This is a genomic window from Nocardia sp. NBC_00511, from assembly GCF_045161165.1.
GTDB lineage: Bacteria > Actinomycetota > Actinomycetes > Mycobacteriales > Mycobacteriaceae > Nocardia.
In genome coordinates this window covers 7054484-7112154 of record NZ_CP107849.1, presented here as the reverse complement: position 1 = coordinate 7112154, position 57671 = coordinate 7054484, and the positions used below count along the sequence as shown (strand labels likewise).

Here is a 57671-nt window from a genome sequence, read left to right as displayed (position 1 = left end):
CACCTGTGGCCGATGATCTCCGAGGGCACCGTGGCGCCGGTGGTTTCGGCGGAGGTGCCGGTCACCGATGCCGCGCGGGCGCATCGCCTGCTGGACTCCGACGAGACCGTCGGCAAGGTGGTGCTGCGGATCGACGAGGCCTGATCCGCCGGGTCCCGAGGGCGGTCAGGTGTCGAGGGCCGCGAGCGCGCGGCCCAGCTGTTCGATCTCGAATCTCGTTGTGTAGGGCGCGAGTCCGATGGTGACCGCGCCGCCCTCGTCGTTGACGCCGAGCGCGTCGAGCAGTCGGCTGCCGCCGTGTGATCCGCTCAGCGTGCCGATGCGGGCGTCGGCGAGCTTGGCCGACACCTTCTCGGCCTGGGTGCCCGCGATGGTGAAGCTGACCGTCGGGATGCGGGTGGAGGCCCGGCCGATCACGGTCAGGTTGGGGATGGTGTCCAGCACCGCCATCAGATGCTCGAACAGCGAGTCGTGGTAGTCCTGCAGCGAGGTGATCGACATTTCGAGGCGTTCGCGGCGGGTGCCGGTGGCGCGCTCGTCGAGCGCGGCGAGGTAGTCGATGGAGGTGGTGAGCCCCGCCAGCAGCGCGTACTGGTGGCCACCGACCTCGAGCCGTTCCGCGCCCTTGGCGTAGGGGTTCAGCGACATCGACGGAATGCGGTCCAGGAAGGCGGGATCGCGGAAGACCAGCGCGCCGATCTGCGGGCCGCCCCACGCCGGGGCGCTCACTGCGATCACGTCGGCGTTGAGTTCGTCGATGTCGATGAGCGCGTAGGGCGCGGCACCGAAGCAGTCGGCGACCAGCAGGCCGCCCACCTCGTGCACGCGGTCGGCCGCGACGCGCACGGCGGGCGCGGAGCCGACGATGGGTGAGGCGGCCGTCAAGGCCACCAGCCGGGCGGTGGGTCCGATGAGTTCCTCGAACTGCCACGCGGGCATCTCGCAGGTCTCGATCTCCACTTCGGCCCAGCGCACATGTGCGCCATAGCGATTGGCGATGCGCAACCACGGCGCGACGTTCGCCTCGTCATCCAGGCGCGACAGCACGATCCCGGTGCCGAGCCCCAGGCGCGAGCTCAGTGATTCGGCCAGCCAGGCCAGCAGCACCGCTCGATCGGGTCCGAGCACCACGCCCGCCGGGTCGCCACCGACCAGATCGGCGACGGCTTCGCGGGCGGCCTCCAGGATCGCGGCGCTGCGTTTGGCGGCGCCGTGCCTGTTGGTGTGTGAGAAGGCGGAGGTTCGGAAACCCGTTGAGACGGCTCGGGATACCGAATCCGGCACCAGCATGCCCGCTTGCGGGTCGAGGTGGATCCAGCCGTCGCCCAGGGACGGTATGAGGCCCCGCACCCTTGCGACGTCGTAAGTCATGCTCGCCACTCTAAAGGGAGTGGGCACAACAAGGTAACGGTAGGCATGGAAGCCGCAGCACAGCCCCCGGACAACCGCCCCCTACCGCACAAACTGGACGGAACGACTTTGTCCGACCTACCAACGGCTTCGTTTCCGGGCTGTGGCGAGTTACACCTTCGCGTCCGGATGCTTGCGAAGTGGGTGCGGCCTCAGCGAGTTCGCGCGGGATTCGGCAGGATGGGGGGATGACGCAATCGGATGGGGTTCCCGAATCCATCGTCGTGATCGGGCCCGAGGGTAAACCGCTGTTCATTCCGGCGGCGGCGCAGATCGGCGGCGAGCCGGTCGAGATCACCGGACAGTTTGTGGGCGAGCCGAATTCGGGCGAAGTTCACGAAAAGGAAGAGTCGCTGGCCGATATGGTCGAGCAGCCCGCCAAGGTCATGCGCATCGGCACCATGATCAAACAGCTGCTCGAAGAGGTCCGGCACGCACCACTCGACGACGCCTCCCGCACCAGGCTGCGCGAGATCCACCGCACCTCCATCCGCGAACTGGAGACCGGCCTGGCCCCCGAACTCCGCGACGAACTCGAACGCCTGGCCCTCCCCTTCACCGACGACACCATCCCCTCGGACGCCGAACTGCGCATCGCCCAGGCCCAATTGGTCGGCTGGCTCGAAGGCCTCTTCCACGGCATCCAAACCGCCCTCTTCGCCCAGCAGATGGCCGCCCGAGCCCAACTCGAACAAATGCGCCAGGCCCTCCCTCCCGGCACCAGTTCCAGCGACCCCCGCAACAGCCAGCAGGGCCCCGGCGGCGGCCAGTACCTCTGAGCCGACCCCCCTTCCCCTCCTCCTCCCCGTAATCCCCAGGCCCCTTCAACTACGCAGTAGCCAGATCCCCGGGTCGCGCCCTGAATCTGCCCATCTCTCGACCGACAGACTCCAGGTTCTCGGCGCGTCTCGTTCTGGACTGAGTGGAGCGGGGGAGCGCAGCGGTGGAGCGGAGGGAGGGAAGAACGAGACTCAGGCGCCGAGAACCCGCCGGAGCGAAGCGGAGGCCAAAAGAACTGAGCTAAGGTCGGGTCTTGTGCCTGCTGCTGCTCCTCCCGACTCGGCGATGACCGAAGTCCGTTCGGAGAACGAACCGGTGCCGCCTGTCTCGGACTCTCAGTCCTTCAGTCGCGCCTTCAAGGATTTTCGTGACGGGTTCTCCCAGCGCGAGTTGTGGCTGGCGCTCGGCTGGCAGGACATCAAGCAGCGGTATCGCCGCTCGGTGCTCGGCCCCTTCTGGATCACCATCGCCACCGGTTTGCAGGCGGCCGCGATGGGTGTGCTGTACGCCACCCTGTTCGGGCAGTCGCTGAATTCGTATCTGCCGTATGTGACTGTCGGGCTGATCGTCTGGAATGTGATCAATGCCAGCATTCTCGAGGGCTCGGATGTCTTCATCGCCAACGAGGGACTGATCAAACAGTTGCCGTCGGCGTTGAGCGTGCACGTGTATCGGCTGGTGTGGCGGCAGTTCCTGTTCTTCGCGCACAACCTGATCATCTATGTGCTGATGGTGGTGGCCTTCGGGATCTGGCGGCATCTGCACTGGTCGAGCCTGCTGGCGATTCCGGGTCTGCTGCTGCTGGCCATGAACGCGCTGTGGGTGACGATCGTGTTCGGCATCTTCAGCACCCGCTACCGCGATCTGGCTCCGATTCTGGGCAGCACCACGCTGATGCTGTTCGTGCTGACGCCGGTGATGTGGAAACCCAATGTGCTGCACGGTGCGGCGAGCGATCGCGCCAAGCTGGCGGAGCTGGTGCCGACCTACCACTACCTGGAGATCGTGCGCGCGCCGCTGCTCGGTGACCCGATCCACCTGCGCAGTTGGATTGTGGTGGTGGCCATTACCGTGGTCGGCTGGCTGGTCGCGATACTGGCGATGAAGAAGTTCCGTTCCCGCGTCCCCTACTGGGTGTGAAGGCTCAATGACCGACCATGTGAGTATCGAGACCCACAACGCGTGGGTGGAGTTCCCGATCTTCGACGCCAAATCCCGTTCGCTGAAAAAAGCGGTGATGGGTTCGGCGGGCGGCGCGATCGGTCGCAATCAGTCCGATGTGGTGGTCGTGGAGGCGTTGCGCGACATCACCATGTCGTTGAAGGAAGGCGACCGGGTCGGTCTGGTCGGGCACAACGGCGCGGGCAAATCGACACTGCTGCGGCTGCTTTCGGGCATCTACGAGCCGACCCGCGGCAGTGCGCAGATTCGCGGCCGGGTGGCGCCGGTGTTCGATCTCGGGGTCGGCATGGATCCGGAGGTTTCCGGTTTCGACAACATCGTGATTCGCGGGTTGTTCCTCGGGCAGACCCGTAAGCAGATGCTCGCGAAAATCGACGAGATCGCCGAATTCACCGAACTGGGCGAGTATTTGGCGATGCCGCTGCGCACCTACTCGACCGGTATGCGGGTGCGGCTGGCCATGGGTGTGGTCACTTCGATCGATCCGGAGATCCTGCTGCTCGACGAGGGCATCGGCGCGGTCGACGCGGAATTCATGAAGAAGGCGCGGATCCGCCTGCAGGAATTGGTCTCCCGTTCCGGCATTCTGGTGTTCGCCAGCCATTCCAACGAATTCCTCGCCCAGCTGTGTGATTCGGCGATGTGGATCGATCATGGACAGGTACGCATGCACGGCGGCATCGAGGATGTGGTGCGCGCGTACGAAGGCCCCGAGGCCGGCGATCACGTGGCAGCGGTGCTGCGGGATCTGGAACGCGAACGTGAACCGGAACGGAATCCCGCATGAGTGAATTGTCCACCCCCGTCTACGGCGATGCGGCGCGCATCGTCGCCATCGTGGTCACGCACAAACGCCGGGAACTGCTGGCGGAGTCACTGAAGGTGCTCTGCGGCCAGACCCGGCCGGTCGACCATCTGATCGTGGTGGACAACGGGAACGAGGCCGAGGTCGGCGAGCTGGTGCGCGAGCAGCCGATCGAAACCACGTACCTGGGGTCGGAGCACAATCTCGGCGGCGCGGGCGGTTTCGCGCTCGGCATGCTGCACGCGCTCAGCATGGGCGCGGACTGGGTGTGGCTGGCCGACGACGACGGCCGCCCCGAGGGTCCGGAAGTGCTTGCCACGCTGTTCGATTGCGCGCAGCGGCACAGCCTGGTCGAGGTGTCGCCGGTGGTGGCCGATATCGACGATCCGGATCGGCTGGCGTTCCCGCTGCGCCGCGGCGTGGTGTGGCGGCGGTTGCGCTCCGAGCTCGGCGACGAGGATTTCCTGCCCGGTATCGCGTCGCTGTTCAATGGCGCGCTGGTGTCGGCGGAGGCGGTCGACAAGATCGGGGTGCCGGATCTGCGGCTGTTCGTGCGCGGTGACGAGGTGGAGGTGCATCGGCGGCTGGTGCGTTCCGGGCTGCCGTTCGGCACCTGCTTGCAGACCGCGTACCTGCATCCCAACGGGTCGGCGGAGTTCAAGCCGATTCTGGGTGGGCGCATGCACACGCAGTATCCGGACGACCCGGTGAAGCGGTATTTCACCTACCGCAACCGCGGCTATCTGATGTCGCAGCCCGGTATGCGAAAGCTGTTGCCGCAGGAGGTGGCTCGGTTCGGGTGGTTCTTCCTGGTGCAGCAGAAGGATCCGGCCGGGTTGATGGAGTGGCTGCGGTTGCAGCGGCTGGGGCGTCGCGAGCAGTTCGACAAGCCCAAGTCCTGATCGTGGCAAAAGCCCTGGTCAGAAAATCCGTTGCGGTTTCTCCGGCCGCCTGACAGGGTTTGGTTCGTTCTTGTTCGACCGTGGACTCGTCGAGTCCCATGAGGGAGTGAAGGAGGTGGATTCCGTGAAGACGACAGTGCGGATTGTCGTGCCCCGACTGAATGTCGGCCCACGCGTATCCATCTCGAATTCCCCGCGCTGAGTCCACGTTCCGGGCTCGGCCCGACGAAGGACTCTCAAATGTCTCCGGTCGACTTCGACCTGCTCGCTCCCTACGGCTGGACCTCCGCGCAGGCCGCCGACTATCTTCCGCTCCTCGGCGACTCGCTGATTCCGGCCCGCGTTGTTCGCATGGATCGCAGCGAATGTGACGCCGCCGCACCGCTTCCCACCGCCGACTACCGCAGTCGCCTGAGCGCTGCCGTGGTGCGCGTGGCACTCCCGCGCTCGGACTCCGACATCAGCGGCCTGTGCACCGGCGACTGGGTGGCGATCGACGCCACCCGCACCGTCCGCGCGCTGCTCCCCCGCCGCACCGCCATCGTGCGCGCCGCGGTCTCCGGCCACTCCGATTCCCATGCCCGTTCCGGCACCCAGATCCTCGCCGCCAATGTCGACACCGTGCTCGTCTGCACGGCCGCCGACGGCGACGTGGACCTGGGCCGTATCGAACGCCTGCTGGCGTTGGCCTGGGAGTCCGGCGCCCAACCGGTAGTGGTCCTCACCAAAGCCGATCTGGCACAGGACATCCCGCTGGAGGCGGTCCGCGCCGCAGCCCCCGGCGTCACCGTGGTCACCGTCAGCGCCGCAGGCGGTTATGGCATGGACGTCCTGACCGCTCTGCTGGCGGGCACCGTCGCCCTGATCGGCCCCTCCGGTGCGGGCAAGTCCACCCTCGCCAATGCCCTTCTAGGCGAACAGATCTTCGCCACCAGCTCCGTCCGTGAGGGCGACAAACGCGGCCGCCACACCACCGTCCACCGAGAACTCCGCCCCCTCCCCGGCGGCGGCACCCTCATCGACACCCCCGGCCTCCGCTCCATCGGCCTGGCAGACGCAGCCGAAGGCCTGACCCGAACCTTCAGCGACGTCGAATCCCTCTCCACCCATTGCCGTTTCACCGACTGCTCCCACACCAGCGAACCGAGCTGCGCAGTCCTGGCAGCCATCGAATCCGGCGCCCTCCCCCAACGCCGCCTCGACAGCTACCGCAAACTGACCCGCGAAAACGATTGGCTCGCTTCCCGCAACGACGCCCGCGCCCGCGCCGAACGCCAACAGGCCTGGAAAACCATCACCAAAACCCAGCGCCGCATCTACAAGGACCGCGACAACCGCCGCTGACCATGGCTGCCCGGCCAGGTACCAACCTGACCGGGCAGCCATGTCCTCAGCCTGCGGTTCACCTCGACTGGTGCTCTGCCACAGCCGTTTCGATCAACCGCTTTGCATCGTCTTCGTACACCGCTTGCCCCGCGAGGATCTCGAAGGTCCTCGCGTGCAAGGCGATTCCGTCAGGATCGTTGACGATGATCTCTCCGCCGACGGCTTCGGCCGAGGCTTCCGTGTCGTCGTGGATGACGAATCCCGCTGCGGGCGCCCTGAAGTCCGCGTCGAGCGGCACGATTCCAAAGCTGATGCGGGGGTTGTCCATCAGGTCGATCAGGTGGGCGAGTTGGTCGACCATGATCCTGTGGGTACCGACCGTCCGGCGCATCACCCATTCACCGATCAGGAAACGGAACTCGTGCCCGTCCTGATCCAGTACCGCTTGTCGCCGCATCCGGGTCGCCACCACGTCATCGAGATCGTTCTCGATCCCGAGTACATCGATGCAGGCACCGAGTATCGCCCTGGCGTAGGGCTCGGTCTGGAGCAGCCCAATCATCACGTCTGGTTGCCATGTCCGGATCAGGCGGGTTTCCGCCTCTTCGTCGAGGATTGACCGTTGAAGGGGCGCAAGGCCGGTGGAGCAGGTCTGCAGCCAAGGTTCGTAACGCATCTTCCCTACCTCGCATACGCGCTGGTCTTGATGCTCTCGGACAATCGTAAGCTGCTGGACAACAGTATGTTTCGGTTATCCAAGTCTCTCGCAATCCGGCTTCCCCCGATGGAGTTCCTCTGGGGATATCGTGATCACATCCAATACATCCGTCCGGAGATAGCCGAGAGCGGTCGCCCGAAAGTTCACGTTCTCTCCTCGTCGTATTTGGTCATCGGGTTCGCTCTGGAGAGCTGTGAATCCGAGGAGTTCGAGATAGAAGCCCGATTGGTTCCCGGTCTCGTCTCCATCGCATTCGAGCTCGAACAGTCCACCCGGGAAGCTGAAGAGTCTTGTCCGCCGGTTCATCTCGCTCCCCCGTTCTTCGTGGTCAGGGCCATCGTGGCGCTGAGGAACAGGATCTTGTAACCACGTTCAGGACCGCTTCGCAGACGTCCTGGGACGATTTCGGCGTCCCACAGCGATTCCCTTGCCGATGGTTGATGAGTCGGTTTCCATTGAGACTGTGAACATGCGGCTTCAGAGCGTGCTGCATCAACGGGGTATCCGTCCCGAAGCACTCGCCCAGGTATGCGAGGTGGATCCGAAGACGGTCAGCAGGTGGCTCGGCGGCAGGATGCCGCATCCGAGACACCGGCGAAGCGTCGCCCAACACCTGCGTATCGAGGAAGAGTTCTTATGGCCGCCGAATCCGGACGCAACGCCGGTCCCCGAGAATGCGGAACTGATTGCCACCTACTCGAACCGCGCTGAGGTTCCCCGGGACGTGTGGTTGTCGCTGCTCCGCGGTGCCACCGAGCAGATAGACATTTTGGTGTTCTCGGGGACTTTCATCGTTCAGTCCAACCCACTGGTCGTAAAAATGCTCTCCGAACAGGCGGCGCGGGGCACCACGATCCGGCTGTGCTTCGGCGACGCGGAAGGCCGGGCAGTCGATGCGCGTGGCCATGAAGAGGGCATCGGGGACGCACTTGCGGCCAAGATCCGTGCGTCACTGAGCTATTACCGACCACTGCTCGGCCAGGACGGCTGCGAAATTCGGCTGCACGACACCACGCTCTACAGCTCGCTGTTCCGCTACGACGAGAACCTGATGGTCAACCCTCACATTTGGGGATTGCCAGCCAGCGCGAACCCACTCTTCCAGCTCAAACGGGTCACGAGCCACACCTGGTTCGACAGCTACACCAACAGCTTCGAAACCATCTGGGCTGGTGCCCGAGCCTGGACACCCTGACGGAAGGTCAACGATGGGCCGGATCGAGTACTACAACGACCCGACGGCTCCCAAGCCGAATTCTCTTGTGGTGGCGTGCAATCTGCTCGTCGCCGACGACTCGGGGGCGATCCTTCTGCAACGAAGGCGCGACACGGGGCAGTGGGCTTTGCCTGGCGGGGCAATGGATCTCGGTGAGACAGCGGCCGAGTGCGCGATCCGGGAATGCCAGGAAGAGACCGGGATAGCGGCCGAGATCACGGGTTTCCTTGGCGTGTACAGCAATCCGAATCACATCGTCGCCTATACCGACGGTGAGATCCGGCAGCAGTACGAGAACTGCTACATCGGCAGACCTGTCTCGGGTAAACCAACGATCAATGAAGAAGCCGACGGCGTGATGTTCGTGCTTCCCGGGGATCTGGACAGCTATGACATTCATCCGAGTATGAGGCAGCAGATCGGGGACTATCTGGCAGGGAGCTACCCCTACCTCGGCTGACTCTGCATCTCCGACTCCACGCGGGCTACTGCCGCGAGTATGTCCGGTGTTGCCCGTCGAATGAATCTGCCCACCAACGTATCCGGCCCGTAGCGAACCACGACTTCTTCGATGCGGTCTTCCGCTGTGGTCGGCTCGCCGTCGGGGGTTGTCGTGATGTCGCAGTAGGTCAAGGCATCGAGCAGTGCCTGCTCCCTCGGGACTGGAAACTCAGTTTCCAGTTGTTCCCTCAGGCCGCGTTCCTCGGCTTCGAGTAGGGCGAAGGTGTGGTTGGCGACCAGACGCACGAGGCGATCGTCCGCATGAAATTCGTCCCGCAGGAAACGGGCACCGTCCAGAGGGTGGAAGCCGGTCGCGGCCAACCTGGGTGCGTAGCCGATGTCGTGCAGGATCGCGGACATCACCAGTAGCTCCGAATCGCAATCGAGCTGTGCCGCAAGCGCACTCGCCGCACGAGCCACTCCCTGGCAATGTGCCCATCGCCTGGGCAGTGATATTTCGAGTTCACTACGTGCCAGACGCCAAGCCCAGGACGACTCGTGATCACCCATCCCGCAACGGTAGCTCCTCGAACAGCGCCACCGCAGGTCCGGAACGATACTCATTCATCGGCGCTGCTCGTCGATGAGCTCGCTGACGATGCCGTTCCCTTGGACGGGTGTGGGGGCAGGCAGCTTCTTCTTGCGTGCCGGTTGTATGCGGCCTTCGGCCCGCAACTGCTCGAGTCTGGTCGACTGTTCGATAGGAACGATGCGGGCGATCGGGCGTCCATGATCGGTAATGGTGATGGTACGACCTGCGCGAACCTCGGCCAGGTGACGGCTCAGACCGTCACGCAACTCACGAATTCCGATATCCATCGTCACCTCCTGTGTCGCCAAATTCTGGCGAATAACGCGCCATACGAGCCGTTGGACCACGACACGTGAACCTCGCGGGCGTGGTCATCGATGAGGCGCACCGGCTCAGCTTGCTTGCCGTCGGCGTTCTTCGATCGCGGCTAGCATTTCGTCCAGCGTGCGTCCCTCGGGGTTTCCGCCCTTTGCCTGGATCTGGTCGACCTTGTCGAGGATCCGGCAGTAGGAGCCCGGGTCTCGCTGCTCCAGGACTGCGGTGTGCTGCCATTTGGCCAGAAGGGCATGAATACCCTCAAGCGATTTGGTGCATTTGGCCTGATCGAGAACGAGATCCCACTCGGTGTCGAACTCGGCGCGCAATGCCGGGACCAGAGCAGTGCGCAGCGCCTCCGGCTCAGCAGCCGGTATCAGTGCGGGCCGAGGCTGCGGAGTGGCCATGCGGTTCAGCGTATCGGGGCAGGCGGATGGGTCGGCGGGTTTGCGGGATGGGGACGCTAAGTTGATGGGATGAATCCCGATCAGTTGGTACGCGGTGCGGAGTTGTTGCCGTGATGCGCTGGATCTTGAGGCGGGTTCGGAGATTGCCGGGGGCTATCGGGTATTTGCTGGTGGGTGGGGTTACTTCGGTGGTGGCGCTTTTTTTGGTGTTGGCGGTGTTGGTTGTGGGGGCGGCGAGTTTGGTGGGGTTGGGGGTGCCTGCTATTCCGGAGGTGGTTCGGGTGGTTCGGCCGGTGGTGGGGTTTGAGCGGAGGCGGGCTGGGCGGAGGTTGGGGCGGGCGATTGTGGTGGAGTATCGGCCGATTAGTGGGGGGTTGCGGGAGAGGTTGGGGGCTGTGGTGGGGGATCCGGCTAATCGGCGGGATTTGGGGTGGTTGGGGGTGCATGGGGTTTTTGGGACGGTGATTGCGGTGTTGGCGGTTGGGGTGCCGTTGGGGTTTCTCAATCAGGTTGCTATTCCTGGGTATTGGCAGGCCGTGTTGCCGGATAGGCCGGTGGACAGTTTCGGGTTTCAGGTGACTTCTTGGCCGTTGGCTTGGGCGAGTTTGGCGATCGCGGTGCCGCTGGCGGCGGTTACGTTGCAGATTCCGATGGTGGCTCAGGGGCAGGCGCTGCTGGCTCGGGCGCTGCTCGGGCCGGTGCCGGATGCGGGGTTGGCGGTGCGGGTGGCGGAGTTGACCGCTACTCGGGCGGCGGCTCTGGATGCGCATGGGGCGGAGTTGCGGCGGATCGAGCGGGATTTGCATGATGGGGCGCAGGCTCGGATCGCGGCGGTGATCATGCAGTTGGGATTGGCTGATCAACTGCGGGAACGGGATTCGGCTACGGCGGATGAGTTGGTGCGGAAGGCGCAGGAGACCGCGGAGGCCGCGCTGGTGGAGTTGCGGGATGTGGTGCGGAGCGTTTATCCGCCGGTGTTGGCGGATCGGGGGCTGGCCAGCGCGCTGGGCGCACTGGCGGCGCGATCACCGATTCCGGTGCAGCTGAATCTGAATGGCGGCATTGCGGTGGAACAATTCACGTCCATCGACGACACGCGGGCGGTCGGAGGTTCGGCTACGCCGGTCACGAGCGGGTTCGGTGCCGCCCGACGATCGGACCGGGAGGCGAGCGGATCGGCGCTCATCGGGCGGTTGCCTGCCGCTGTGGAAGCGGCGGCATATTTCGTGATCGCGGAGGCGCTGACCAACGCGACCAAACATTCTGGGGCACAAGGGATTCAGGTGAGTTTGACCGAGGCCGATGGCAACCTGGTGGTCGACGTGCGCGATGACGGGTTGGGCGGGGCACATGAGAGTGAAGGTGGCGGGTTGGCTGGCATCAGGCGGCGGGCGGAAGCGCTCGACGGGCGGATGACGCTGAACAGTCCGGTCGGCGGGCCCACCGCGATACGAGTGGAGTTGCCATGCGGGTTGTGATCGCGGAGGACGACGCGCTCTTGCGCGAAGGGCTTGCGCTGCTGTTGAAGTCGTCCGGGATCGAGGTGGTCGCCGCCGTCGACAATGCGGCCGATTTCCTCGAGGTCATCGCGGCGGATCGACCCGATGCGGTGGTGATGGATGTGCGGATGCCGCCCACCTTCACCGATGAGGGGCTGCGGGCGGCGGTGCGGGCCAGGGAGATTCATCCGGGGCTGCCGGTGCTGGTGCTGTCGGCGTGGGTGGAGGACAGTTACGCCGCCGAGCTGCTCGGGGACGGGCTGGGCGGGATCGGGTATCTGCTCAAGGAGCGGGTGGGGCGGGTCGATCGGTTCCTGGAGTCGTTGCGGCGGGTGGCGGACGGCGGGACCGCGATGGATCCCGAGGTGATCTCGCAGCTGCTGGTGCGGCGCAAGAGCGATGACCCGCTGTCCGCGCTCACGCCGCGGGAACGTGAGGTGCTGGCGCTGATGGCGGAGGGGCTCGACAATGCCACCATTGCCGAGCGCCTCGTGGTCACCGAAGGTGCTGTGCTGAAACATATTCGGAGCATCTTCGCCAAGCTGGGCCTGTTCGCCGACGAGGTCGGGCACCGCCGGGTGCTGGCGGTGCTCGCCTATCTGAATTCGGGTCGCGGTTGAGGGCTCAGTTGTCGTGGCAGGTGATGTCGGCGGCGGGCAGGGTGCCGTCGCGCAGGTAGGTGTTCACCGCGTCGTAGACGCAGGCGTTCGGGTAGCGACCGAAGATGGAGTGGATCGGGACGTTGTCCAGGGTGACCAGGCGGGAGCCGGTCAACGCGTGCCGCATGGCCTGCGCACCGGCGTAGCTGGTGCGGGTGTCGCCGGTGGACTGAATGATCAAGGCGGGCAGGCCGTTACCGATCACCGTCGGCGTTTCGGCGGGCGGCGCCCAGAACGCGCACGGGGTGATGTTGTTGGCGAAGGAACCGAATACCGGTTGGCTGGCGCGGGCGGCTTCGATGTTCTTCCAGTAGAAGTCGGGGTCGTGCGGCACGCCGACATCGCCGCACAGCACTGCCATCTGGGGCGAGTTGTCGCGCGGCTGCGCGCGCAGGATGATGTCCAGCTTCGCGGTCAGGTCGGGATCGGGCTGGACGGATTTCCCGGCGGCGGCATCGGCCAGGTCGCGGATCTGCGCGGCGGCCAGGCCGTACTGCCCCGGTGAGTCGAAGGCGATGTAGAGGATCAGCGGCAGGCTGTGCTCGTCTACCTCGAACCGACCGATCCGGATCGGTTGCGCCGCAGCGTGTTCGATCAGCCGCGTCACGGTGGCACGGGCGGCGTCACGGGTCGCGCCGAGGTGGTATTCGCTGTCACGGGCCCCGGTCCAGGTCGCCCAGGCATCGAGGTCGGCCTCGTTGGGCGCGCCCATGTCCTGCAACATCCCGACCGACCCGTACTTCACCGGGTCCACACTGCTGTCCAGCACCACCCGATCGGTGCGCTCCGGGAACATCTGCGTGTACACCGCGCCCAGGTAGGTCCCGTACGAGGTCCCCATATAGCTGATCCGGTCCTCGCCCAGCGCACCACGGATCACGTCCATGTCGCGGGCGGTATTGCGAGTGGTGATGTGCGGCAGTCGATCTGCCTCGGTGGCGGCGCAGCGCGCGGCCATATCGGCTGCGGTGGCGGTGGATTCGGCGAAGCCCTTCGCATCGATGCCCGCGAACTGCAGCCCGAAACCGGTGGGCCAATGGCAATCGATCGCATCCGAGCGCCCGATACCGCGCGGGTCCATCCCGATCAGGTCGTAGCGGGCCCGGACGTCGTCGGTCATCGCCGGGCTGGTCCTGGCGAAGTAGTCCAGTCCGGAACCGCCCGGGCCGCCGGGGTTGGACAGCATGACGCCGCGGCGCTGCGCGGCATCGGCGGCGGGGATGCGGGAGATGGCGACGGTCATCGTCCGCCCTTGCGGCTCAGCGTAATTCAGCGGCACCGTGACATCGGCGCACTGCATGCCCGCGACGTCCAGGCCGGGACCGTCACACGGCTGCCAGCTCAGGTGCTGGCGGTAGTAGCGGTCCAACGGCAGGGCGGCGGTCGCCCGCTCGTTCACGGCGGTGGCGGTGATGGCGGCGGTAGCGGCGAGACCGACCGCCGCCAGCGCGGTCAGCGCGCGGCGGGTCCGCAGCACTTCTCGGATGCGCATGGGTTTCCTCTCATCAGGTGTCGAGCGGTGTCCGCAAGGGCGACAGGGGAATTCAGGCGCAGATCGCGGCGTCGAACGCCTTGCTCACCGCGTCGGCGGCGGCTTCGCTGCCGGGCAGCTGGTTGACCGTCACCACCACGGCGGTCCCGTCGGCGGTGACGCCGTTGCGGGTTTCGAAGCCGGGGATGCTGCCGCCGTGCCCCCACACCTGCTTGCCGCAGGAGACCGCCAGGTTGATCAGCGCCAGGCCGTAGCCCGCGCCGGGCATCCGGTCGAAGGGCACGGTCTGCTTCATGGCGTCGAGTTGCGCTGCGGGCAGCAGCTTTCCGGCCAGCAGTGCGGTGAAGAAGCGGTTCAGGTCGGCGGGGGTGGCGACCATGGCCCCGGCGGCGCCGCCCCAGGACGGGTTCAGATCGGTGAAATCGACTCGGCTGCCGTCGATTTCCTGATATCCGCGCGGGTGCGAACCCCGGATGGCGGTCTCGTCGGTCGCGGGGTAGTAGGTGTCGCGCAGGCCGAGCGGTTGCAGAATGCGGCTGTTGATCTCGTCGGCGGGCGAGTGGCCGGTGACGTGCTGGATCAGCATGCCGAGCAGGATGTAATTGGTGTTGGTGTACACGGCCTTCGCGCCGGGTTCGAACTGCGGCGGCAGGCTCATGGCGATGCGCACCAGCTCCTCGGGCTGGTACACCCGCCACCGCGCCTGTTCGCTGTCCGGGTGCAGCTGTGGCGAATTCGGGTCGGGCCGCAGTGCCGGATTGCCGCTGGCGACGTAGTCGGGCAGCCCGCTGGTGTGCTGTAGCAACTGATGCACGCTGATCCGGTTGCCGTCATTGCCGTTTCCGGTGACGACACCGGGCAGATAGCGCTCGATCGGGGCTTCCAGCTCGACCTTGCCCTCGGCGACCAGCTGCATGATCACCGTGGCGACGAAGGGTTTGGTGTTGCTGCCGATCCGGACGCGGGCGTCGTCGGCGATGGGCGCGCCGGTGGCGAGGTCGCCCGCGCCCGCGGTGAAGGCGTGGTGGCCGCCGGGCCCGTCGATGGTGACCTGTGCGCCGGGAAATCCGGCCCGCACCAGGTGATCGAGGGCCTCGGTGACGCCGCGGTAGGCGTCCTTGCGGGACGATCCGGAGGCTTCGACGTCCCTGGTGCAGCCCTGGGCCGCGACCACGGCGACCAGGCTCACCCCTGCCAGCACGGCCCGTACCCGATTGCGCCGCTGTCCGCTCATGGAAGCTGTTCCTCCTGTTCAGGCCGGGTTTTCCGGCACTTTCGAGCCTAGGAAGACCGGCCGTTCCCGCCCATGGCCCGCGCACCCGAATCCGGCTCCCGTGGGCTGCCGGACGGGGGTGGTGCCCGCACTACCCCTATGCACCTCGTTGCATATCGAAGGTTTCTGGCCTAACGTCCGAGTTGGGGGAATTCGCACCCCGCTCGGTCGCCGGAACGCGGATGATCGAGACCGGGGTGTCACCACAGCAGACGGGAGCGGATCCATGACCGAGGCACGAAAGCCGCTGGCGAGCCGGACCATGATCATGTCGGGCGGTAGTCGCGGGATCGGGCTCGAGATCGCCAAGCGGGCGGCGGCCGACGGCGCGAACATCACGCTGATCGCGAAAACCGATGCGCCACATCCGAAATTGCCCGGCACCATCCACACGGCCGCGGCCGAGCTGGAGCAGGCGGGCGGCACCGTGCTGAAGTACCTCGGCGATGTGCGCGACGACGAGGCGGTGGCCGACGCGGTGCGGCAGACCATTCAGCGCTTCGGCGGGATCGACATGGTGGTCAACAACGCCTCCGCCATCGACCTCTCGCCCACCGAGCTGCTGCCGATGAAGAAGTACGACCTGATGCAGGACATCAACTGCCGCGGCAGCTTCCTGCTGTCGAAGCTGAGCATTCCGGCGTTGAAGGAATCCGCGCAGGCGGGCCGCAACCCGCACATCCTGACCCTGTCCCCGCCACTGAACCTGGACCCGAAGTGGGCGGGCGCGTCGCTGGGCTACACCATCGCCAAGTACGGCATGTCGCTGACCACCCTGGGTCTGGCCGAGGAACTGCGCAAGTACGGAATCGGCGTGAACTCGCTGTGGCCGCGCACCACCATCGCCACCGCCGCGGTGCGCAACCTGCTCGGCGGCGACGAAATGGTCTCCACCTCGCGGACCCCCGACATCTACGCCGACTCCGCCTACCTGGTGCTCACCTCACCGGCCAAGGACACCACCGGCAATTTCTTCATCGACGACGAAGTGCTTGCCGCGCACGGGATCACCGACCTCGACAAGTACCGGGTGGTCCCGGGCGACGGCCCGCTCACCACCGACCTGTTCCTCTGACACGAAACAGGGCCCGGGACTTCATGTCCCGGGCCCTGTTCAGTGGAATATCCTGCCGTCTACTTGATTCCGTAGAGGCGTTCCCAGTTCTCCCGACTGGTCAGCTCCGGCACGGCCGAGCGCCAGCGGTTCTGCAACTCGGGCAGTTCGGTGCGCAGCTGCTTGAGCACGCGGTAGGCGCGCAGCAGTAGCGCACGCGCGGTTTCCTTGTCGCGCACCCGGACTCGCACACCGGACTGCGACGCGTCGGTCACCACCACGTGATTGAACAGGCCGACGTGCCACCAGTGCGCGTCCTCGCGGGTGACCGCGACCGGTCCCGGGATGACGCGCCCGGTCCACTGGTTGAGCGCCCGCTTGAACAGGATCAGCAGCGGACGACTCGGTTCGCCGCCCGCGCGCCGCACGTGCAGGTGCGCGTTGGGGACCGGCGAGGTGGCGGCCGGGTGCTTGATCGTCTCGGCGTAGTCCGAGCGCGAGCCGCGTGCCTTGGCCAGCGCCTCGATACCGCCGTCGCGCAACGCTTCCGGACCGCGCAGGAAGTCCTCGACGCCCTGCAGGGTGGTGTGCGCCAGGCCGTACTGCATGCCGACCAGGTATTCACCGATCTCGCGGAACAGCTGGCGGGTAATGGCTTTCGGGTCCAGGTCGGTGTGCAGGGAGGACACGATGAGCGAGTTGCGCGAGGAGAAGTAGCGCGCCCAGTCGTCGAAGTCCTTCCAGTAGAAGTCGGCGTGCCACACCGCGGCATTGGGCAGCGTGACGGTGACGAACCCGTGCTTGCGGGCGCGCAGACCGTATTCCACGTCGTCCCACTGGAAGAAGATCGGCACCGGCAGCCCGATCTCCTTGACCACCTCGGCCGGGATCAGGCAGGTCCACCAGGCCTGGTAGCCCGCGTCGACGCGACGCTCCTGATGCTTCTTGAGCATGGAGGTGTTGCGCAGCGCCTTGGCGACCTTCTGGCCGTGGCGCAGCTTGGGCAGATTCGTCTCTTCCGCACCGACATTCAGGTAGTCGGGATTGAACAGGAACAGCATCTGCGCGCCCACCAGGGTGGGTTCGACGGTCATGTTGGCGAAGGCGTTGAGCCGCAACACCGTTTCCGGCTCGCACAGGATGTCGTCGTCCATCAGGATGACGTCGGCGTGCTCGTTGGCGCCGGACACCTCGTAGAGGCCGCGGGTGAAACCGCCCGCGCCACCGAGATTCGGCTGCCGGATGTAGCGCAGCTTGTCACCGAACTTCGGCTGCGTCTCGGTGAACAGCGCCTGGTCCTGGACCAGGTCGGTGCCCTGGTCGACCACGTACACCGCGTCGATGAGCGAGAGCACGGTCGGGTCGGAGGCCAGCGCCGCAACGGTATTCGCGCAGTCCAGCGCCCGGTTGAAGGTGCAGATCGCGATGGCGACCGGACGCACCCGCTCGGGCGCGGCGGTGGTCCACTCCAGATCGGTGATCGACACCTCGCCGCCGAGCGCCTCGAACTCCAGCCACAGCGCACCACCGTCGACGTACATGTCCAGCGGTGCGCGCAGCACCACCCGACCGGCCTCGCGGACCACGGCGGTGTCGACCACGCGGCGGTGCCCGGCGATATCGGAGGCCGCCAAGCGGATCCGGGTCTTACCGGTCACCTCGAGGGTCATGCCGACCTCGAGTTCCTTGACGTGGGTCCAGCGCTGCCAGTAGCTGGCCGCGAAGCGCCCGAAGTAGGTGTTGGTGTGCGCGGTCGTGCCCTTGTCCAGCCACAGCGCCTGCCGCTCCCGGGTGGCCCGACCCTTGACGACCACATACAGGTCGTCGCTGATCTTGGGCGCGGGCCCACTGAAAATGCCTCTCGCGAGCACCAGCCGCTCGGGTGCCGCGTGCTCGGCACGCAGCGTCGCGGGGGCTCCGGCTGTCAACCGGTCGCTGTTTTCGGTCACGGCCTGCCCAGCCTGATCCACCATGAATCCCTCGACATCCCTCGAATTGCCTCAGATACCGGCACACCTGGAGGTGGACGCACACCCACGCTCGCGCTCGGCGGGGCTGAGAATATCAATGCGTCCTCCGGGTGGCAGCGCGAACCCTGACTATTCATTTGTTCCAGGCACAGCATCCTTCTCGCCTGCACCGGTGAACACGAATTTGTCATAGGCCCAGTAGCGGAACACGACCGCGACGATCTGACCGATCAGGGTGCCGGACACATTGTCCGCCAACGGACTCGACAGGTGCAGCACGTAGCGGGAGAAGCCCAGGCACCCGAGCTGCAGCCCGATGGCGACCACATTGAACAAGGCGTAGAGCACATATTCGCGGGTCGCGCTGCCGCCCTTCTTGTGCGCGAAGGTCCAGAATTTGTTGCCGAAATAAGTGACCACCGTCGCGACCCCGATGGCGATGATCTTGGCCAGTAGCGGCTGGTGGAACAGCGGTCCCTCCCCACCGGTGAACACCAGCAGGTTGTAGGTTCCGGCGTCGACCGCGAACCCGATCAGGCCGACGACCAGGAAGGCCCCGCCCTGGCGGAACGCATTGCGAACCTTGCCGACCAGGGTTTCGGGCGCGGGCTCGTTCACCGCCGTGGACTCACTGCTGGACACCCGGCGACGGTACCCCAGCCCGCAGCACCCATATTCCTGAGAACGTCGGGTACCCTCCCCGTGTTCGTATTCGGCTTCCGACCAGAGGATTGACGGGGTGGACTCCACCGAGCTTCGTATTGCCGCCATCGTGCCGTGCCATAACGAAGAGGCCGCGGTCGCCAAGGTCGTCACCGACCTCAAAGACGCCGTCCCCGGCATCGTCGTCTACGTCTACGACAATCTGAGCACCGACGCGACCGCCGACAAGGCCCGCGCCGCCGGGGCGATCGTGCGCACCGAGAACCGCAAGGGCAAGGGCAATGTGGTGCGCCGCGCCTTCGCCGACATCGAAGCCGACGTGTACCTGATGGTCGACGGCGACGACACCTACGACGCGTCCGCCGCACCGGAGATGATCCGCGCGCTGCTGGACGGCCCCTACGACCACGTGCTGGGCGTGCGCCGCGAACTGGCGGGCGAGACCGCCTACCGGGCCGGGCACGAAACCGGCAACAAAGTACTGAACGGTGTGGTGGGCAAGGTCTTCGGCGAGAACGTCGAGGACATGCTCAGCGGCTACCGGGTGTTCTCGCGCCGGTTCGTGAAGTCCTTCCCGGCGGTGTCGCGGGAGTTCGAGATCGAGACCGAGTTGACCGTGCACGCGCAGCACCTGGGCGTCCCGCAGACCTCCGTCCCGGTCGGTTTCCGGGATCGGCCCGCGGGCAGCGAATCCAAATTGCGCACCTACACCGACGGTTTCAAGATCCTGCGGCTGATCGTGGGCCTGGCCCGGCACGAGCGGCCGGTCGCCTTCTACGGGTTGTTCGGCACGCTGTCGTGGATCATCTCGATCATCCTCATCACGCCGATAGTGATCGAGTTCTATCAAACTCACGAGGTGCCGCGCTTCCCGACGCTGTTCCTGGGGTTCACGCTGCTGCTGCTGGGCAGTCTGGCCTGGACGGCCGGGCTGATCCTGGACGGCATCCGCCGCTCGCGGCACGAGGCCGCCCGCCTGATGTACCTGCGCTACGCCGCCGCCGGCGAACGTGAACCCGCTGCCGCGCCGGGCAGTTCGGTGCGATGAGCGTGCGGACCGAAGACCAGACCGCACCATCGGAGACCGTGGTTACCGAAGTGAACGAGAGCTCCACCGTGGACCGCGTCCGGCGCGTCTACACCCGCGTCGAACTCCGATTCGGCACGGCCGCCCTGGTTTTCGTGCTGATCGCGGGCGTCTTCGGCGCGGTCTGGTCGGTGCTGACGCCGCCGTTCTGGGGCCACGACGAGATCACCCAGTTCGGGCGCGCCTACCAGGTGTCGCAGGGCGGGTTCCTGCCGGAGAAGATCCACGACGATCGCGGCCCGGCCTGGGGCGGGCAGGTTCCGGTCAGCATCAACGCGCTGTCGAGCTACGCCTTCGACGACTACAACAACAATCACGACGAGCCCGAACCCATGGTCGCCGACCCGCAGGGCTACGACCTGCTGGGCGCGATGCCGGTGTCGAGCGCCACCTCACAAGTCTGGTTCACCAATACCGCTGCCTACTCCCCCGTCCCGTATCTGCCGCCCGCCGCGGGCATTCGGCTCGCGCAGGCCTTCGACCTCAGCACCGGCGGCATGCTGCTGGCCACCCGCTGGGCCGGGCTGATCGCCTACCTGGTGATCGCCGGGTTCGCGTTGCGGACGCTGCGCGGGCATCGGGTGCAGTGGCTGGCGTTCACGGTGTCGGTGCTGCCGATCGCGCTGTTCCAGGCCGGGACGGTCACCGCGGACACCGTCACCAACGCGCTCGCGCTGGTGGTGTCGGCACTCGTGGTGAAGGGCCTGTTCCTCGGACAGCGGCTCTCGAAGCCGGAGACCGTGGCCGCCTGCGCCGCGGCGATCCTGCTGCCGGTCTGCAAGCCGACCTACGTGCTGCTGGCCATGCTGATCGTGCTGATTCCGGCGCGGCGCTTCGGTTTCGGCGGCCTCGAGCGGATCCGGAACTGGCAGCGGGCGCTGCCGTTCGCGGTGGCCGGGCTCGGCGCGGTGGCGTTCGCGGTGTGGATGAAGATCGCCGCGCCCACCGGTGACGGCATGAGCCTGATGCGGCCCGAGGCGCAGTGGGGCACTGTGCGTCCCGGCGATCAGCTGCACGACATCCTGGGCGATCCGTTCCACTTCCTGCGGGTGTTCGGCGACAGCATCGCGCGCCGCGACCAGCTGTGGTTCACCCAGTTCTTCGGTGCGCTCGGCTTCTCCTACGTGGAGGTACCGGCGCTGACCATCGTGGCGTGCCTGCTGGCCTTCGCGATGAGCATCGGTGCGGGCGACCGCTTCCCGCTCACCGGCGCGAACCGGACCCGCACCTGGGTGGTGCTGCTCACCATCGTGGCCAGCGTGGCGATGATCTACGTGACGCTGTACATGTCGTTCACGCCGGTCGACTACTTCATCATCGACGGGGTGCAGGGCCGCTACTTCGTGCCGCTGGCGCTGCTCGGCCTGGCGGTGCTGCTGCGCTGGATGCCGTTGCGGCTCACCGATTCCGCCGGGCGCATCCCGGCGCGCGCGGCGGCGATCACCGTGGTGGCGGCCAGCACGATCGCGCTGATCGCCGCGGTGGTCAAGTACTCCACCGTCGTCTGGGGCTGAAAACCGGCTCGCCGCAACCCGTCCCCGGGATTAGCATGCGGGGATGGGGTTGCGGAGCCGGGCGCGGTGGCTGACCGCGGCGGTGGCCTCGGGCCTGCGGCGATTGCGACCCCGACGAATAGCCTTGGTGTTGCTGGTAATCGGTTGCGTGCTGGCGACCCCGATCGTTGCGACGGGGGTCTTCCTACGTCTGGAGGACGCCGGAACACTGCCCGCCGCCGCCCGGACCCGCGGAAACGACGCCCTGTGGCTCGGTCATGCCTGGGTGGACGGCCGCAAGGACGACGCCGATATCACACGGCTGGGAATTCTGCTGGCCGGCACCGGGATCAAAGACCTCTATGTGCACACCGGACCGCTGGAAAACGACGGCACGCTGTCGGCTGAACTGGCGCCGAAGGCCCGCTGGTTCGTCGACGCGGTGCATTCCCGGTTACCCGGAATTCGCGTGCAGTCCTGGCTCGGGGATCTGGTGGAACCCGAATTCGACGGCCTCGATACCGCCGATCCGGTGACCCGCGATCACCTCACCGCGACCGCCGCCGGAGTACTCGATCTCGGATTCGACGGCATACATTTCGATTTGGAACCGATTCGCTCGGGATCGCCCGGATTCCTGACTCTGCTGGATCAGGTGCGCGCCGTCACGACGAGCCGCCACGCTCTGCTGTCGGTGTCGGCTCCGGTCATCGATCCATTTCCCGGATTGCATTCCGTCGGACTGGTGCTGTTCGATCACGGAAAATGGTGGGCGCAGGCCTATTTCGCTCAGGTCGCCCGGCGCGTCGACCAGATCGCGGTGATGTCCTACGACACCGCCATGCCGACGAGTTCGCTCTATGGCGGATACCTCGCGCAGCAGACGACTCTCGCCCTACAGGTCACGCCGCCCGGCACGGAACTGCTGATGGGACTGCCCGCATTCCAGGCGAACGACCTGGGTCACCGAGCCGCCGCGGAAACCGTTTCCGCCGCACTGCGCGGCGTGCGCCTCGGATTGGGCCGCACCGAACCGGGGCGAGCCGATTTCGGCGTCGCCCTGTACGTGGATTTCACCGCCACCGACCAGGATTGGTCGGATTATCGGCGGGATTGGGGTCAGAGCACCTTCTCGCCCGCGACCGCGTAGGCGGTCTCGGCCGCGGCTTTCGCCGGACGCCACCAGGATTCATTGCCGCGGTACCAGTCGACGGTGGCGGCCAGCCCGGCGCGGAAGTCGGAATAGGTTGGCTCCCAGCCGAGTTCGGTGCGCAGCAGGGTGGCGTCGATGGCGTAGCGCAGATCGTGCCCGGGACGGTCGGTGACATGGTCGAAGTCGCCGGGATCGCGGCCGAAGGCCTCCAGGATCAACTGCACCACGGACTTGTTGTCGCGCTCACCGTTCGCGCCGATCAGGTAGGTGCGGCCGATGCTGCCGCGCTCCAGGATCTCCCAGACCGCGCTGTTGTGATCGTCGACGTGGATCCAGTCCCGCACCTGATGACCCGCACCGTAGAGGCGGGGGCGGACGCCGTCGATCAGGTTGGTGATCTGCCGTGGAATGAATTTCTCCACATGTTGATACGGCCCATAGTTGTTGGAGCAGTTGGAGATCGTGGCCCGCACGCCGAAGGAACGCACCCAGGCGCGGACCAGCATGTCGCTCGAGGCCTTGGTCGCCGAATACGGGCTCGACGGGTTGTAGGCGGTGTCCTCACTGAATGCGGCGGGGTCGTCGAGCTCCAGGTCGCCGTACACCTCGTCGGTCGAGATGTGGTGGTAGCGCACCTGATGGCGTCGAACCGCCTGCAGCAGTGAATAAGTGCCGACAATATTGGTCTGGACAAATGGCCACGGGTCGGCGAGCGAATTGTCGTTGTGTGATTCGGCCGCGAAATGCACGACCGCGTCGACCCCGCTGACCAGGCGATCCACCAGCGCGGTGTCGGCGATGTCGCCGTGCACGAACTCGATTCGGTCCGCGATCGGGTCCAGCGAAGCACGGTTGCCCGCGTACGTGAGCTTGTCCAATACGGTGACATGGACGCCGGAGCGCCGGGTCACGGTCTGGTGAACGAAGTTCGCGCCTATGAAGCCGGCTCCACCGGTTACGAGCAGTCGCACCCGCCGAACTCTACGTTGGCACGCACAGGGCCGGTGGGCAGACCCGGAGAAGTTGCGGATTCCCAACCCCAAGAGGTACAGGGCGGTGCGGAATCGGATATCGGCGAGAAACAAACCTGTGAGATCTGAAATCTTGACTTCACACCGCTTCTCCGAATTGATTTCCGATGTTCGCTCGATTTATCAAGAAACACAGCATTTTTGGTTCATTCGCTGTGACCTTACTCACAAACCAACCGGACGGTAACGGTTCGGTGGATCGTATATCTCCACCAAAACCTGTCCCTTGCTGCACCTTTCCGATAGCTTGCCAAGCGCGCAATCGTCTTGGTGAACAAAAATTGAACTAACGGTCACGATGGGTTCACCGCTCGTTAGCTGTCCTCCATTTCGATTCAGCGTGTCCCCCCGAGCTCTTCGATGAGGTTTCAACAAATGCTGATGAGGAAATTCGCCGCGACCGCCACTCTGGCCATCGCTGCCCTGGGCGTCACCGCCGGCACCGTGAACGCTGCCCCGGCCCCGGCCGACAACGCCCCGATCAACTACACCGCCACGGTCGACCAGACCAGCACCATCGTCCGCACGGACGCCGGCTCGCTGGTCAACGACAACGGCACCTTCAAGATCGAAGCTGCTGACGGCACCGTCGTCGCGGGCACCCCGCTGTCGTTCCGCGTGGACGACTTCGAGTTCCCGATCGCCGCGCAGATCTCCGGTAACTCCGCGACCCTGACCCCGCAGTTCGATGCGGATCACGCGACCTACAAGCCCGTCGCGCTGCCGTTCGAGGACCAGGCCCCCTGGAAGTCGGACTACGACCGTGAGCAGGCTGCCTGGAACCGCCTGAAGGACACCATCGCGACCGGCGCCACCATCGGCACCCTGGTCGGCGGCGTCGGCGGCGCGGCCCTGGGCTGCGTCATCGGCTTCGGTGTCGCGGGTGTCGCCACCGCTCCGCTGGCCGCCCTCTTCGGCGCCGGCCCGATCGCCGGCTGCATCGGTGGCGCTGCCGCCGTCGGCTTCCTGGGCACCCTCGCGGGCCAGCTGTTCGTGACCGCCCCGGTCGCGATCGCCGCTGCGATCCAGTACTTCTCGACCATCAACGAGCCGCACATCTCCGCCAAGTAATTCGGAGAGCGGTTCTTCGAAACCCCCCGCCCGGTTCGCCGGGCGGGGGGTTTCGCGTTGTGCGGCAGCTGTTTCGAACGGTCCGGGAACGAATGTGGGGCCCGGGAGGCGGACCTCCCGAACCCCACATATCAATCAGGTCGATACCTGACGGGTGTGCGCCGCCGCGGCTACGCGGACTTGGCGATCTGCTCGGATTCGATGCGCTCGCGCACGAAGCGGGCGACATGGGCGAGGGCGGCCCGGCTCTCGGGCATATTCGGGAAGATCGCCATGAAGGCGTGCACCTGGCCGCGCCAGATCTCCAGTGTGGCAGGCACTCCCGATTCGGCCAGTCGCTGCGCCATGATCTCGCTGTCGCGCCGCAGCACCTCGTCCTCGGCGACGATGAGCAGCGCCGGGGGCAGCCCGGCCAGCACATTGTTGACCGGCGAGAGCCGCGGATCGAGGCGGCCGCCGACCTCCGCGCCCAGCTTCACCACGGTCTCCAGCGCCGAGAGCGGGATCAGCGCGTCGCGACGGTAGTTGGGGTGCGCGCGCTTCTCGCTGCAGTCCAGATCCAGTGCGGGACACAGGCCCACGAGCCCGGCCGGGACCGGCAGGCCCGCGTCGCGAGCGCGCAGGGCGGTCGCGAAGGTCATGTAGCCGCCCGCCGAGTCACCCGCGAACACGATGCGCGAGGCCGGGCAGCCGTGGGCCAGCAGCCAGGAGTAGGCGGTCAGGCAGTCGGTGACCGAGCCCGCGATATCGGTCTGCGGCAGCTGCCGGTACTCCACGCTCACCACCGGCAGGCCCGTGCGCCGGGCCAGCGCCGCCACCACGGGCCGATGGGTGTCGAGACCGCACAGGAAGAAGCCGCCGCCGTGCATGTAGAGCACGGCGCCGTCGCGCAGGGACTTGCGGGCTCCGGCGGGCCGCACGATCTCCATGCGGAAACCCTTGAGCCGCACCTGCTCCCGCTCCACCCCGCGCGGGGCCGGACGCAGCTTGGCCAGATTGTCGATGACCGCGCTGGCCACCTGCATGGAGCCCAGGGTGACCGGGACCAGTTCGCCGGCGGGGCGAATCATGGTGCGGCAGGCCATCGCCAGGGCGCGGGCCGCGGCGCTGATGCGGGTCGGGTTCATGACCGGGATGTCGTCGTGGGCCGTATTCACCGCGTTCGTCGTGCTCGCCATTGCGCACCTACCTCACTGCTGGCGCGCCGAGCCGTAACGTCCGGTGACCGATGACTCGGTGACAGGCACGGGAGAGTCGGCGCTGACATCTCACATAGCTTCGTTTCAGAAGACCATGGGAACGTGACCTACACAACAGTTATCGACCGATTCGCATGGCAATAAACGATCGTGATCTGTTCGCCGTCCAGTCGGAACCTGGCCGCTTCCCACGGCGGCCGTACTGGCAGACTCTCCTGTCATGCGCGGAATCATCCTGGCCGGGGGCACCGGATCGCGGTTGCACCCGATCACGCGCGGGGTGAGCAAACAGCTGGTCCCGGTGTACGACAAACCGATGGTGTACTACCCACTGTCCACCCTGATGCTCGCGGGCATCCGCGACATCCTGGTGATCACCACCCCCGAGGACAACGCGGCCTTCACGCGTCTGCTCGGCGACGGCAGCAGCTTCGGGGTGTCCATCTCCTATGTGGTGCAACCCGAACCCGACGGGCTGGCCCGCGCGTTCGTACTCGGCGCCGACCACATCGGCACCGACACCGCGGCACTGGTGCTGGGCGACAACATCTTCCACGGACCCGGCCTGGGCACCAAGCTCGGCGAATTCCAGGACATCGACGGCGGGGCGGTCTTCGCCTACCGGGTCTCCGACCCGACCGCCTACGGCGTCGTCGAATTCGCCGACGGCAAGGCCATTTCCATCGAGGAGAAGCCGGTCGTCCCGCGCTCGCACTACGCCATCCCGGGCCTCTACTTCTACGACAACGACGTGCTGGCCATCGCCCGCGACCTGAAGCCTTCCGACCGCGGCGAATACGAGATCACCGATATCAACCGGACCTACCTCGAACAAGGCCGGTTGCAGGTGGAGGTGCTCGCCCGCGGGACCGCGTGGCTCGACACCGGCACCTTCGACTCGCTGCTGGACGCCGCCAACTACGTGCGCACCATCGAGGAGCGACAGGGCCTCAAGATCGGGGTACCCGAGGAAGTGGCCTGGCGCCTGGGCTTCATCGACGACGATCAACTCACCCGCCTGGCCGAACCGCTGGTGCGTTCCGGATACGGAAAGTACCTGCTGGGTCTGCTGGATCACGGGCGAAGCTGGGAGTAGGCATGCGGATTCGGGAATTGGCCGTACCGGGCGCGTGGGAGTTCACACCACGCCTGCACGGTGACGAGCGCGGGGTCTTCTACGAGTCGTTCAAGGCCTCGGAGTTCGAGAAGGCGGTGGGCCGCCCGTTCGACCTGCTGCAGGTCAATATCTCGACCTCGGCCGCGGGCGTGCTGCGCGGCATCCACTACACCGAGAATCCGCCCGGGCAGGCCAAATACGTGACCTGCGTGCGCGGCGCGTTCCTGGACGTGGTGGTGGACCTGCGCCGCGACTCCCCGACCTTCGGGCGGTGGGACGCGGTGGTGATCGACGATGTGGAACGCAAGTCGGTGTTCCTGGCCGAGGGACTGGGGCACGCGCTGCTGTCGCTCGAGGACGATTCGACGGTCAACTACCTGTGCTCGCTGGAGTACTCCCCCGAATTCGACCGGGATCTGGACGCTTTCGACCCGGAGCTGGCGATCGAATGGCCGACGGTGGGCCGCAACGGCGAACCGCTGAGCTTCAGTCGCTCCGACAAGGACGCTGCCGCACCGCGCCTGGCCGAATTGAAACTGCTCCCCCGCCTCCCCGAAACTTCAGCGGGCGGCTGAGTGCCGTTACCCGTCCCACACCCGTGCCGACGGTCAGGCGCCGAACCGATTTTGGACGTCCCCGGCAAGTTACCCCGATCCTTGCGAAATCTGTTGTTACGCCACTGAGGCGCACCGTGAGTTACGGTGCGCCTCAGTGCTTTCCAGGTGACCGACCCCGTGTGAGCGGCGGGACCGGCCGATGACGCCTACCCGACCAGCTCGACCTCCAGCTCCTTGTTCTCCTCGCGGCGGGCGCGCCGCTTGGGGAGGAAGACCGTGAGGGCGACCAGCGCGCCGACGATGGCGACACCGGCGGCGAACTCCAGGCCCGGGCGGTAGGTGTCGAGCATGGCCTGCGGGGTGGCCTGGCTGGGCACGTTCGAGGTGACGATGGCGGTGGTCACCGCGAGGATGATGGCCGCGCCGACCTGCATGGCGGTCTGCAGCACACCGGCCGCCAGCCCCTGTTCGTCATCGTCGATGCCGCTGGTGGCCTGAATGTTGATGGCGGGGAAGCCGACCCAGCCGATGCCGACCAGCAGCACGGCGGGCAGCAGCACCGCCAGGTAGCCGGGTGCGGTGTCGATGCGCAGGTACAGCAGGTAGCCGATGGCCATCACCGTCATGGTGACGGCGATGATCGGGCCGGTGCCGAAGCGGTCGACCAGCTTGTCGGAGACGAAGGCCGAGGCGACCACCAGCAGACCGACCGGCAGCAGCGCCATCGACAGCTTCAGCGGCGACCAGCCCAGGGTGTCCTGCAGGTACAGCGTGGTGATGAACTGCCAACTGAAGTACGAACCGGCCACCGCGATGATGGCGAGGCTGGCCCGGACCAGGCTGGCCTTGCGCAGGATGCCGAGGCGCACCAACGGGTACTTCACCTTGTTCTCGGTGTAGACGAAGGCCGCGCCGAGCACGATCACCGCGGCGAACGAGCCGAGGGTGCGCGCCGAGGTCCAGCCCGCCTGCGGTGCGGAGACCACGGTGTAGACCAGCAGCAGCATGGTGGCGGTCGAGAGCAGCGCGCCGATCAGGTCGTGGCCGCCCTCTTCGGCGGGCTTGTCCTTGGGGACCAGGAACCAGGCGGCGGCCAGCGCGGCCAGCGCGACGGGCACCGGGAGCAGGAAGGTCCAGCGCCAGCCGAGGCCGGTCATCAGACCGCCGAAGAGCAGGCCCATGGAGTAGCCGCCCGCGCCGAACACGGTGTAGATGGACAGCGCCTTGTTACGGGCCGGTCCCTCTTGGAAATTCGTGGTGATGATGGACAGTCCGGTCGGCGCGGTGAACGCGGCGGCCAGGCCCTTGATGAAGCGGGTGAGGATCAGCAGCGCGGGCGAGCTGACCAGGGCGCCGCCTAGCGAGGCGATCGCGAAGATCGCGAGGGCGATCAGGAACACCTTGCGGCGGCCCAGCAGGTCCGCGGTGCGGCCGCCGAGCAGCAGCAGGCCGCCGTAGCCGAGCACGTAACCGCTGACCAGCCACTGCAGGGTGGAGGTCTGAATGTGGAGTTCGGTACCGATGGAGGGCAGTGCCACACCGATCATGGAAACGTCGAGGCCGTCGAGGAACAGCACGATGCACAGGGTGATGAGCATGCCCCAGAGCCGGCCGGTCCACTGGGTGGAGTCGGCCGCATTGCTCACTGCGGGGCGGGTCTCGGTGGAAGTCACGAGAGAGGACAGTACATGCGTATGCATCAAATGCACAAGCATTTAATGCAGTTGCATGAGTTGGCTCGCGGGACTAGGATGGCGACATGCCGAAGCCGACAATGCCTGTCGAGCGGCCCACGGAAGCGATTTCGAAACCCGTCGGGCTGGTCGCCGAATGGCGTGATCTGCTCGCCCGGCACGCGACGACCTCCTGCGCCCTGGAAAAGGAACTGCAAGGTCGCCACCAGATCGGGCTCAGCGAATTCGAAACCCTCGACCGGCTCGTCGAAACCGGGAGCGACAGCTACAAGATGGCCGATCTGGCCTGCGATATCTATCTGAGCCAGAGCGCACTCTCGCGCACCGTGGCCCGGCTCGAGCGCGAGGGCCTGGTCGACCGCACGCTGTGCACCGAGGACCGGCGCGCGATCTTCGTCTGCCTCACCGACAAGGGGCGCGAACTGCACACGCAGGCCGCGCCCACCCATCGCGAGGTGCTGGCCCAGACCCTGACCGAGCCGGAACCGGCCGACGGCTAGAGCGCGGCGCGGATCGACTCCAGCGCCGGAAGTACGTCCACCGCAATGGAACTCACGCCGGAGAAGGCGTCGCGGTAGCGTTCCACATCCGGCTCCTTGTCCAGATACGAAGAGCCGGTGAGGGATTCCACGTAGACCACCGGTGGTTCGGTGGGTTCACCTGCGGCAGTGGGGAATTCGAGCAGCACGAAGCGGCCCGCGTCCATGCCGTGGTGGTAGCCGCATTCGGCGGGCAGCATCCGCACCCGAATATTGGGCAGCTCGGCCAGCTTGCGCAGCCGGTCGAGCTGACCGCGGGCGACCTCGTCGCCGCCGATGCGATGCCACAGCACCGCCTCGGAGATCACCACATCCAGCTGCAGCGGCGAAACGGCGCGGGTCAGCAGCGACTGCCGGGCCGTGCGCACCCGCACGCGGCGGTCCATCTGCTCGGCGGAGATGCCGGGGAACGCGCCCGCGAACACCGCCCGCATGTACTGCTCGGTCTGCAGCAGACCGGGGACCAGCTCGTTCTCATAGGTGGTGAGCCGACCGGCGGCCTCCTCGAGCCCGATGTAGACCTCGTACCCCTCGTCGATCACCTCGCTGAACTCGGTCCACCAGCCGCGTGACTTGGTCTCGCGGGCCAGCGTGGTGAGCGGTTCGATGGCGTCCTCGGCCGCGCCGTAGATGCGGCACATGGCCTCGACGTCCAGGCTGCGCAACGAGGTCTGACCGGTCTCGATGCGCCAGATCTTGGCCTCGGACCATTCCAGCCGCTGCGCGGCCACCCGGGTCGTCATTCGCGCGCGATTTCGCAGGTCGCGCAGGTGTCGTCCGAGTTGCCGACGTGGCACGGTCGATCCGGTAATCCCCTGCGGTAGAGCCATTCGTCCCCCTATAACAGTGTTGCGATCGCATTCTCGCACAGGAAAACTCAGGGATCCATGGACGCGAGACGCGCCGGATGACCGGATCTCGGCCGCTCCGCGGGCTACTTGCGGGGCGACTTCTTTCGGAAGCGCCAGAACTGAACAGCCTGAACGTCTTTCGAAAGCTGGTTGACCGGTTCCGCCACATCCGACAGGGCCTGGAACAAATCGTCGGCCATATCGGAGATGTGCTCGACCCGGGCCGCCAGCCGCGAGGCATTGAGCACGAACTCCAGCAGCAGCCGCACCACGGCGGCGATCACCAGCCCCAGCGGTACCGCGAACACCAGCGCGAACACGATGCCGAGCCAGGCCGAAATCCGCCACAGCCCTACGGTTCCCACGATCGGAATCGTGAAAGCCGCGGCCAGGCCCAGCAGATAGGCCAGTGGCAGCAGGGTGCGGGTGGCGGAGCGGTGGAACTGCAGATCCAGCAGCCCCCGAATGGCGTCGACACTCCAGGAGCCGAAAGCGCCTGGGCTGGAGAACGGTTCGACCGGCTCCTCCGATACTTCGTCCTCGGCGATACGACGGGACATGCGACGGGTCGCCGCCTCCTTGAAGGCGGCCCAGCGGCCTTCGGCGAGGAGCTCGTCGAGTTCGTCGACCTCCTCGATCTCGGCTGACTTTCCGCCCGATTGGTCGGCCATGCCGACGATCTCCTCTCCCACAGCCCTTTTGGGCCGTCTCAGTGTGTCCGGTAACGCTCGGGCCGCGTACACCGAGAGAGTGTGTTGTAGAACACGTCTCGGCGCGGTAGCAGGTCACGGCGAAACAACCGACCGCCAGCGCCCTTGACGGTGAAGACGCTGGACAGCCACCCCTGGAACAGGGATTTGTCACTACTGCGCCACCGTCACTATCGGGTCAAAACGGACCGCAGGGATGACGGTCTGGGACACAAACGAACTCGAGCGAAAAAGATCGTGTAACAACCCGGACCCTTTGCTGCGATACGTCGCACAGAGCAGGAACCAGATCTACCGGGGAATGGAGAATCCAGTGCGTACGACGTTTTCGTCAGCCGTTGCGGAATCCGTGCAGGAGTACACCCAGCGCGGCTGGACGGTCGCCGAAACCGCCAATGGCATCTGCCTGATCACCGACGAGTCGGTATCGGGCATCGAGGTCACCGGCGAGACCGCCGCTTTCGTGCGTCGCTTCCTGCGCGCCAACGACCTGACCGGACCGGTCATCGAGTTCCCGGGCGCCGAGCGTCGCGAGATCCACCTGGTCACCGGCGTTCGCAAGGCCGCCCGGGCCATCGAGGCCCTGCGTGAGGCCGGCATCACCGTGTACACCGACGGCGCGGGCATCCCGCTGCCGCCGAGCAAGCTTTCCGCCGGTGCGGCCTGCTGGGGCGTCGCCCCGCACGAGGCCCGCTGGATGCCGCCGGTGGTCGCGATCGCCGCGGCCGTCCGCGCCGCCGCCAAGGGTGCCCTGCCCCAGGCGTCGCGCATCGCGTCCTGACCGCATAACCGACCACGCGAAACCCGCGAGTGCACCCCGGCGCTCGCGGGTTTTGTCGTCTGCGGGTACAAACGTTGCAAAATCAGAGATAACGGACATAACGCCTGGCAGAACGCCGGTGGCGAACGAATTGCCCGGCGCAGCACGAAACAGACCGGCGCTCAGCGCGAGAACTGCGACCTGACCCAGCAGGAACCAGCTGTGGGCCCGGAGGCAAAGGTCGGGACGGTCGTCGGGAGCCACCGGGGAAGCCGCTCCCGGACAGCTCGTCCGGACCCCCCGATCCTGTCAAGACCAGCGCGCTTCGGCGATGGTGACGCGCTCCAAGATTCGGCCCGGAAACTGACCGGACCGCACAAGCCCCCGAATCTCAGGTCCCGGCCGCGCCGGATCCCACCGATCCCACCGAAGTCGCACCCGCCGAATCCCGGCCCGCCGAAGTGTTTCGCCCGGAGGTGTCGCGGGCGATCATTGGGTATGACCGACGTCACGGACAGCCACCGGACACTGCTGCGCACCTGCCCGCTCTGCGAGGCGGTCTGCGGCCTCGAACTCACCCTCGATTCCGCCGACCATGTGGTGTCGGTGCGAGGTGACCACGCCGACCCCTTCAGCAAGGGGTTCGTGTGCCCCAAGGGCGCGACCCTCGGGCACCTCGACGAGGATCCCGACCGGCTGACCACGCCGATGATCCGCGACCGGGCCACCGACACCTGGCGGCGGGCGAGCTGGGACGAGGCGTTCGGCGTCATCCGGGAGCGGTTGCCGCAGCTCACCGCCGCGCACGGCAACCAGGCGGTGGGGCTGTACCTGGGAAATCCCAACGCGCACACCATCGCCGGGGCGCTGTACGTGCCGCTGCTGATCCGCGGGCTCGGCACCGGCAACCTGTTCTCCGCCAGCACCGCCGACCAGATGCCCAAGCAGGTGTCGAGCGGGCTGATGTTCGGGGATCCGCTCACCGTGGCGGTGCCCGACCTGGATCGCACCGACTACCTGCTGATGCTGGGCGCGAATCCGCTGGAATCCAATGGATCCCTGTGCACCGCACCGGATTTCCCCGGTCGGCTGCGGGCGTTGAAGAAGCGTGGCGGGCGGTTCGTGGTGGTGGATCCGCGCCGCACCCGCACCGCGAAACTGGCCGACGAGCACCTGTTCGTGCGCCCCGGCAGCGATGCGTACCTGCTGTTCGGGATCGTGCACACGCTGTTCGCGGAAAATCTCGTCGACGTCCGGGTGTCCGTCAACGGACTCGACGAAGTGCGCGCGGCCGCAGCCGCTTTCGATCCTGAGACGGTCGCGGTGCGCACCGGCGTCCCGGCCGCGACCGTGACCCGGCTGGCCCGGGAACTGGCCGCCGCGCCGACCGCCGCCGTCTACGCGCGCATCGGCACCTGCACCGCCGAATTCGGCACGCTCACCCAGTGGCTGGTCGACGTGATCAACGCGCTGACCGGCAACCTGGACTCCCCCGGCGGGGCCATGTTCGCGACCGGCGCGGCGCTGGGCATCGTACGCTCCCGGCCGTTCCGCCTGGGCCGCTGGACCAGCCGGGCGCGCGGGCTGCCCGAGGCGATGGGCGAGCTGCCGGTCGCCACCCTCGCCGACGAGATCCTCACCCCCGGATCGGGGCAGATCCGGGCCATGGTGACCGTCGCGGGCAATCCGGTGCTGTCCGCGCCCAGCGGGTCCCGGCTCGATGCCGCCTTCGCCGGACTGGAATTCATGGTCAGCGTGGACCGGTACCTCAACGAGACCACCCGGCACGCGGACGTCATCCTACCGCCGCCCCGGATTCTGCAGGCCCCGCACTACGATTTCGCGCTGCTCAACTTCGCTGTGCACAACTACGCGCGCTACTCCCGGCCGCTGGTGCCGCTGGCCGCGGGCGAGCTCTCGGAGGCGGAGGTGCTGGCGCGGCTGGCGCTCGCGGTGGCGGGGCAGCAGTCGCAGCCCGCCGACTCCGATGCGCCGCAACTGGATCCGCTCACCGTGGTGGACGAGATCGTGATCGCCGGAACGCTGCACAAGGCGGGGCTGGCGCACCGTCGCGCGGAACTGCTGGGCGACAACACCACCGAGCAGCGCATCGACCTGATGCTGCGGCTGGGGCCGTTCGGCGAGTGGAGCGGCACGGCCGAGAAGGCTGTGGATGAAACCGATTCCGGCACCGGCGCGAGCGTATCCACAGGAGTGTCGGCGGCTGTGGATGAAGACGCTGTGGACACTGTGGATGAAATCGAAGATCCGGCGCAGCGCTGGCGGGGTCGGCTGAATCTGCAAGCGCTGCTGGACAATCCGCACGGGTTGGATCTGGGTCCGCTGACGCCGCGGCTGCCGGAGGTGCTGCGGACCGCGTCCAAGCGGGTCGAGCTGGCGCCGCCGGAACTGCTGGCCGACGTGGCGCGGCTGCGCGAGCGGCTGGGTTCCGAGCAGCCGGAGATGGTGCTGGTCGGGCGGCGGCAGCTGCGCTCCAACAACAGCTGGCTGCACAATGTGCCGCCGCTGGTTGGCGGGTCGAACCGCTGCACGCTGCACATTCATCCACAGGACGTGTCGCGGCTCGGGCTGGAGGGACGGGCGGTGGTGAAGTCCGCTGCCGGGGCGGTGACGGTGGAGCTGGAGCCGACGGCAGACATCATGCCGGGGGTGGTGAGCCTGCCGCACGGCTGGGGACACGAGGACAGCGCGCAGGGGGTGGCGCGGGCGCATGCCGGGGTGAATGCCAATGTGCTGACCGATGATTCGCTGGTGGACGCGCCTTCGGGAAACGCGGTGTTCAACGGGGTGCCGGTGACGCTCACCCGCGGGTGAATCGAATGGCTCACCGAGTAATTGACAGACCTTTCGGTTTCTAAATTTCAAGTACCGAAGATCGGCCGCTGCTAGGGGGATGGCGGCGGCCGATTCCGGCAAAAGGCATCGCATTTCGCGGAACGCCAGAATGCGAAATCCCCATGCCACCAGGGGTTCTGACCGAACGACGGTCGGCGACCTCGGTCAGCATCCTCGCAGCTAAGGGACGAATGACCCTTGTGGACAATTTCATTCGGGAGGATCCTCGCTCAGGGAAGGATCACCGGGCGTCTGCGGATTCGTCTCTACCAGGAGCGATGGTCCGAAGAAATGGATTCGCCCCACGAAAATAGTTAAACCGTATAGGATTTCGGATGGCCATAGCTCATGGCCGAGCCTTCTCCATCCGGTATCCAGCTACCAAAGGGGGCGCCCGATGCCCGATTCCAGACACGGCAGCGACGGCGAGCGGGAACTCCAGGAGCGCTACGGCACCGAGGAACGCGCGGAGCGCTTCTACCACGATCAGGTGCGAGATCGCCTCAATACCCACATGATCGACTTCATCCGCCGCATGGATATGGCCTTCATCGCCACCGCCGACAAACACGGTGAATGCGATGCCAGTTTCCGCGCCGGCTCCCCCGGCTTCCTGCACGTGATCGACGAGCGCACGGTGACCTATCCCGAGTTCCGCGGCAACGGCGTGATGGCCAGCCTCGGCAATATCCTCGAGAATCCGCACATCGGCATCATGATGATCGACTTCGTGCACGATCTGATCGGTCTGCACCTCAACGGCACCGCCCGCATCGTGGACGATTCGCTGATGCGGCGCTGCGTGCCCGATCTGCCCGCGCAGGCCCGCGGCCGGGTGCCGGAGCGCTGGGTGGTGGTGGATGTGGAAGAGGCGTATATCCACTGCCGCAAGCACATTCCGCATCTGGTGCCCGCGCAGCGCGAGGACCGGCAGTGGGGCACCGACAATGTGCGCGCCAAGGGCGGCGACTATTTCCGGGCGAAGGAAGACGCGGGCGCGCTCGTCGAATCCTGAATCGATACCGCCCGAGTTCCGACTACTTGATCTTGAAGATCACCACGCGCTGCACGATGAAGTTGATCACCGTGGCCGTGCCCTGCGCGACGCAGAACGCGATGAAGATCCGCCACCAGGCATCCGGCATCGCGTAGTAGCAGATCTGGTTGATGCCGACCTGCAGGGCGAAGGTCACACCATAGAGCGCGACCACCGCGATGAACCGCTTGCGGCTCGGCTCCGCCTTGAAGGTCCAGCGGCGGTTGATCAGGTACGCGGTGGTGGTGCCCGCGATGAAGCTGATGGATTTCGCCACCGGCAAAGGCAGGCCGACCAGTTTGAACAGCAGCGTGTAAAGGCCGAAGTCGACGATCGCGGAAAGCAGGCCCGTCGCGGCGAAACGAATGATCTGGGTCTTCAGATCAACGTCCGTACCACCCGGTTCGTCGACCAGGGGCAGCTCGGGCGGCAGGGGCAGATGGGGTTCCGCGGTCACAACGCAGAAGAGTAATGCCCGGGACAAAGGACACAAGCCTCGAGCCGTTTATGCCTGTAGCCTCTATGCCGATGTCCACGAAAGCTCAGACCACCACCACGGCCGCCGCGGAGCCCAGCTCCGCAGGCGAGGGCGAGGGCACAGCGTCGCAGGGGTCCTTCGACCTGCCGACGCGGACCCGCCGCTTGACCGGCTGGGGTCGCACCGCACCCAGTAATTCCGAAGTCCTCTCCACGAGCGACCCCGAGCTGATCGCCAAAGCGGTCGCCATGGTCGCCGAGGACAACGACGCCAAGCCTCCGCACCTGCGCCGCGGCGTCATCGCGCGCGGGCTCGGCCGGTCCTACGGTGACCACGCCCAGAACTCGGGCGGCCTGGTCATCGACATGCCCGCGCTCAACCGTGTGCACCGCATCGACCGCGATTCGCGCCTGGTCGATGTGGACGGCGGCGTCAGCCTGGACCAGCTCATGAAGGCGGCCTTGCCGTTCGGGCTGTGGGTCCCGGTGCTACCCGGCACCCGGCAGGTCACCATCGGCGGCGCCATCGCCTCCGACATCCACGGCAAGAACCATCACAGCGAAGGCTCCTTCGGCAACCACGTGCGGTCGATCGACCTGCTCACCGCCGACGGCAAGGTCCAGACCATCGGACCGAAGAAGAACGCGAAGCTGTTCTGGGCGACCGTCGGCGGCAATGGCCTGACCGGAATCATCCTGCGCGCCACCATCGAGATGATCGCGACGGAAACCGCGTACTTCATCAACGACGGTCTCAAGACCACCACGCTGGACGAGACCATCGCCGCGCACAGCGACGGCAGCGAAGCGAACTACACCTACTCGAGCGCGTGGTTCGACGTGATGAACGCGCCGCCGAAGCTGGGGCGCGCCACCATCACTCGCGGTCGGCTGGCCAAGGTCGACGAGCTGCCGAAGAAGAAGCAGGCCAACCCGCTGAAGTTCGACGCACCGCAGCTGCTGACGGTGCCGAACATCTTCCCGAGCATCACCGCCAACCGGCTCACCCTGGGCGCGGTCGGCGAGGCGTACTACGCCATGGGCGGCACCTACACCGGCAAGGTGCAGAACCTGACGCAGTTCTACCACCCGCTCGACATGATCGCGGAGTGGAACCGGGCCTACGGTCCGGCCGGATTCCTGCAGTACCAGTTCGTGGTGCCGACCGACGCGGTCGAGGAATTCAAGAAGATCATCGTCGATATTCAAGCGTCCGGGAACATTTCGGCGCTCAACGTGTTCAAGCTGTTCGGCCCCGGTAACGCGGCCCCGCTGAGCTTCCCGATGCCGGGCTGGAACATCTGCTGCGACTTCCCGATTCGACCGGGCCTCAACGAGCTCGTCACCGAATTGGACCGCCGTGTCATGGAATTCGGCGGACGTCTCTACACTGCCAAGGATTCGCGGACCACCGCGGAAACCTTCCACAAGATGTACCCGCGGATCGACGAGTGGATCAAGATCCGCCGGAGTGTGGACCCCACAGGCGTTTTCATGTCCGATATGGCGAGAAGGCTGGAGCTTCAGTGATCAATGCGGTAGGCAACCCGCAGTCCATTCTGCTGTTGGGCGGCACCTCGGAGATCGGCTTGGCGATCTGCGCCGAGTACCTGAAGAAGGGTCCGGCCCGCATCATCCTGGCCGCGCTGCCGGGTGACCCGCTGCGCGAGGATTCGGTCGCGCTGATGAAGTCCGCCGGCGCCACCGAGGTGCAGGTCATCGACTTCGACGCGGTCGACACCGACAGCCACCCCGCCGTCATCGACGCGGCCTGGGCCAGCGGCGACGTCGACGTGGCCATTGTCGCGTTCGGCATCGACGGCGACGGCGAGGCCTTCTGGCAGGACCAGCGCAAGGCCGTCCTGATGGCCCAGATCAACTACACCGCCGCGGTTTCCGTGGGTGTGCTGCTGGGCGAGAAGATGAAGGCGCAGGGCTTCGGCCGCATCCTGGCCATGTCCTCGGTCGCCGGTGAGCGGGTGCGCCGCTTCAACTTCGTCTACGGCTCCACCAAGGCGGGCCTCGACGGCTTCTACCTGGGTCTCGGCGAGGCGCTGGCCAAGTTCGGCCCGCGCGTCACCGTGATCCGGCCCGGCATGGTGCGCACCAAGCTCTCCGCGCACGCCAAGGAGAACGGCCTGACCGTGAACAAGGAGGACGTCGCCGTCCTCGCGGTCGCCGCGTCCGAGAAGGGCAAGGAAATCGTCTGGGCCCCGGGCACTTTCCGCTACGTGATGATGATCCTGCGCCACGTCCCGCGCCCGATCTTCCGCAAGCTGCCCATCTAGGGTTCGATTCTCACCGCGAATGCCGCGCCCGATCACGGGCGCGGCATTCGTCGTTCCGGGCTGCCCGGATCAGGCGGTACGGGTATCGCGCAGGATGGTTTCCAGCTCGGAATACCTTGGCTTCCAGCCCAGTTCGGTCCGCGCCCGGGTGGCGTCCACGATCAGCACTGCGGGTTCCGGGACGGGCGGGTTGTGCACCACCGGAACTCGTCGGCCGGTGACCTGTTCGGCGGCGGCGACCACGTCCAGAATGCTTGCGCCCCGGCCGCTTCCGATGTTGTAGCGCAGCGCCTCGCCGGGCGCGGGCAGGTTGTCCACAGCCGTGACGAAGGCTGTCGCGGCATCGGCGACGTGCAGATAGTCCCGGACTGCGGTGCCATCCCCATTGATCCCCAGGGGTTCTCCGGTCGCGGCGGCGGCCAGCACCCGTGGAATCAACCGGGTCGGATCACGGTCGTCACCGCCGGCCAGGTTCGGTAGGCGGAGGATGATCGCCCGCGATGCCCCGGCGCGCGCCTGCGCCTCCACCACCGATTCCGCCACCAGCTTGCTGCTGGCATAGGGGTGCGGCGGGTCCGCCGACAGGTCCTCGGTCATCGGCTGCCGATCCGGCGAACCGTAGACGGCACACGTCGAGGAGAACACCAGGCCCTCGACCCCTGCGTCCGCCATCGCCGCCAGCAGTGCCTCGGTGCCACCCACATTGACGTCGTAGTAGCCCACCGGATCGGCGAAGGACTCGCGGGCGCGGGTGAGCCCGGCCAGATGGCAGACGACATCCACACCGGTCACGGCCGCCCGCAAGGTATTTCGATCCAGCAGATCGGCCACCCGGACCTCGGCGGCACCCGGGATCTCGACGACCTCGCGGTGCACCATCGCGATCGGGTGATGGCCTGCCGTCCGCAACGCCGCGACGACCTCGCGGCCGAGATAGCCGCCCGCACCGGTCACCAGCACCCGGCGACCGCCACGCCCCGGGTGATCGTCATGATCCAGCCGCTCACGGCCGGGTACTTCCACCATGGCCCGAACGCTACCGTGCGCACGGGCGCACGATCGACGGCCGTCAGCGGGCGCACAGCGGACTCGTCGGCTCCCGTGGCGGGGCGGGGGCGGGGGAAGTGGTTAGGCTGACGCGCGGTCCATGGACACGAGCGCGGAGGCAGGGTGCGGATGAGCGAGCGGGCGAGTGGGCGGTTGACGCCGCTGGCGCGGCAGGCCGGTGGAGCCGTCGGTGAGGCGGTGCTCGCCGCCGTGGTCGCGGCGCTCGTGGCCGGGGTCGGGCTGGTGGCGTTCTCGACGGTGAAGTGGCCCGCGTTCAACTCCTCGAATGTGACTCGGTCGCTGACCACCGTCGGGCAGTGCGTGGCGTTGGGGATGCTGGTCGTGTCCGTGCTGCTGCTGCGCGCGCACAAGTGGGGATGGCTGGCGAAACTGCTTTCCTGGGGCGGGATTTCGGCGTTCGTGACGGTGACGCTGGGGATGCCGCTGGCCGCCACCAAGCTGTATCTGTTCGGGCTGTCGGTGGATCAGGAATTCCGGACGCAGTATCTGACGCGGCTGACCGACAGTGCGGCGCTGCACGATATGAACTACGCCGAGATTCCGCCGTTCTACCCGGCCGGGTGGTTCTGGTTCGGCGGGCGCTTCGCGGCGCTCACCGGGATGGCCGGGTGGGAGGCGTTCAAGCCGTACGCGATCATCGGGCTCGCGGTGGCGGCGGCCATCGCACTGGTGTTGTGGTCGAAGCTGATTCGCGCGGACTGGGCGGTCGCCGTCGCGGCCGCGACCACGGCGGTCACGCTGGCCTACGGCGCTCCGGAGGCCTACAGCGCGGTGCTGACGCTGCTGCTGGCCCCCGCGCTGGTGCTGGCCTGGGGTGCGCTGCACCGACCGGGCGAAGTGCGCGGCGCGGCGGAAGCGGGGGCGCCGACCGCTGGCGGCTGGGGTGCCGTCGTAGGAGCGGGTCTGTTCCTAGGGCTGGCTGCCACCTTCTACAGCCTGTACTTCGGTGTCGCCGTATTCGCCGTCTGCCTGATGGCCTTGATCGCCGCGGCGCTGGCGGTGCGCGCCTCCGGGTCCTGGCGGGCGATCGTGCCGATTCTGTTGCGGCTCATCGGAATCGGTGTCGTCGCGGGCGTGCTCGCCTTGACCGTGTGGACGCCGTTCCTGCTGAAGTTCCTCAGCGGCAAGGCAAGTCTCGGGTCCGGCAGCGCGTTCCACTACCTGCCGGAATCCGGGTCGCGGCTGCCACTGCCCATGTTCGACTTCGACCCGCTGGGAATGTTCTGCCTGATCGGGACCATCTGGCTGGTGTTGCGGGCGGCCGGTTCGCGGCGGGCGCAGGCGCTCGGCATCGGTGTGGTCGCCATCTACCTGTGGTGCCTGCTGTCGATGGCGGCGACCGCGGCGGGGACCACGCTGCTGGCGTTCCGGCTGGAAGCGCCGCTGTACGCATTGCTCGCGGCGGCGGGTGTGTTCGGATTCGCGGAGGGGGCGCGGGCGATCTACCAGACGCTCAACGAACCCGGGCGATTCCGGATCGCGGCCGCGGTGGTGGCGGTGGCCGGGGCCGTCTCCTTCAGCCAGGGCATCCCCAATGTCCTTGCGACGGAAATCAATACGGCCTACACCGATACCGACGGGAACGGGGAGCGGGCCGACAAGCGACCGCCGTCGGCGGTGTCACGCTATGCGGAGATCGACGCGAAGCTGCGCGAGCAGACCGGGCGGGCGCGGGATCAGAGTGTGGTGCTGACGGCGGACACCAGTTTCCTGGCGATCTACCCGTACTACGGATTCCAGGCGCTCACCTCGCACTACGCGAACCCGCTGGCGCATTTCGCGGACCGCACCGCCGAGATCCAGCGCTGGAGCACCCTGAAGACGCCCGCGGAGTTGCTGGACGCGCTGAACCACACACCGTGGCGGGCACCCGACGCGTTCCTGTTCCGGGCCGCCGGGGACAGCTACACGCTGCGGCTGTCGCAGGACGTGTATCCCAACGATCCCAACGTGAAGCGGTTCACCGTCGCGTTCCCGAAGTCGCTGTTCGACGACGAGCACTTCCGGGTCAGCGAGATCGGACCGTTCGTGCTCGTGGTGCGGCGCTAGCGGAATTCGCCTGTGGCACAGGTCACATGCAATGCGACTCGCCGTATGTCGTGATACGAGAACGAGATATGGATCACTTATGCACAGAATCGGGTCTATTGCTGTGGATAACGCATCCTTTCTGTGGATAACTCCTCGACTTGCCAGTGCGATCTCAGCCCGAGGCGGTAGCGTGGGCCGCTGATTGCGAGGCACCAAGGAGTTACGTGTGACACAGGGGTGGGTTACCGATCGGGGGAATGACAGCGGTTCGCCGGTAGCGGTTCTCGACCGCGCCGTCGCGACGCCGTCCGCGCCGAGCGAGACCACACGGCTACAGCGGGTCGCCCGCCGCATCCGGCGGGCGCGTGCCGACCTGATCGTCGCCCTCGGCTACCTGTCGCTGGCGGTGCTGGTGCTGTCCGGGCAGTGGCGCAACACCGGCAGCGGCTATCTGATCAAGAGCGGCCAGGATCAGACCATGTGGGAGTGGTTCTTCGCGGCCACCGCGCACAATGTCGCGCACCTGCAGAATCCGCTCGGCACCACGCTGCAGAACTATCCCGACGGCGTGAACATGATGGCCAACACCGCCATGTTCGGGGTCGGGGTGCCGCTCACCCCGGTGACCCTGTTGTTCGGGCCGACCGTCACCTTCGTGCTGGTGCTCACCCTGGGGCTGTCGGCCACCGCGTTCGCCTGGTACTGGCTGTTCTCGCGGGAGCTCGTCGACTCCAAATTCGCTGCGGCCGTTGCTGGTTTGTTCTGCGGGTTCGCGCCCGCCATGATCTCGCACGCCAACGCGCACCCGAATTTCGTACTGCTGGCACTACTTCCGCTGATCGGCTTGCAGATCATCAAGATGGTGCGGCGCGCGAACTCCGCCACCGAGCCGCGCCGGGCGCGCAGGCTGCGGGACGCGTTCGTGCTCGGCCTGCTGGTCGCCCTGCAGATCGCGCTGGGTGAGGAACCGCTGCTGGTGTTCTCGCTCGCCTTCGCGGTGTACGGGATCGTCTACTACCTGCACTCCCCCCGTGCCGGACTGCGCGCACTGCGCACCATCACCCCGACGCTGCTGCTGGCCGGGCTGATCACGCTGGCGCTCACCGAGATTCCGCTGTGGTGGCAGTTCTTCGGGCCGCAGTCCTACCGGTCCATCGACCACGGGCCGATGAACAACGACCTCAAGGCGCTCTACCAGTTCCCCTCGGAATCGCTGGGCGGGATGTTCGCGCCCGGGCAGAACGTGGCCATCAATCCCACCGAGGAGAACGCGTACTTCGGCTGGCCGCTGCTGATCGTGGTGACGGTGGCGTGCGTGCTGATGTGGCGCGAACGCGTGGTGCGGGCCGCGGCGACGGTGATCGTGGCGTTCACGGTGCTGTCGCTGGGCGCGACCCTGATGATCGGGCACCACAACACCGGCATCGGCCTGCCGTGGCGGCATCTGGAGAATGTGCCGCTGCTGGATTCGGTGCTGGAGTCCCGGTTCACCATGGCCGCCGTGCCGGCCGTCGCCGTGGTGTTGGCGCTGGCCACCCAGCGCGCCCTGGACTATTGGAAGGTGTCCGCGGCCGACTGGCGGCCGCTGGCGCTGTTCGGCGCACTGGTATTCGCGCTGCTGCCGCTCACCCCGACGATTCTGCCGGTGGTGCAGCGGCCGGCTACGCCCGCGTTCTTCACCGATGGCACGGTGCGACAATACGTTTCGGGTGGTTCGGTGGTGATCGCGCCGCCGCCGACCCCGCCGGACGCGCGCGCACTGCACTGGCAGGTCGACTCCGGATTCCAGTTTCCGCTCGCCGGAGGCTATTTCGTCGGCCCGACCGGCACCTCCAAGAAGGGCCGCTACGGGCCCGACGACCGGCCCACCGCCAGCCTGCTGATGAAGGCGCAGCAGGCCAACAAGGTTCCGGTGGTGGACGACATCGCGCGCGCCCAGGCGCTGGTGGATCTGCGCTACTGGCATGCCGATGTGGTGGTGCTGCCGCCGACCGACAACGGCGACACGCTGAGACTGACCGTCGATCAATTGCTCGGGTTTCCCGCGAAATACGTCGACGGTGTGTGGCTCTGGGACGTCCGTGACCTGGTCTGAAGCCGCTGCGGATGCCCCGACGTCAATGCACCGGGTTCCGGCCGGTCGGCGCGGGTATGGGGACCCCGGTCGCGCACCGTGCAACAGGCATGGCATAGTTAACGCCGAGAACGGGCTTCTTACCAAAATTTGCCTGGCTCATCAATAGAAAAGAAGTAGTAACAGCATGGCTCAAGGCACTGTGAAGTGGTTCAACGGCGAAAAGGGCTTCGGCTTCATCGCGCAAGACGGAGGCGGCCCGGACGTCTTCGTGCATTACTCGGCTGTGAGCGGCTCGGGTTTCAAGTCCCTCGATGAGGGCCAGCGTGTCGAGTTCACGGTCGAGCAGGGCCAGAAGGGCCCGCAGGCCCAGGACGTCCGCGCCATCTAGTTCCGCGCGAACTTGCGAAACGCTTCGCACCGGCAACGGTGCGGAGCGTTTTTGCGTTTCAGCGGGTCGGCGACTGCCGCGTGTAGGTCGCGCCGTTGTAGTCGGTGTTGGAGTCGGCCACCCGCTTCAGGGTCTGCGACCCGGCCACGGTGCTCAGGGTCAGCGTGGTGGTGCTCGCGGGCACACAGCCCGAATCACTGCCTGCCGTAGCGCGGGTCGGGCCCATCGTCACGGTGGTCGGCGAGGCTACCGTGCCCAGGGCCGCCGTGTACGCGCAGTGCAGATCGGCGCTGGGGATGTCCTGCGTCAGCGTGAAGATCGTGTCGCCGACCTGACCGTCGGTGATGGTGAGGCGATAGTCGCCGGTGCCCGACGGACCGGTCTTCGCGGCCCACGAGCCGATGAAGTCCGCCGGGAGGTGGCCCGGAGTCACCGGACGGACGTTGTCAGCGGGAGATCGCAGGGCGAAGTAGGCGGCGGTCGCGCCCACCGCGACGACGAGGGCGACGGCGGCTGCCACGAGCCCCGGATGCGCTCGGCGACGCCGTGATTCGACGGGAGCGGGTGGTGCGGTATTCGGCGGTGCGGTGTTGGGCGGGGCGACGGCCGTGGGGAACACCGCGGTCGCGGGGAACGCCACCGGGCCGGACGGCGAAGGCGTCGGCGGACGGTCCGGATACCGCACCGGTCCCTGACCGTTCGGCGGCGCGAACCCGGCCGGTCCGGGTCCTCGGTACGGGACTCCGTCAACGGCGGCGCGGACGGCGGCCACGAATTCCGTGCAGGTGGTGAAGCGCGCGTCCGGATTCTTGGCCAGGGCACGATCGAACACTTCATCCAGTGCCCGAGGCAGATCCGGCCGCACCCGCGACAACCGCTGCGGCGCCAGCTGCGTGTGCGCGTACACCCACCCCAGCGGATTCGTCGCGGTGTATGGCCGCTGATCACTGAGCAATTCGAACAGCGTGCACGCCAGCGAATACTGATCGGACTGCGGGCACGCCGGTTGCCCCGACATCTGCTCCGGCGACGCGAAAGCGAAAGTGGCAGCGATGTTCCCGGTCGCGGTGACCACGGTGTCGTCGTCCCGCAACCGCGCGATCCCGAAGTCGGTGAGCAGCACCCGCTCCCCCCGCTGATCCTCCGGCGCGGCCAGCAAGATGTTGGAGGGCTTCACATCCCGATGCAGCACGCCCTTCCCGTGCGCGTAATCGAGCGCGGTGGCGATCTCCCCCGCGATGTGCACGGCCCGCCCCGGCGCCGCCCCACGCACCGACGAGGCATCCCGCCCCTCGATGTACTGCATGGAAATCCACAGCACCTCGTCCACCACACCCCGGTCGTACACGGTGACGATGTTCGGATGATCGAACCGCGCGGTGATATCAGCCTCCCGCTGAAACCGCCGCCAGGTATCCACCCCCGCCGAAACATGGTCCCGATCGAGCACTTTCAACGCGATCAACCGAGGCAGCCGAGGATGCTGAGCCACATAAACCGTCCCCGACCCCCCGGACCCGATCCGCCGCTGAATCACATGCCCGGCGACCACCTCACCCGGCCGAAGTCCCGCCATGCTGCCTCACTCACCAACGTCCACGCCGTTGCACATCCTCCCGCACAACGAGGCCCAGCGCCCGCTCGACCCCTGCGATTCTCGTCGCAACAGACCGATCAGTCACTGGCCGCCTCGACAAGGCGCGAATTGGGCGGTTCCGGACGTGTTCAGCCGATGCGGTTGTAGGTGACTGTGCCGCTTACCGAGAGGGCTCGGGTGAGGTGGCCGTTGGTGAGGGTCAGTTCGTGGGTGGGTTGGGGGGTGCAGTTGGTGCCGCCGGTGGTTACGGTGCCTTGGCCGAGGGTGATGTCGGTGGGGGTGGGGACGGCCAGGAGGCGGTAGTCGAAGACGCAGATGGGGGTGCCGCTGCGGAGGATGGTGGAGGTTACGGCGGTGTCGTTGAGGTTGGATTGGTGGATGGACAGGCGGTAGTCGTCGGAGTTGGCGTCGCTGGTGCCGGACCATTCACCCAGGAAGCCGGTGGGGATTTGGCCGGTGGGGGTGGATTGGGTGGGTGGGGTGGTTTGGGCGGGGCCTACCGAGGCGGCGGTGGGGACTTCGGCGGAAACCGGTGCGCCGGAGGGGGTTCCGTGGCTCTCCAAGCTGATGGTTGCCCAGACCGCGCCGCCTGCGATGAGGGCGGCGGCGAGGACTGCTACCAGGCCGGTGAGGATGCCTCGGGCGGGGTCGCGGCGGCGGGGTTCGGGGGCCCGATGGCGGTGGGAGACAGCGTCTTCCGGGGAGGGCGAGCCGGGGCCGTACACCTGGCCGGGGCCGTACATTTCCTCCACGCTCGGGCGGTAGATCGGGCCCGAGTTCGATGGGTACACCGGGCCGGAATCCGAGCGGTAGGCGGGGCCGGAGTTCGGGGTTCGGTAGCGGCCGGAGTTCGGGTCGAGGTGGTGGGTGGGGGCTATCCGGGTGGGGTCGGTGCGGGAGGGGTCGGGTGGGTGGTCGGTGGAGGTGGGGGCGGAGGCGGCGTTCCAGACGGTGCGGGCGGAATCGGTGAAATCCAGGCAGGTGGCGAATCTTTCGTCGGGGTGTTTGGCGAGGGCCCGGTCGAAGACTGCGTCGAAGGCGGTGGGGAGGTCCGGGCGGACCTGGGTGACGTGCAGGGGTGGGGTGTTGCTGTGGGCGTAGATCCAGCCGATCAGGTCGTTGGCCAGGAAGGGGCGGTGGCCGGTGAGGAGGACGAAAAGGGTGCAGGCCAAGGAGTATTGGTCGGTTTGCGGGTCGAGGGGGCGACCGGAGACCTGCTCGGGGGAGGCGAAGGCGAAGGTGGCGGAGATGTCGCCGGTCTTGGTGACCTGACTGGTGTCGCTGCGCAGGCGGGCGATGCCGAAGTCGGTGAGCAGGGCGCGTTCGGGGCGGCCGTTCTCGGCGGGCGAGACCAGGATGTTGGAGGGCTTCACATCTCGGTGCAGGACATCGTTGGCGTGCGCGTAGTCGAGCGCCGAGCCGATGTCGCTCGCGATCCGCAGCGCGCGGTCGGGGGCCAGGCCGGTGAGGCTGTCCGCGTCCCGGCCCGCCACGAATTGCATGGCGATCCACAGTCTTCCGGCATCCACGCCGCGGTCGTAGACGGAGACGATATTGGGATGGTCGAAGCGGGCGGTGATGTCGGCCTCGCGTTGGAAGCGCCGCCAGGCGTCCGCGTCGGTGTTCACCTCGTCGCGATTGAAGATCTTGAGCGCGGCCAGGCGCGGTAGCCGCGGATGCCGGGCGGCGTAGACGGTGCCGGATCCCCCGGCCCCGATCCGGCGCTCGACCACATAACCGGCGACATCGTCGCCGGGCAGCAGTTCGGCCATGTGGCTCACCTACTTCGATGCGGCTACTTCAACGGCGCCCGCTCCAGCCACTGCGACAGCACGCTGTCGACGGTATGGGCGGGCCAGCGGAGCACCAGGACGAACCGCGAACGCGGGTCGCCGTCGGGAAAACTGACGGCGGCCAGCACATGTCGCTGCTCGGTGTCCTGGGTGAGTCCGGAATCGATGTCGGCGCCGGTGGTGATGCTCAACGCACCGGCGACATCCGGATGGGTGATCGCACTGCTGCGGCCGGAACCCGCGAAGAACAGCGCGGCCGCGGATTGGCTCGGGCGCGTATCGAAGTCGAAGACATCGAAGTGCACCTGCCCGGTGGTGTCGTCGCCGTTGCAGAGAATGCGGTGCGCGCCCTGCGCGGTGGCCACGTCACCGGGCCCCGGATCGCGGGGACGGCACGCCGCGCCCTGCCAGCCGATGGCGGTGCCATTGGCCGCCAGCTGACCGACCAGGCTCGGGAACGCCCGCGCGATGGCCGCGTGATCGCGATCCCAGGACGCGGCGGCGGCATCGGCGTTGGTGTACGTGATCAGGCCGCTCACATCGGTTTTGCGGCTCACCCGGCCATCGGGGAGCAGCGTGAGCGTGGTGGGACCGTTGGCGCGGCAGGCGTTCGCGGGATCACCCGCCACGATTTCCGAGGTGCCGATGATGAGGCGGTCCCCCGTGGACGGCACCTGGTCGAGGGGCGCGGAGAACTCGCAGTGGAACGGAGATCCGCTGGGCAGCACACCGTCCACCCGATTGGACAGCACCGGATCCCCGGCCCGGCCCTGCGCAACGGTGAGCCGATAGTTGGTCTGCCCCTCGGTCGCCAGCCAGGTGCCGACGAAGCGATCCGGCACCGCACCCGCCGCGGCCGCCCCCGCACCACCGTGATGGAACGCGAAGCCCACGCCCGCCGCCGCGACGGCCACCGCGGCGACGGCCAGCCCGATCAATACCGGGGTGCGGAACAGGCGCTGCCACACCGGTTTCCGGCTCGCCGATCGCGCGGATCGAGTCGGTCGCACCGGCTGCGCGAGCAATCGGGCGGGTGCGGTCACCGCCAGCGCGGGATCGGAATAGTAAGCCTGCCAAGCGGCTTCGGCGAATTCGAGGCAACTCGGATAGCGGTCCTCGGGATCCTTGGCCATGGCCCGGTCGAACACCTCGTCCAGGGCGGCGGGCAGCGCCGGTGCGATCTCGCTGATCCGCAACGGACTCTCCTGGGTGTGCGCGTGCACCCAGCCGAGCGGATTGTCGGCACGGAAGGGCCGGTGATCGGTGAGCAGCACGAAAAGCGTGCAGGCCAAGGAGTATTGATCAGATCCAGGACCGACCGGTTTGCCGGAAACCTGTTCGGGTGAGGCGAAAGCGAAAGTGGCGGAGATGTTTCCGGGATGGGTGAGCCGGGTGGTCTCGTCACGCAGCCGGGCGATGCCGAAGTCGGTGAGCAGCGCGCGCTCCGGGCGGCCGTCGTCCGGAGCGGCGATGAGGATATTGGAGGGCTTCACATCCCGGTGCAGCACCCGCTTGCCGTGCGCGTAGTCGAGTGCGGCCGCGATCTCGGCGGCGATGCGCAGCGCCCGCTCCGACGAGATCCCGTGCAGCGCAGCGGCGTCCACGCCCTCGATGTACTGCATGGAGATCCAGAACAGCTGATCGGCGGCCCCGCGATCGAAGATCTGCACGATATTCGGGTGATCGAAATGGGCGGCGATATCCGCCTCGCGCTCGAAGCGACGCCACATCTCGTCGTCGGAACCGACCTCGTCGAGTTTCAAGATCTTCAGCGCGGTCAGCCTGGGCAGCCGGGGATGACGCGCCGCGTAGACGACGCCCGACCCCCCGGCACCGATGCGCCGCGCGATCACATACCCGGCGATGACTTCGCCCGGTCGCAGCTCGGTCATGCTTCCTCTTCGGTCTTCCGGCCCGGCCCCTCGCCCAGTTCGGATACCAACCATCGTGACGTACATCCGGCCATACGGCTACCGAACAATCGGTTGTCGGCTCGTTCACCGCCGGTTGGGCCCCGTTGAATCGGAATGAATCCGGGTGGTGGTTAGAGTCGGTGCTCGTGCGCGAAGACAGCCGAGTGTTCCACCGCATCCGCCTCATTGCCCTGGTCTCCGGATTACTCGGAGTCCTGCTGGCGGTGATCACGCCGATCCTGCCCGTCAAGCAGGACCGGCCGACTCTGCATTGGCCACAGGGCGACACCGTGAACATCGCGGCGCCACTGGTGTCGTATGTGCCACTGCGCCTGGACGTCACGCTGCCCTGCGAAGCGCTGCGCGATCTCCCCACCGGCACCCTGTTCTCGACGGTTCCGGCCGCCTCCGGCCAGGCCGACACCAAGGGCCTGGTCGTCAAGGTCACCGACGAACCCGAGAAGGGCCGCACCCTCTCGGTGCTGCTGCGGCTGATTCCGCTGCTGTCGGCACCGATCTCGGAGATCGGCGACTGCACCGGCCTGACCGTGCACTCGGACGTGAACCAGACCCGGGTGGAACTGGCCGGGGTGAACCGCAAGGACGGCACGCCGTTCACCGGTCAGGTGGGCGGAGACGCCCGACCGCAGATCGTCGGCCTGTTCACGGATCTGAGCCGCGCACAGCTCGGAAACGCCACGGCCAGCGCCGATATCGACGCCCGCTTCACCTCCAGCCCGAGCTGGCTCAAGCGCCTGGCGACCATCGCCGCGGTACTGCTCACGCTGGTCGCGATGTACGCCATGCACCTGCTGGACAACTCCGACGGACGCAAGGCGCGACGATTCCTGCCCGCGCATTGGTGGCGATTCAGGCTCGCGGATGGCGCGGTGCTGGGCACATTGGTGGTGTGGCATTTCATCGGGGCCAACACCTCCGACGACGGCTACATCCTGAATATGGCTCGGGCCTCGCGGGATTCGGGCTACATGGCCAACTACTACCGCTGGTTCGGCGTCGCCGAGGCCCCCTTCGGCTGGCCGTACGAGGTGCTGGCCTGGATGACCCGGATCAGCGACTCCAGTCCGTGGGTGCGGCTGCCCGCGCTGCTGGCGGGCATCGTGTGCTGGCTGGTGATCAGCCGGGAAGTGCTGCCGCGACTGGGATCCCGGGTGCGGCGCGACAATGTCGCCATCTGGACCGCGGGCCTGGTGTTCCTGGCCGCCTGGATGCCGTACGACAACGGACTGCGTCCCGAACCGCTGATCGCGGCGGGCGCGCTGCTGACCTGGTGCTCCATCGAGCGCGCCATCGCCACCGGGCGACTGCTGCCCGCCGCGCTCGCGGTACTGATCGCGGCGCTCTCGCTGGCCGCCGGGCCGACCGGATTGATCTGCATCGCAGCGTTGATCGCGGGTTCACGGCCGGTATTGCAGATCATCATCAAGCGCGCCAAGGGTGAAGGCTCGTGGCTGCTGCGCTACGGGGCACTGCTCGCGCCCGGCGCGGCCGCCGGAACCCTGGTGCTGGTCGTGGTTTTCGCCGATCAGACCCTCGCCTCCGTGCTCGAGGCCACCCGGGTGCGCACGCTGATCGGGCCCAATGTGGCCTGGTTCGACGAGCGCACCCGCTGGGATGCGCTGCTGCAACTCTCTCCGGACGGCTCGCTCGCCCGACGCTTCGGCATCCTCGCGATGCTGCTGTGCCTGGGCGTGTGCGTCATGGTGATGCTGCGCAAGAACGGTCGCATCCCGGGCACCTCGCGCGGACCGTCGGCCCGCATCCTCGGCATCGTCTTCATGTCGCTGTTCCTGATGATGTTCACCCCCACCAAGTGGACCCACCACTTCGGCGTGTACGCCGGACTGGCCGGATCGGTGGCCGCGCTGGCCTCGGTCGCGGTGGGCGTCAACGGGATTCGCTCGCCGCGCAACCGGACACTGTTCACCGCGACCGTGTTCTTCCTGCTGGCCATGACCTTCACCGGCTCCAACGGCTGGTGGTACGTGTCCAGCTACGGGGTGCCGTGGTTCGACAAGGCGCCGCTCATCGCGGGCAAGGGCATCTCCACCTTCTTCCTGGGCCTGACCCTGCTGGCCCTGCTGGTCGCGGTCGTGCAGCACTTCCGCGAGCCTTACACCACACCGAAACCGGCGCGCGCCTTCGACAAGTTCGCGACCATGCCGCTCACCATCGCCGCCCTGGTGCTGGTGCTGTTCGAGGTGTTGTCGCTGGCCAAGGCCGCGATCACCCAGTACCCGGCCTACTCCATCGCCGAATCGAATCTGCGTGCCCTGACGGGTGATTCGTGCGCGCTGGCCAACGAGGTGCTGGTCGAGACCGACACCGCCACCTCGCTGCTGCACCCGTGGACCGGCTCCGACGCCGACGGGTTGACCGCGCAGAACACCGGATTCACCCCCAACGGCGTGGCCTCCGACCTCACCGCCGACGCCGAGGAGACCGTCACCGGCAGCGCCAACTCGGTGAACGAGAAGTCCGGCAACAAGACCTCCAACACCACCAGCGCCGGAACCGGCGGCGGCTCCACCGAGCAGACCGGCGTCAACGGCAGCACCGTCGCGCTGCCGTTCGGGTTGCAGGCGGCCACCACCCCGATCCTGGGCAGCTACACCAGTGGCGAACAACAGGTTTCGTCGCTGACCAGCCAGTGGTACAAGGTCGATCTGTCCGACAGCGTGCGCGATGATCCCGCCTACAAGGTGCTGATCGTGACCGCGGCCGGGCGCATCCGGTCCTACACCAAGGACGGCGTCGAAACGTACGGGCAGGACCTGTGGGTGGAGTACGGCACCCGCGACGCCGACGGCAATGTCACGAACACCGGGCGCATCCGGCCGATCGACATCGGGCCGAACCCGTCCTGGCGCAACCTGCGGGTGCCCCTGGACCAGATTCCGAAGGGCGCCAACTCGGTTCGCCTGGTGGCCAATGACGCCGACCTGACCCCGAAGCAGTGGCTGGCCGTCACCCCGCCGCGGCTGCCGCGCCTGGCGACGCTGAATACCGTTGTCGGACACGACGCCCCGGTACTCGAGGACTGGCACGTCGGCCTCGCCTTCCCGTGCCAGCGGCCCTTCGACCACCACGACGGCGTCGCCGAGGTGCCCGACTGGCGAATCCTGCCCGACCGGGTCGGGCAGGACGCCTCCAACGCGTGGCAGGACGACATCGGCGGCGGGCCGCTCGGCTGGACCGGGCTGCTGCTGAAATCCGAGACGCTGCCGTCGTATCTGAACCAGGACTGGGGACGGGACTGGGGTGCGCTGGAACAGTTCACGCCGTACGTCCCGGATGCGAAGCCCGCGCAGTTGTCGGTGACGGTGCAGACTCGCTCCGGACTCGCCAAGGACGCCCCGATCCGGGCGCACTGAACAATCGACACGCCGAAAGGAAGGTCGGCGACTGATTTCGTGAGTTCGGGGTAACTCGCCGGGTACGTCCAGAATCGGGTTGGCTCCCAACGACAGAACGGGTGCGAAATCGGACACGGCTCCCAGCCTCCCGCCAAGTTTCGGGGAGGCGGGGGAGCATGTGTGTGAACGGGTGGGAGTGAACAGCGCCACTCTCAGTGCGGGCACGTACGATCAGCAACCGTGCCAGACGCCTCCGCTGTACTGACCAAGCCGAATAATCCGGCGACCACTCCGGCGACATCGCGCGACTTCCGCATCGCGAAGCTCATCGCGATCGTGGCAGGTCTGCTGGGCGCGCTGTTCGCCATCGCGACCCCGTTCCTGCCGGTGCAGCAGACGCAGGCGGAGGTGAGCTGGCCGCAGCGCGGGTCACTGGACAGCGTGCAGGCCCCACTGATGTCGCAGGTGCCCGTCGACCTGAATGTGGCCATCCCCTGTTCGGCTGTGCAGCAGCTGGATCCGCGCGGTGGCATCCTGCTGGCAACCGCGCCGCCGCAGGGCAAGGGCTCGGACCTGGAGGCCATGTTCGTGCGCGTCTCCGCCGACAGCGTCGACGTGCTGGACCGCAACGCGGTGGTGGCGTCCGCGCCGCGCTCGGATCTGGCCGAGTGCTCGCAGATCGTCATCACCTCGGATATCGGCAAGACCTACGCCAAGTTCGAGGGCCTGAACCACAGCGTCGAGAAGACCACCGCCGACGGCGGCCGCGAACTGGTCACCGTGCCGGTCGAGGGGCAGCTGCTGGGCGATCTGCGCCCGCAGGTGGTCGGCGTCTTCACCGACCTGAAAGGCGCGGTGCCGTCCGGTCTTTCGTTCCACATGACCGTCGACTCCCGCTTCTCCTCCTCGCCGACGCTGATCAAGCTGGTCGCGATCATCGCCTCGGTGCTGTTGACCCTGCTGGCCATGGGCGCGCTCGCGGTGCTCGACACCAGCGACGGGCGCGGACACCGGCGCATCCTGCCGGCGCACTGGCTCAAGCCGACCTGGGCGGACGGCGGCATCATCGGCACCCTGCTGGTCTGGCACTTCGTGGGCGCCAACACTTCCGACGACGGCTACATCCTCACCATGGTCCGGGCTGCCCCGCACGCGGGCTACCTGGCCAACTACTTCCGCTGGTACGGCGTCCCCGAGGCCCCGTTCGGCTGGTACTACTACGTGATCCAGGCCTTCGCCGAGGTCTCCACCGCCAGCCCGTGGGTGCGAATTCCCGCGCTGCTCTGCGGAATCCTGTGCTGGCTGGTGATCAGCCGCGAGGTGGTGCCGCGGCTGGGCAACGCGGTCGCGACCTCCAAGGTGGCGCTGTGGACCGGCGGCCTGGTGTTCCTGGCCTTCTGGATGCCCTACGACAACGGCCTGCGCTCGGAACCGATCGTCGCGCTCGGCGCACTGCTGACCTGGGTCTCCATCGAACGAGCCATCGCCACTTCACGATTGCTGCCCGCCGCGGTCGCGGTACTGGTGGCCGCGTTCACCCTCGCCGCCGCACCCACCGGTCTGATGTGTGTGGCCGCACTGCTCGCGGGCATCCGGCCCCTGGTGCGAATCGTGGTGCGCCGCCGCAAACAGTTCGGTGATCTGGCGCTGCTGGCACCCATCGCGGCGGCCGGATTCCTGGTGCTGGGAACGGTTTTCGCGGACCAGACCTTCGCCGGAATCATGGAGGCCAACCGGGTCCGGCAGGTCACCGGGCCCAACCTGGCCTGGTACGAGGACTACCTGCGCTACTACTACCTGTTCGTCGAGACCGTCGACGGGTCGCTGGCGCGGCGCTTCGCGTTCCTGCTGATGATCCTGTGCCTGATCACCACCATGCTGGTGCTGCTGCGGCGGCGGCAGGTGCCCGGCATCGCGAGCGCACCCACCTGGCGGCTCATGGGCGTGGTGTTCGGAACCATCTTCTTCATGATGTTCAACCCGACCAAGTGGACCCACCACTTCGGTTCCTACGCGGGCATCGCGGGCTCGCTGGCGGCGGTGACCGCGGTCGCGGTGTCGGCAACGGCGTTGCGCTCCAGCAAGAACCGCTCGGTGTTCCTGGCCGGGCTGCTGTTCACCCTCGCCGTCGCGTTCTCCGGCATCAACGGCTACTGGTACGTCTCCAGCTACGGCGTGCCGTGGTTCGACAAGACCGTGTCCCTGCACGGCTTCCAGTCCAACACGCTGATGCTGGTGTTCTTCGGGCTGGCGCTGGCCGTGGTGGCCTGGCGGTCACTGCGCGAGGGTTACGCCAAACCGCCCGCCGACGGTTCGACCAAGCGCGGCAAGCGGATTCGCAAGTTCGCGGCCGTCCCGCTGACCGTGGTCGCCGCGCTGATGGTGGCCTTCGAGGTGCTCTCGCTGGTGAAGGGCGCGGTCACGCAGTACCCCGCGTACTCGCTGGCGCGCTCCAACTTCGACTCGCTGAGCGGACAGAGCTGCGGCCTCGCCAATGACGTACTGGTGGAAGGCGATGTCAACAGCGGTGCGCTGACGCCGATCGTCGATCCGGCCCACCCGCCGGTCAACGGCGACCCGCTCGCCGGTGAGACCAACCCGGTCGGCTTCTCCCCCAACGGCGTCGCCGACAAGCTCGACGCCGACAGCGTCGAGGTGAAGCCGGGCACCGGCAACACCTCCACCCAGACCGTCGGCCCGGCCTTCGAGAAGGGCCAGAGCGCGGGCACCGGCGGCGGCAAGGGCGCCGAGGGCGTCAACGGGTCCACCGTGGCCCTGCCGTTCGGCCTGGACCCCGCCAAGACCCCGGTCATGGGCAGCTACCAGGACGGCGTGCAGCAGCCCGCCGAACTCACCTCCAACTGGTACGAACTGCCCGCGGCCACCGCCGACTCGCCGCTGATCGTGATCACCGCGGCCGGCCGCATCATGTCCTTCGACGACACCGGCAACATGACCTACGGCCAGGACCTGTTCCTCAAGTACGGGCATCGCAACGCCGACGGCAGCGTCACCGAACTCGGCCAGTACCGTCCGCTCGACGTCGGCCCGGCCCCGTCCTGGCGCAACCTGCGCATCCCGCGCTCGGCGCTGCCCGCCGACGCCGACACCGTGCGCATCTACGCCCGCGACCCGATCCTGATCGGCGACCAGTGGCTGGCCTTCACCCCGCCGCGGGTGCCGAAGCTGGTGTCGCTCAACAGCTATCTGGGATCCAGCCAGCCGATCCTGCTGGACTGGGCGGTGGGCCTGCAGTTCCCGTGCCAGCACCCGTTCGACCACCGCAACGGCGTCGTCGACGCGGCCCCCAAGTACCGGATCCTGCCCGACCGGCCACTGGCCATCAGCTCCACCAACACCTGGCAGGCCGAGGAATTCGGTGGGCCACTGGGCTGGGCGGAAATGCTCGCCGCGTCCAAGACCGTCCCCACCTATCTGAAGGACAACTACGCGCGCGACTGGGGTTCACTCGAACAGTACGAGCCCTACTACTCGCAGGCGGACGACTCCTCGAAGTTCCCGACGCCCGCGCAGGTCGACACCCATGAGGTGACCCGATCCGGATTCTGGACCCCCGGCCGGATGCGGGTGTTCTGACCTCGGAGACACCCAGATCGGTGGCCGCCCGCGACACGCGGGCGGCCACTGTGTTTTTCAGAGCCGATGCACTCGATACCGGTGCGAAGCTAACGTTTCGGATCCACGTGGGCGACCCACTCGTACACGGGCAGACTCCCCGACGGAGTCTCCTCCCACCGTGGCGTCACCTTGAACCGCTCATACCCTTCCCCGAAGGCAACCCGCAGCTCGAAGCCCGGTGGGGTGATCGGCACGATCCGCGTTGTGAGGCCATCCGGCCCGCCTTCGAGTAGCGCCATCGGTGAGGTACTCATAGCTGAAGGCTCTCACATCTGCCCCGGCCGCCCGATGGATTCAGCGCAATCGGCGAGCCGTCGTGAGAGCGCTCAGAGCGGCAGCAGGTGGTGTTTGCGGGGGTTGCGCGGGATCTTCTTGTCCCGGAGCAGACGCAGGGCGCGACGGATCTCCAGGCGGGTGCTGGAGGGGTCCACGACGGCGTCGACATAGCCGCGCTCGGCCGCCACCCAGGGCGTCGCGATGGTGGCGTTGTAGAACTCGATCATCTGCTGACGCATGGCGGCCCGCTGCTCCTCGGGAGCGGCGTCCAGACTCTTGGCGCCGATCAGCGAGACCGCGCTCTCCGCGCCCATCACCGCGATCCGGGCCGTCGGCCAAGCCAGGTTGACGTCCGCGCCCAACTGCTTGGAACCCATGACCGCGTAGCCGCCGCCGTAGGACTTGCGGATCACCACGGTCACCTTCGGGACCGTCGCCTCCACGAACGAGAAGATGAAACGGCCGCCGCGCTTGATGACACCGATCTTCTCCTGCTCGACACCCGGCAGGAAGCCCGGTGTGTCGACCACGAACACCAGCGGAATCTCGAACGCGTCGCAGAGCCGGACGAAATGCGCGGCCTTGTCGGAGGCGCGCGCGTCCAGCGCACCCGCGTAGACCATCGGCTGATTGGCGACCACACCCACGGTGCGACCGTCGACGCGCGCGAAACCGCAGATCACATTGCGGCCCGCGGCCTCACCGAACTCGTGGAACGCGCCGTCGTCGAAGATGCGCAGCAGGATCTCGTGCATGTCGTAACCGGCGTTGTCGGCATCGGGGACGATGCCCCGCAACTCCAGATCGGATTCCGTAATGTCCGGTTCCAGACCAGGATTCACGACCGGCGGGGTCTCCTGGCAACTCGACGGCAGATAGCTCAGATAGT

Annotated in this window: 50 protein-coding genes (2 of these 50 running past the window's edge); 29 read left to right on the top strand and 21 right to left on the bottom strand. The window is 67.0% G+C overall.

Annotation, left to right across the window (positions count from 1 at the left end; all coding sequences use genetic code 11):
* Positions 1-144: the 3' portion of an NAD(P)H-quinone oxidoreductase gene (locus OG300_RS33000; RefSeq protein ID WP_405487797.1), read on the top strand. 849 nt of this gene lie to the left of the window's left edge; only the last 144 of its 993 coding nucleotides appear in the window; its start codon lies off the left edge, out of view; it ends in the stop codon at positions 142-144.
* Positions 145-165: 21 nt separating this feature from the next.
* On the opposite strand, the gene OG300_RS32995 is transcribed toward OG300_RS33000, so the two are convergent.
* Positions 166-1371 carry a cysteine desulfurase-like protein gene (locus OG300_RS32995; protein ID WP_405487795.1) on the bottom strand — a complete coding sequence of 402 codons (1206 nt, stop codon included), beginning with the start codon at positions 1369-1371 and terminating at the stop codon, positions 166-168.
* Positions 1372-1598: 227 nt separating this feature from the next.
* Here OG300_RS32995 and OG300_RS32990 point away from each other — a divergent pair, with 227 nt between their 5' ends.
* From OG300_RS32990 to rsgA, 5 genes are all read left to right on the top strand, one after another.
* Complete coding sequence (locus OG300_RS32990) at positions 1599-2189, top strand: bacterial proteasome activator family protein (RefSeq protein ID WP_405487793.1); 591 nt, start codon at positions 1599-1601, stop codon at positions 2187-2189.
* Between the two features lie 286 nt (positions 2190-2475).
* On the top strand, positions 2476-3330 hold the full coding sequence (locus OG300_RS32985) for an ABC transporter permease (RefSeq protein ID WP_405487791.1): 855 nt from the start codon (positions 2476-2478) through the stop codon (positions 3328-3330).
* Between the two features lie 7 nt (positions 3331-3337).
* Positions 3338-4159 carry an ABC transporter ATP-binding protein gene (locus tag OG300_RS32980; RefSeq protein WP_405487789.1) on the top strand — a complete coding sequence of 274 codons (822 nt, stop codon included), beginning with the start codon at positions 3338-3340 and terminating at the stop codon, positions 4157-4159.
* Positions 4156-5079 (top strand): glycosyltransferase, encoded by a 924-nt coding sequence (locus OG300_RS32975; RefSeq protein ID WP_405487787.1) that lies wholly within the window; start codon positions 4156-4158, stop codon positions 5077-5079. The genes OG300_RS32980 and OG300_RS32975 overlap by 4 nt, the downstream gene beginning before the upstream one ends.
* Positions 5080-5319: 240 nt before the next feature.
* Positions 5320-6423: a ribosome small subunit-dependent GTPase A gene (gene rsgA, locus OG300_RS32970; protein ID WP_405487785.1), complete on the top strand. Its 1104-nt coding sequence runs from the start codon at positions 5320-5322 to the stop codon at positions 6421-6423.
* Positions 6424-6481: 58 nt separating this feature from the next.
* Here rsgA and OG300_RS32965 read toward each other — a convergent pair whose 3' ends face one another.
* The gene (locus OG300_RS32965; protein ID WP_405487783.1) at positions 6482-7081 is read right to left on the bottom strand and encodes a DUF5753 domain-containing protein; all 600 of its coding nucleotides are present in this window, start codon (positions 7079-7081) and stop codon (positions 6482-6484) included.
* A 108-nt stretch (positions 7082-7189) separates the two neighbouring features.
* On the opposite strand from OG300_RS32965, the gene OG300_RS32960 reads away from it, so the two are divergent.
* From OG300_RS32960 to OG300_RS32950, 3 genes are all read left to right on the top strand, one after another.
* Positions 7190-7489: a hypothetical protein gene (locus OG300_RS32960; RefSeq protein WP_405487781.1), complete on the top strand. Its 300-nt coding sequence runs from the start codon at positions 7190-7192 to the stop codon at positions 7487-7489.
* A gap of 103 nt (positions 7490-7592) precedes the next feature.
* On the top strand, positions 7593-8318 hold the full coding sequence (locus OG300_RS32955) for a helix-turn-helix domain-containing protein (RefSeq protein WP_405487779.1): 726 nt from the start codon (positions 7593-7595) through the stop codon (positions 8316-8318).
* Positions 8319-8331: 13 nt separating this feature from the next.
* Positions 8332-8799, top strand: a complete 468-nt coding sequence (locus OG300_RS32950) for an NUDIX hydrolase (RefSeq protein ID WP_405487777.1) — start codon at positions 8332-8334, stop codon at positions 8797-8799.
* Here the strand turns inward: OG300_RS32950 and OG300_RS32945 are convergent.
* The 3 genes from OG300_RS32945 to OG300_RS32935 all read right to left on the bottom strand — a co-directional run bounded on the left by OG300_RS32945 (position 8787) and on the right by OG300_RS32935 (position 10094).
* Positions 8787-9350: an HD domain-containing protein gene (locus tag OG300_RS32945; RefSeq protein ID WP_405487775.1), complete on the bottom strand. Its 564-nt coding sequence runs from the start codon at positions 9348-9350 to the stop codon at positions 8787-8789. The genes OG300_RS32950 and OG300_RS32945 overlap by 13 nt on opposite strands.
* A 54-nt stretch (positions 9351-9404) precedes the next feature.
* A complete protein-coding gene (locus tag OG300_RS32940; protein WP_405487773.1) occupies positions 9405-9659 on the bottom strand; it encodes a type II toxin-antitoxin system Phd/YefM family antitoxin in 255 nt (84 codons plus the stop codon).
* Between the two features lie 105 nt (positions 9660-9764).
* Entirely contained in the window at positions 9765-10094 is a 330-nt protein-coding gene (locus OG300_RS32935; protein ID WP_405487771.1) for a DUF6247 family protein, read from the bottom strand.
* Positions 10095-10207: 113 nt separating this feature from the next.
* Between OG300_RS32935 and OG300_RS32930 the strand changes: the two genes are divergently transcribed.
* A complete protein-coding gene (locus tag OG300_RS32930) occupies positions 10208-11572 on the top strand; it encodes a sensor histidine kinase (RefSeq protein ID WP_405498769.1) in 1365 nt (454 codons plus the stop codon).
* Positions 11560-12213, top strand: coding sequence for a response regulator transcription factor (locus tag OG300_RS32925; RefSeq protein WP_405487769.1), 654 nt, complete (start codon positions 11560-11562; stop codon positions 12211-12213). The genes OG300_RS32930 and OG300_RS32925 overlap by 13 nt, the downstream gene beginning before the upstream one ends.
* Before the next feature lie 4 nt (positions 12214-12217).
* Here OG300_RS32925 and OG300_RS32920 read toward each other — a convergent pair whose 3' ends face one another.
* Positions 12218-13744, bottom strand: coding sequence for an alpha/beta hydrolase (locus tag OG300_RS32920; RefSeq protein ID WP_405487767.1), 1527 nt, complete (start codon positions 13742-13744; stop codon positions 12218-12220).
* 52 nt (positions 13745-13796) lie between these two features.
* Positions 13797-14978: a serine hydrolase domain-containing protein gene (locus OG300_RS32915; protein ID WP_405487765.1), complete on the bottom strand. Its 1182-nt coding sequence runs from the start codon at positions 14976-14978 to the stop codon at positions 13797-13799.
* Between the two features lie 265 nt (positions 14979-15243).
* On the opposite strand from OG300_RS32915, the gene OG300_RS32910 reads away from it, so the two are divergent.
* A complete protein-coding gene (locus OG300_RS32910) occupies positions 15244-16092 on the top strand; it encodes an SDR family oxidoreductase (RefSeq protein WP_405487763.1) in 849 nt (282 codons plus the stop codon).
* Between the two features lie 59 nt (positions 16093-16151).
* On the opposite strand, the gene OG300_RS32905 is transcribed toward OG300_RS32910, so the two are convergent.
* Positions 16152-18044, bottom strand: a complete 1893-nt coding sequence (locus OG300_RS32905; RefSeq protein WP_405487761.1) for a glycosyltransferase — start codon at positions 18042-18044, stop codon at positions 16152-16154.
* A gap of 126 nt (positions 18045-18170) precedes the next feature.
* A complete protein-coding gene (locus OG300_RS32900) occupies positions 18171-18683 on the bottom strand; it encodes a GtrA family protein (protein ID WP_405487759.1) in 513 nt (170 codons plus the stop codon).
* A gap of 97 nt (positions 18684-18780) precedes the next feature.
* On the opposite strand from OG300_RS32900, the gene OG300_RS32895 reads away from it, so the two are divergent.
* From OG300_RS32895 to OG300_RS32885, 3 genes are read left to right on the top strand one after another with little or no spacing between them, the layout of a single operon-like run.
* Entirely contained in the window at positions 18781-19752 is a 972-nt protein-coding gene (locus OG300_RS32895; RefSeq protein ID WP_405487758.1) for a glycosyltransferase, read from the top strand.
* A gap of 38 nt (positions 19753-19790) precedes the next feature.
* Positions 19791-21305 (top strand): DUF2142 domain-containing protein, encoded by a 1515-nt coding sequence (locus OG300_RS32890; RefSeq protein WP_405487756.1) that lies wholly within the window; start codon positions 19791-19793, stop codon positions 21303-21305.
* Between the two features lie 43 nt (positions 21306-21348).
* Positions 21349-22434 carry a hypothetical protein gene (locus OG300_RS32885; protein WP_405487754.1) on the top strand — a complete coding sequence of 362 codons (1086 nt, stop codon included), beginning with the start codon at positions 21349-21351 and terminating at the stop codon, positions 22432-22434.
* Here the strand turns inward: OG300_RS32885 and rfbB are convergent.
* Positions 22404-23408, bottom strand: a complete 1005-nt coding sequence (gene rfbB, locus OG300_RS32880) for a dTDP-glucose 4,6-dehydratase (RefSeq protein WP_405487752.1) — start codon at positions 23406-23408, stop codon at positions 22404-22406. The two genes, OG300_RS32885 and rfbB, sit on opposite strands and share 31 nt — an antisense overlap.
* A 435-nt stretch (positions 23409-23843) precedes the next feature.
* On the opposite strand from rfbB, the gene OG300_RS32875 reads away from it, so the two are divergent.
* A complete protein-coding gene (locus OG300_RS32875; RefSeq protein ID WP_405487750.1) occupies positions 23844-24539 on the top strand; it encodes a hypothetical protein in 696 nt (231 codons plus the stop codon).
* 170 nt (positions 24540-24709) lie between these two features.
* Here OG300_RS32875 and OG300_RS32870 read toward each other — a convergent pair whose 3' ends face one another.
* A complete protein-coding gene (locus OG300_RS32870; protein ID WP_405487748.1) occupies positions 24710-25717 on the bottom strand; it encodes an alpha/beta hydrolase in 1008 nt (335 codons plus the stop codon).
* Positions 25718-25958: 241 nt separating this feature from the next.
* Between OG300_RS32870 and rfbA the strand changes: the two genes are divergently transcribed.
* Together rfbA and OG300_RS32860 are read left to right on the top strand one after the other, a co-directional pair.
* Positions 25959-26834, top strand: coding sequence for a glucose-1-phosphate thymidylyltransferase RfbA (rfbA, locus tag OG300_RS32865; protein ID WP_405487746.1), 876 nt, complete (start codon positions 25959-25961; stop codon positions 26832-26834).
* A 2-nt stretch (positions 26835-26836) separates the two neighbouring features.
* On the top strand, positions 26837-27430 hold the full coding sequence (locus tag OG300_RS32860; RefSeq protein WP_405487744.1) for a dTDP-4-dehydrorhamnose 3,5-epimerase family protein: 594 nt from the start codon (positions 26837-26839) through the stop codon (positions 27428-27430).
* A 188-nt stretch (positions 27431-27618) separates the two neighbouring features.
* Here OG300_RS32860 and OG300_RS32855 read toward each other — a convergent pair whose 3' ends face one another.
* Entirely contained in the window at positions 27619-29085 is a 1467-nt protein-coding gene (locus OG300_RS32855) for an MFS transporter (RefSeq protein ID WP_405487742.1), read from the bottom strand.
* Between the two features lie 86 nt (positions 29086-29171).
* On the opposite strand from OG300_RS32855, the gene OG300_RS32850 reads away from it, so the two are divergent.
* Positions 29172-29606 (top strand): MarR family transcriptional regulator, encoded by a 435-nt coding sequence (locus OG300_RS32850; protein ID WP_405487740.1) that lies wholly within the window; start codon positions 29172-29174, stop codon positions 29604-29606.
* Here OG300_RS32850 and OG300_RS32845 read toward each other — a convergent pair.
* Both OG300_RS32845 and OG300_RS32840 read right to left on the bottom strand, forming a co-directional pair.
* Entirely contained in the window at positions 29603-30475 is an 873-nt protein-coding gene (locus tag OG300_RS32845; protein WP_405487738.1) for a helix-turn-helix domain-containing protein, read from the bottom strand. The two genes, OG300_RS32850 and OG300_RS32845, sit on opposite strands and share 4 nt — an antisense overlap.
* 104 nt (positions 30476-30579) lie before the next feature.
* Positions 30580-31167 (bottom strand): DUF4282 domain-containing protein, encoded by a 588-nt coding sequence (locus OG300_RS32840; protein ID WP_405487736.1) that lies wholly within the window; start codon positions 31165-31167, stop codon positions 30580-30582.
* Positions 31168-31507: 340 nt separating this feature from the next.
* Between OG300_RS32840 and OG300_RS32835 the strand changes: the two genes are divergently transcribed.
* The 3 genes from OG300_RS32835 to OG300_RS32825 all read left to right on the top strand — a co-directional run bounded on the left by OG300_RS32835 (position 31508) and on the right by OG300_RS32825 (position 35837).
* Positions 31508-31987, top strand: coding sequence for a hypothetical protein (locus OG300_RS32835; RefSeq protein WP_405487734.1), 480 nt, complete (start codon positions 31508-31510; stop codon positions 31985-31987).
* Between the two features lie 477 nt (positions 31988-32464).
* Positions 32465-34801, top strand: coding sequence for a molybdopterin-dependent oxidoreductase (locus OG300_RS32830; protein WP_405487732.1), 2337 nt, complete (start codon positions 32465-32467; stop codon positions 34799-34801).
* 418 nt (positions 34802-35219) lie between these two features.
* Positions 35220-35837, top strand: a complete 618-nt coding sequence (locus OG300_RS32825) for a pyridoxamine 5'-phosphate oxidase family protein (RefSeq protein WP_405487730.1) — start codon at positions 35220-35222, stop codon at positions 35835-35837.
* Positions 35838-35859: 22 nt separating this feature from the next.
* On the opposite strand, the gene OG300_RS32820 is transcribed toward OG300_RS32825, so the two are convergent.
* Positions 35860-36315: a GtrA family protein gene (locus OG300_RS32820; protein WP_405487728.1), complete on the bottom strand. Its 456-nt coding sequence runs from the start codon at positions 36313-36315 to the stop codon at positions 35860-35862.
* Between the two features lie 71 nt (positions 36316-36386).
* Here OG300_RS32820 and OG300_RS32815 point away from each other — a divergent pair, with 71 nt between their 5' ends.
* Together OG300_RS32815 and OG300_RS32810 are read left to right on the top strand one after the other, a co-directional pair.
* A complete protein-coding gene (locus OG300_RS32815) occupies positions 36387-37865 on the top strand; it encodes an FAD-binding protein (RefSeq protein WP_405487726.1) in 1479 nt (492 codons plus the stop codon).
* The gene (locus OG300_RS32810; RefSeq protein WP_405487724.1) at positions 37862-38623 is read left to right on the top strand and encodes a decaprenylphospho-beta-D-erythro-pentofuranosid-2-ulose 2-reductase; all 762 of its coding nucleotides are present in this window, start codon (positions 37862-37864) and stop codon (positions 38621-38623) included. The genes OG300_RS32815 and OG300_RS32810 overlap by 4 nt, the downstream gene beginning before the upstream one ends.
* Positions 38624-38692: 69 nt before the next feature.
* Here the strand turns inward: OG300_RS32810 and OG300_RS32805 are convergent, their stop codons facing one another.
* Complete coding sequence (locus OG300_RS32805; protein ID WP_405487722.1) at positions 38693-39649, bottom strand: NAD-dependent epimerase/dehydratase family protein; 957 nt, start codon at positions 39647-39649, stop codon at positions 38693-38695.
* A gap of 150 nt (positions 39650-39799) precedes the next feature.
* Here OG300_RS32805 and OG300_RS32800 point away from each other — a divergent pair, with 150 nt between their 5' ends.
* The 3 genes from OG300_RS32800 (at position 39800) to OG300_RS32790 (ending at position 44187) form a co-directional block, all read left to right on the top strand.
* Positions 39800-41740, top strand: coding sequence for an arabinofuranosyltransferase (locus OG300_RS32800; RefSeq protein WP_405487720.1), 1941 nt, complete (start codon positions 39800-39802; stop codon positions 41738-41740).
* A 208-nt stretch (positions 41741-41948) separates the two neighbouring features.
* On the top strand, positions 41949-43817 hold the full coding sequence (locus OG300_RS32795) for a glycosyl transferase (protein ID WP_405487718.1): 1869 nt from the start codon (positions 41949-41951) through the stop codon (positions 43815-43817).
* Positions 43818-43983: 166 nt separating this feature from the next.
* Positions 43984-44187 carry a cold-shock protein gene (locus OG300_RS32790; RefSeq protein ID WP_405487716.1) on the top strand — a complete coding sequence of 68 codons (204 nt, stop codon included), beginning with the start codon at positions 43984-43986 and terminating at the stop codon, positions 44185-44187.
* Positions 44188-44245: 58 nt separating this feature from the next.
* Here OG300_RS32790 and OG300_RS32785 read toward each other — a convergent pair whose 3' ends face one another.
* The 3 genes from OG300_RS32785 to OG300_RS32775 all read right to left on the bottom strand — a co-directional run bounded on the left by OG300_RS32785 (position 44246) and on the right by OG300_RS32775 (position 49469).
* Positions 44246-45763, bottom strand: coding sequence for a serine/threonine-protein kinase (locus tag OG300_RS32785; RefSeq protein WP_405487714.1), 1518 nt, complete (start codon positions 45761-45763; stop codon positions 44246-44248).
* Between the two features lie 149 nt (positions 45764-45912).
* Entirely contained in the window at positions 45913-47556 is a 1644-nt protein-coding gene (locus tag OG300_RS32780; protein WP_405487712.1) for a serine/threonine-protein kinase, read from the bottom strand.
* Between the two features lie 23 nt (positions 47557-47579).
* Positions 47580-49469 (bottom strand): protein kinase domain-containing protein, encoded by a 1890-nt coding sequence (locus OG300_RS32775; RefSeq protein WP_405487710.1) that lies wholly within the window; start codon positions 49467-49469, stop codon positions 47580-47582.
* A 167-nt stretch (positions 49470-49636) separates the two neighbouring features.
* Here OG300_RS32775 and OG300_RS32770 point away from each other — a divergent pair, with 167 nt between their 5' ends.
* Together OG300_RS32770 and OG300_RS32765 are read left to right on the top strand one after the other, a co-directional pair.
* On the top strand, positions 49637-52885 hold the full coding sequence (locus tag OG300_RS32770) for an arabinosyltransferase domain-containing protein (protein ID WP_405487708.1): 3249 nt from the start codon (positions 49637-49639) through the stop codon (positions 52883-52885).
* Positions 52886-53107: 222 nt separating this feature from the next.
* Positions 53108-56464 (top strand): arabinosyltransferase domain-containing protein, encoded by a 3357-nt coding sequence (locus tag OG300_RS32765; protein WP_405487706.1) that lies wholly within the window; start codon positions 53108-53110, stop codon positions 56462-56464.
* Positions 56465-56553: 89 nt separating this feature from the next.
* Here OG300_RS32765 and OG300_RS32760 read toward each other — a convergent pair whose 3' ends face one another.
* The gene (locus OG300_RS32760) at positions 56554-56760 is read right to left on the bottom strand and encodes a DUF5988 family protein (RefSeq protein ID WP_405487704.1); all 207 of its coding nucleotides are present in this window, start codon (positions 56758-56760) and stop codon (positions 56554-56556) included.
* Between the two features lie 72 nt (positions 56761-56832).
* Positions 56833-57671, bottom strand: partial view of an acyl-CoA carboxylase subunit beta gene (locus OG300_RS32755; protein WP_405487702.1) — the 3' portion only. Its footprint extends 706 nt past the window's final position; the window shows 839 of its 1545 coding nt (coding positions 707-1545); its start codon lies beyond the right edge, outside the window — the gene reads right to left on this strand; the stop codon is at positions 56833-56835.

Bases quoted from the DNA above. Each gene is read 5' to 3' on its own strand.
- OG300_RS32825 (WP_405487730.1), top strand. From the start codon at position 35,220: ATGCCCGATTCCAGACACGGCAGCGACGGCGAGCGGGAACTCCAGGAG.
- rsgA (WP_405487785.1), top strand. From the start codon at position 5,320: ATGTCTCCGGTCGACTTCGACCTGCTCGCTCCCTACGGCTGGACCTCC.
- OG300_RS32780 (WP_405487712.1), bottom strand. From the start codon at position 47,556: ATGGCCGAACTGCTGCCCGGCGACGATGTCGCCGGTTATGTGGTCGAG.
- OG300_RS32850 (WP_405487740.1), top strand. From the start codon at position 29,172: ATGCCGAAGCCGACAATGCCTGTCGAGCGGCCCACGGAAGCGATTTCG.
- OG300_RS32870 (WP_405487748.1), bottom strand. From the start codon at position 25,717: ATGGCGAGCACGACGAACGCGGTGAATACGGCCCACGACGACATCCCG.
- OG300_RS32805 (WP_405487722.1), bottom strand. From the start codon at position 39,649: ATGGTGGAAGTACCCGGCCGTGAGCGGCTGGATCATGACGATCACCCG.
- OG300_RS32815 (WP_405487726.1), top strand. From the start codon at position 36,387: ATGTCCACGAAAGCTCAGACCACCACCACGGCCGCCGCGGAGCCCAGC.
- OG300_RS32915 (WP_405487765.1), bottom strand. From the start codon at position 14,978: ATGAGCGGACAGCGGCGCAATCGGGTACGGGCCGTGCTGGCAGGGGTG.
- OG300_RS32960 (WP_405487781.1), top strand. From the start codon at position 7,190: ATGGAGTTCCTCTGGGGATATCGTGATCACATCCAATACATCCGTCCG.
- OG300_RS32950 (WP_405487777.1), top strand. From the start codon at position 8,332: ATGGGCCGGATCGAGTACTACAACGACCCGACGGCTCCCAAGCCGAAT.
- OG300_RS32975 (WP_405487787.1), top strand. From the start codon at position 4,156: ATGAGTGAATTGTCCACCCCCGTCTACGGCGATGCGGCGCGCATCGTC.
- OG300_RS32785 (WP_405487714.1), bottom strand. From the start codon at position 45,763: ATGGCGGGACTTCGGCCGGGTGAGGTGGTCGCCGGGCATGTGATTCAG.
- OG300_RS32920 (WP_405487767.1), bottom strand. From the start codon at position 13,744: ATGCGCATCCGAGAAGTGCTGCGGACCCGCCGCGCGCTGACCGCGCTG.
- OG300_RS32830 (WP_405487732.1), top strand. From the start codon at position 32,465: ATGACCGACGTCACGGACAGCCACCGGACACTGCTGCGCACCTGCCCG.
- OG300_RS32955 (WP_405487779.1), top strand. From the start codon at position 7,593: ATGCGGCTTCAGAGCGTGCTGCATCAACGGGGTATCCGTCCCGAAGCA.
- OG300_RS32980 (WP_405487789.1), top strand. From the start codon at position 3,338: ATGACCGACCATGTGAGTATCGAGACCCACAACGCGTGGGTGGAGTTC.
- OG300_RS32835 (WP_405487734.1), top strand. From the start codon at position 31,508: ATGGAGAATCCAGTGCGTACGACGTTTTCGTCAGCCGTTGCGGAATCC.
- OG300_RS32840 (WP_405487736.1), bottom strand. From the start codon at position 31,167: ATGGCCGACCAATCGGGCGGAAAGTCAGCCGAGATCGAGGAGGTCGAC.
- OG300_RS32790 (WP_405487716.1), top strand. From the start codon at position 43,984: ATGGCTCAAGGCACTGTGAAGTGGTTCAACGGCGAAAAGGGCTTCGGC.
- OG300_RS32910 (WP_405487763.1), top strand. From the start codon at position 15,244: ATGACCGAGGCACGAAAGCCGCTGGCGAGCCGGACCATGATCATGTCG.
- OG300_RS32760 (WP_405487704.1), bottom strand. From the start codon at position 56,760: ATGAGTACCTCACCGATGGCGCTACTCGAAGGCGGGCCGGATGGCCTC.
- OG300_RS32985 (WP_405487791.1), top strand. From the start codon at position 2,476: ATGACCGAAGTCCGTTCGGAGAACGAACCGGTGCCGCCTGTCTCGGAC.
- OG300_RS32885 (WP_405487754.1), top strand. From the start codon at position 21,349: ATGGGGTTGCGGAGCCGGGCGCGGTGGCTGACCGCGGCGGTGGCCTCG.
- rfbA (WP_405487746.1), top strand. From the start codon at position 25,959: ATGCGCGGAATCATCCTGGCCGGGGGCACCGGATCGCGGTTGCACCCG.
- OG300_RS32845 (WP_405487738.1), bottom strand. From the start codon at position 30,475: ATGGCTCTACCGCAGGGGATTACCGGATCGACCGTGCCACGTCGGCAA.
- OG300_RS32775 (WP_405487710.1), bottom strand. From the start codon at position 49,469: ATGACCGAGCTGCGACCGGGCGAAGTCATCGCCGGGTATGTGATCGCG.
- OG300_RS32800 (WP_405487720.1), top strand. From the start codon at position 39,800: ATGAGCGAGCGGGCGAGTGGGCGGTTGACGCCGCTGGCGCGGCAGGCC.
- OG300_RS32875 (WP_405487750.1), top strand. From the start codon at position 23,844: ATGCTGATGAGGAAATTCGCCGCGACCGCCACTCTGGCCATCGCTGCC.
- OG300_RS32905 (WP_405487761.1), bottom strand. From the start codon at position 18,044: ATGGTGGATCAGGCTGGGCAGGCCGTGACCGAAAACAGCGACCGGTTG.
- OG300_RS32945 (WP_405487775.1), bottom strand. From the start codon at position 9,350: ATGGGTGATCACGAGTCGTCCTGGGCTTGGCGTCTGGCACGTAGTGAA.
- OG300_RS32940 (WP_405487773.1), bottom strand. From the start codon at position 9,659: ATGGATATCGGAATTCGTGAGTTGCGTGACGGTCTGAGCCGTCACCTG.
- OG300_RS32990 (WP_405487793.1), top strand. From the start codon at position 1,599: ATGACGCAATCGGATGGGGTTCCCGAATCCATCGTCGTGATCGGGCCC.
- OG300_RS32935 (WP_405487771.1), bottom strand. From the start codon at position 10,094: ATGGCCACTCCGCAGCCTCGGCCCGCACTGATACCGGCTGCTGAGCCG.
- OG300_RS32925 (WP_405487769.1), top strand. From the start codon at position 11,560: ATGCGGGTTGTGATCGCGGAGGACGACGCGCTCTTGCGCGAAGGGCTT.
- OG300_RS32965 (WP_405487783.1), bottom strand. From the start codon at position 7,081: ATGCGTTACGAACCTTGGCTGCAGACCTGCTCCACCGGCCTTGCGCCC.
- OG300_RS32860 (WP_405487744.1), top strand. From the start codon at position 26,837: ATGCGGATTCGGGAATTGGCCGTACCGGGCGCGTGGGAGTTCACACCA.
- OG300_RS32930 (WP_405498769.1), top strand. From the start codon at position 10,208: ATGCGCTGGATCTTGAGGCGGGTTCGGAGATTGCCGGGGGCTATCGGG.
- OG300_RS32995 (WP_405487795.1), bottom strand. From the start codon at position 1,371: ATGACTTACGACGTCGCAAGGGTGCGGGGCCTCATACCGTCCCTGGGC.